The 55,929-nt window shown below is 67.3% G+C and carries 54 protein-coding genes and 1 pseudogene (1 of these 55 only partly in view); 25 read left to right on the forward strand and 30 right to left on the reverse strand.

What is annotated here, in order from left to right:
* The first annotated feature begins 252 nt into the window (after nt 1-252).
* Nucleotides 253-1,284 carry a hypothetical protein gene (locus E3T37_RS15275; RefSeq protein ID WP_134368132.1) on the forward strand — a complete coding sequence of 344 codons (1,032 nt, stop codon included), beginning with the start codon at nt 253-255 and terminating at the stop codon, nt 1,282-1,284.
* 191 nt (nt 1,285-1,475) lie between these two features.
* Here E3T37_RS15275 and E3T37_RS15280 read toward each other — a convergent pair whose 3' ends face one another.
* Nucleotides 1,476-1,847 carry a hypothetical protein gene (locus tag E3T37_RS15280; RefSeq protein ID WP_134368133.1) on the reverse strand — a complete coding sequence of 124 codons (372 nt, stop codon included), beginning with the start codon at nt 1,845-1,847 and terminating at the stop codon, nt 1,476-1,478.
* A 110-nt stretch (nt 1,848-1,957) separates the two neighbouring features.
* Between E3T37_RS15280 and E3T37_RS15285 the strand changes: the two genes are divergently transcribed.
* The 4 genes from E3T37_RS15285 (at nt 1,958) to E3T37_RS15300 (ending at nt 5,786) form a co-directional block, all read left to right on the forward strand.
* Complete coding sequence (locus E3T37_RS15285) at nt 1,958-2,662, forward strand: DUF6338 family protein (protein ID WP_134368134.1); 705 nt, start codon at nt 1,958-1,960, stop codon at nt 2,660-2,662.
* 694 nt (nt 2,663-3,356) lie between these two features.
* On the forward strand, nt 3,357-3,824 hold the full coding sequence (locus E3T37_RS15290; protein ID WP_134368135.1) for a hypothetical protein: 468 nt from the start codon (nt 3,357-3,359) through the stop codon (nt 3,822-3,824).
* A 654-nt stretch (nt 3,825-4,478) separates the two neighbouring features.
* A complete protein-coding gene (locus tag E3T37_RS15295) occupies nt 4,479-5,273 on the forward strand; it encodes a DUF4839 domain-containing protein (protein ID WP_166806120.1) in 795 nt (264 codons plus the stop codon).
* A gap of 297 nt (nt 5,274-5,570) precedes the next feature.
* Nucleotides 5,571-5,786, forward strand: a complete 216-nt coding sequence (locus E3T37_RS15300; protein WP_134368137.1) for a hypothetical protein — start codon at nt 5,571-5,573, stop codon at nt 5,784-5,786.
* A 104-nt stretch (nt 5,787-5,890) separates the two neighbouring features.
* On the opposite strand, the gene E3T37_RS15305 is transcribed toward E3T37_RS15300, so the two are convergent.
* The 5 genes from E3T37_RS15305 to E3T37_RS15325 form a co-directional block, all read right to left on the reverse strand.
* On the reverse strand, nt 5,891-6,217 hold the full coding sequence (locus E3T37_RS15305) for a hypothetical protein (RefSeq protein ID WP_134368138.1): 327 nt from the start codon (nt 6,215-6,217) through the stop codon (nt 5,891-5,893).
* Nucleotides 6,218-6,710: 493 nt separating this feature from the next.
* On the reverse strand, nt 6,711-7,271 hold the full coding sequence (locus E3T37_RS15310) for an HNH endonuclease (RefSeq protein WP_134368139.1): 561 nt from the start codon (nt 7,269-7,271) through the stop codon (nt 6,711-6,713).
* Nucleotides 7,272-8,862: 1,591 nt separating this feature from the next.
* Entirely contained in the window at nt 8,863-9,291 is a 429-nt protein-coding gene (locus tag E3T37_RS15315; RefSeq protein ID WP_134368140.1) for a GNAT family N-acetyltransferase, read from the reverse strand.
* Nucleotides 9,292-9,352: 61 nt separating this feature from the next.
* Nucleotides 9,353-10,309 carry an NUDIX domain-containing protein gene (locus E3T37_RS15320; RefSeq protein ID WP_134368141.1) on the reverse strand — a complete coding sequence of 319 codons (957 nt, stop codon included), beginning with the start codon at nt 10,307-10,309 and terminating at the stop codon, nt 9,353-9,355.
* The gene (locus E3T37_RS15325) at nt 10,306-12,159 is read right to left on the reverse strand and encodes an ABC transporter ATP-binding protein (protein ID WP_134368142.1); all 1,854 of its coding nucleotides are present in this window, start codon (nt 12,157-12,159) and stop codon (nt 10,306-10,308) included. Before E3T37_RS15325 ends, E3T37_RS15320 begins: the two co-directional genes overlap by 4 nt.
* A 234-nt stretch (nt 12,160-12,393) precedes the next feature.
* Here E3T37_RS15325 and E3T37_RS15330 point away from each other — a divergent pair, with 234 nt between their 5' ends.
* A complete protein-coding gene (locus E3T37_RS15330; protein ID WP_134368143.1) occupies nt 12,394-12,846 on the forward strand; it encodes a hypothetical protein in 453 nt (150 codons plus the stop codon).
* Nucleotides 12,847-12,898: 52 nt separating this feature from the next.
* Here the strand turns inward: E3T37_RS15330 and E3T37_RS15335 are convergent, their stop codons facing one another.
* Together E3T37_RS15335 and E3T37_RS15340 are read right to left on the reverse strand one after the other, a co-directional pair.
* Complete coding sequence (locus E3T37_RS15335; RefSeq protein ID WP_134368144.1) at nt 12,899-13,414, reverse strand: GNAT family N-acetyltransferase; 516 nt, start codon at nt 13,412-13,414, stop codon at nt 12,899-12,901.
* Between the two features lie 111 nt (nt 13,415-13,525).
* Complete coding sequence (locus E3T37_RS15340; RefSeq protein WP_241975851.1) at nt 13,526-13,969, reverse strand: DUF6326 family protein; 444 nt, start codon at nt 13,967-13,969, stop codon at nt 13,526-13,528.
* A 180-nt stretch (nt 13,970-14,149) separates the two neighbouring features.
* Here E3T37_RS15340 and E3T37_RS15345 point away from each other — a divergent pair, with 180 nt between their 5' ends.
* Nucleotides 14,150-14,344 (forward strand): nitroreductase/quinone reductase family protein, encoded by a 195-nt coding sequence (locus tag E3T37_RS15345; RefSeq protein ID WP_134368187.1) that lies wholly within the window; start codon nt 14,150-14,152, stop codon nt 14,342-14,344.
* Nucleotides 14,345-14,671: 327 nt separating this feature from the next.
* Nucleotides 14,672-15,250, forward strand: coding sequence for a helix-turn-helix domain-containing protein (locus E3T37_RS17870; RefSeq protein ID WP_134368188.1), 579 nt, complete (start codon nt 14,672-14,674; stop codon nt 15,248-15,250).
* 267 nt (nt 15,251-15,517) lie between these two features.
* On the opposite strand, the pseudogene E3T37_RS17875 reads toward E3T37_RS17870, so the two are convergent.
* The 3 genes and pseudogenes from E3T37_RS17875 to E3T37_RS15365 form a co-directional block, all read right to left on the reverse strand.
* Nucleotides 15,518-16,222, reverse strand: a pseudogene (locus E3T37_RS17875) (class I SAM-dependent methyltransferase); the annotation flags it as partial.
* Nucleotides 16,203-17,801 (reverse strand): FAD-binding oxidoreductase, encoded by a 1,599-nt coding sequence (locus E3T37_RS17175; RefSeq protein WP_241994583.1) that lies wholly within the window; start codon nt 17,799-17,801, stop codon nt 16,203-16,205. The pseudogene E3T37_RS17875 and the gene E3T37_RS17175, both read right to left, overlap by 20 nt.
* Nucleotides 17,802-17,846: 45 nt before the next feature.
* The gene (locus tag E3T37_RS15365; protein WP_134368146.1) at nt 17,847-18,290 is read right to left on the reverse strand and encodes a VOC family protein; all 444 of its coding nucleotides are present in this window, start codon (nt 18,288-18,290) and stop codon (nt 17,847-17,849) included.
* 261 nt (nt 18,291-18,551) lie between these two features.
* Here E3T37_RS15365 and E3T37_RS15370 point away from each other — a divergent pair, with 261 nt between their 5' ends.
* Nucleotides 18,552-20,570 carry a glucose PTS transporter subunit IIA gene (locus tag E3T37_RS15370; RefSeq protein WP_198416058.1) on the forward strand — a complete coding sequence of 673 codons (2,019 nt, stop codon included), beginning with the start codon at nt 18,552-18,554 and terminating at the stop codon, nt 20,568-20,570.
* 172 nt (nt 20,571-20,742) lie between these two features.
* On the opposite strand, the gene E3T37_RS15375 is transcribed toward E3T37_RS15370, so the two are convergent.
* Together E3T37_RS15375 and E3T37_RS15380 are read right to left on the reverse strand one after the other, a co-directional pair.
* A complete protein-coding gene (locus tag E3T37_RS15375) occupies nt 20,743-21,156 on the reverse strand; it encodes a GreA/GreB family elongation factor (protein ID WP_134368148.1) in 414 nt (137 codons plus the stop codon).
* Nucleotides 21,157-21,385: 229 nt separating this feature from the next.
* On the reverse strand, nt 21,386-22,594 hold the full coding sequence (locus tag E3T37_RS15380; RefSeq protein WP_134368149.1) for a sulfatase-like hydrolase/transferase: 1,209 nt from the start codon (nt 22,592-22,594) through the stop codon (nt 21,386-21,388).
* A gap of 136 nt (nt 22,595-22,730) precedes the next feature.
* Between E3T37_RS15380 and E3T37_RS15385 the strand changes: the two genes are divergently transcribed.
* Nucleotides 22,731-23,114 carry a DUF1304 domain-containing protein gene (locus E3T37_RS15385; protein ID WP_134368150.1) on the forward strand — a complete coding sequence of 128 codons (384 nt, stop codon included), beginning with the start codon at nt 22,731-22,733 and terminating at the stop codon, nt 23,112-23,114.
* A gap of 135 nt (nt 23,115-23,249) precedes the next feature.
* On the opposite strand, the gene E3T37_RS15390 is transcribed toward E3T37_RS15385, so the two are convergent.
* The 3 genes from E3T37_RS15390 to E3T37_RS15400 form a co-directional block, all read right to left on the reverse strand.
* Nucleotides 23,250-23,651 (reverse strand): DUF1294 domain-containing protein, encoded by a 402-nt coding sequence (locus E3T37_RS15390; RefSeq protein ID WP_134368151.1) that lies wholly within the window; start codon nt 23,649-23,651, stop codon nt 23,250-23,252.
* Between the two features lie 15 nt (nt 23,652-23,666).
* Nucleotides 23,667-24,998, reverse strand: a complete 1,332-nt coding sequence (locus tag E3T37_RS15395; protein WP_134368152.1) for a M20/M25/M40 family metallo-hydrolase — start codon at nt 24,996-24,998, stop codon at nt 23,667-23,669.
* Between the two features lie 300 nt (nt 24,999-25,298).
* Complete coding sequence (locus E3T37_RS15400) at nt 25,299-26,096, reverse strand: gamma-glutamyl-gamma-aminobutyrate hydrolase family protein (protein ID WP_134368153.1); 798 nt, start codon at nt 26,094-26,096, stop codon at nt 25,299-25,301.
* A 236-nt stretch (nt 26,097-26,332) separates the two neighbouring features.
* On the opposite strand from E3T37_RS15400, the gene E3T37_RS17715 reads away from it, so the two are divergent.
* The 8 genes from E3T37_RS17715 (at nt 26,333) to E3T37_RS15440 (ending at nt 34,660) form a co-directional block, all read left to right on the forward strand.
* Nucleotides 26,333-28,408, forward strand: coding sequence for a TPM domain-containing protein (locus tag E3T37_RS17715; protein WP_134368154.1), 2,076 nt, complete (start codon nt 26,333-26,335; stop codon nt 28,406-28,408).
* Between the two features lie 80 nt (nt 28,409-28,488).
* On the forward strand, nt 28,489-29,220 hold the full coding sequence (locus tag E3T37_RS15410) for a PspA/IM30 family protein (protein WP_134368155.1): 732 nt from the start codon (nt 28,489-28,491) through the stop codon (nt 29,218-29,220).
* A gap of 120 nt (nt 29,221-29,340) precedes the next feature.
* Nucleotides 29,341-30,174, forward strand: a complete 834-nt coding sequence (locus E3T37_RS15415) for an arginase family protein (protein WP_134368156.1) — start codon at nt 29,341-29,343, stop codon at nt 30,172-30,174.
* Nucleotides 30,175-30,303: 129 nt separating this feature from the next.
* A complete protein-coding gene (locus tag E3T37_RS15420; RefSeq protein ID WP_241978718.1) occupies nt 30,304-31,122 on the forward strand; it encodes a crotonase/enoyl-CoA hydratase family protein in 819 nt (272 codons plus the stop codon).
* Between the two features lie 81 nt (nt 31,123-31,203).
* Nucleotides 31,204-32,652 (forward strand): NAD(P)/FAD-dependent oxidoreductase, encoded by a 1,449-nt coding sequence (locus E3T37_RS15425; protein ID WP_134368157.1) that lies wholly within the window; start codon nt 31,204-31,206, stop codon nt 32,650-32,652.
* A gap of 221 nt (nt 32,653-32,873) precedes the next feature.
* Nucleotides 32,874-33,233 carry a Fe-S oxidoreductase gene (locus tag E3T37_RS15430; protein ID WP_134368158.1) on the forward strand — a complete coding sequence of 120 codons (360 nt, stop codon included), beginning with the start codon at nt 32,874-32,876 and terminating at the stop codon, nt 33,231-33,233.
* 30 nt (nt 33,234-33,263) lie between these two features.
* Nucleotides 33,264-34,106 carry an SDR family NAD(P)-dependent oxidoreductase gene (locus tag E3T37_RS15435; protein ID WP_134368159.1) on the forward strand — a complete coding sequence of 281 codons (843 nt, stop codon included), beginning with the start codon at nt 33,264-33,266 and terminating at the stop codon, nt 34,104-34,106.
* Nucleotides 34,107-34,237: 131 nt separating this feature from the next.
* The gene (locus tag E3T37_RS15440) at nt 34,238-34,660 is read left to right on the forward strand and encodes a DUF302 domain-containing protein (protein WP_134368160.1); all 423 of its coding nucleotides are present in this window, start codon (nt 34,238-34,240) and stop codon (nt 34,658-34,660) included.
* Between the two features lie 130 nt (nt 34,661-34,790).
* Here the strand turns inward: E3T37_RS15440 and E3T37_RS15445 are convergent, their stop codons facing one another.
* From E3T37_RS15445 to E3T37_RS15455, 3 genes are all read right to left on the reverse strand, one after another.
* Nucleotides 34,791-36,287: a catalase gene (locus E3T37_RS15445; RefSeq protein ID WP_134368161.1), complete on the reverse strand. Its 1,497-nt coding sequence runs from the start codon at nt 36,285-36,287 to the stop codon at nt 34,791-34,793.
* Nucleotides 36,284-36,820 (reverse strand): Fur family transcriptional regulator, encoded by a 537-nt coding sequence (locus E3T37_RS15450; protein ID WP_134368162.1) that lies wholly within the window; start codon nt 36,818-36,820, stop codon nt 36,284-36,286. Before E3T37_RS15450 ends, E3T37_RS15445 begins: the two co-directional genes overlap by 4 nt.
* An 85-nt stretch (nt 36,821-36,905) precedes the next feature.
* Entirely contained in the window at nt 36,906-37,484 is a 579-nt protein-coding gene (locus E3T37_RS15455; protein WP_241978717.1) for a MarR family winged helix-turn-helix transcriptional regulator, read from the reverse strand.
* Between the two features lie 62 nt (nt 37,485-37,546).
* Here E3T37_RS15455 and E3T37_RS15460 point away from each other — a divergent pair, with 62 nt between their 5' ends.
* A complete protein-coding gene (locus E3T37_RS15460; RefSeq protein WP_134368163.1) occupies nt 37,547-39,658 on the forward strand; it encodes an MMPL family transporter in 2,112 nt (703 codons plus the stop codon).
* 115 nt (nt 39,659-39,773) lie between these two features.
* Here E3T37_RS15460 and E3T37_RS15465 read toward each other — a convergent pair whose 3' ends face one another.
* A complete protein-coding gene (locus tag E3T37_RS15465) occupies nt 39,774-41,210 on the reverse strand; it encodes an amidase (protein WP_134368164.1) in 1,437 nt (478 codons plus the stop codon).
* 45 nt (nt 41,211-41,255) lie between these two features.
* Entirely contained in the window at nt 41,256-41,618 is a 363-nt protein-coding gene (locus E3T37_RS15470; RefSeq protein WP_134368165.1) for a hypothetical protein, read from the reverse strand.
* Nucleotides 41,619-41,657: 39 nt separating this feature from the next.
* Here E3T37_RS15470 and E3T37_RS15475 point away from each other — a divergent pair, with 39 nt between their 5' ends.
* Entirely contained in the window at nt 41,658-42,488 is an 831-nt protein-coding gene (locus E3T37_RS15475) for an SDR family oxidoreductase (RefSeq protein ID WP_134368166.1), read from the forward strand.
* A 23-nt stretch (nt 42,489-42,511) separates the two neighbouring features.
* On the opposite strand, the gene E3T37_RS15480 is transcribed toward E3T37_RS15475, so the two are convergent.
* The 8 genes from E3T37_RS15480 to E3T37_RS15515 are packed head-to-tail and all read right to left on the reverse strand — an operon-like array spanning nt 42,512 to nt 49,442.
* Nucleotides 42,512-43,090: a GNAT family N-acetyltransferase gene (locus tag E3T37_RS15480; RefSeq protein WP_174235713.1), complete on the reverse strand. Its 579-nt coding sequence runs from the start codon at nt 43,088-43,090 to the stop codon at nt 42,512-42,514.
* Between the two features lie 26 nt (nt 43,091-43,116).
* Complete coding sequence (locus E3T37_RS15485) at nt 43,117-43,803, reverse strand: uracil-DNA glycosylase (protein ID WP_134368167.1); 687 nt, start codon at nt 43,801-43,803, stop codon at nt 43,117-43,119.
* Between the two features lie 7 nt (nt 43,804-43,810).
* Nucleotides 43,811-44,530 carry a Type 1 glutamine amidotransferase-like domain-containing protein gene (locus tag E3T37_RS15490; RefSeq protein ID WP_134368168.1) on the reverse strand — a complete coding sequence of 240 codons (720 nt, stop codon included), beginning with the start codon at nt 44,528-44,530 and terminating at the stop codon, nt 43,811-43,813.
* Complete coding sequence (locus E3T37_RS15495) at nt 44,527-45,102, reverse strand: phosphoribosyltransferase (RefSeq protein ID WP_134368169.1); 576 nt, start codon at nt 45,100-45,102, stop codon at nt 44,527-44,529. The genes E3T37_RS15490 and E3T37_RS15495 overlap by 4 nt, the downstream gene beginning before the upstream one ends.
* A 14-nt stretch (nt 45,103-45,116) precedes the next feature.
* Nucleotides 45,117-46,247, reverse strand: a complete 1,131-nt coding sequence (locus E3T37_RS15500; RefSeq protein ID WP_134368170.1) for a bifunctional 2-methylcitrate synthase/citrate synthase — start codon at nt 46,245-46,247, stop codon at nt 45,117-45,119.
* 34 nt (nt 46,248-46,281) lie between these two features.
* Nucleotides 46,282-47,193 (reverse strand): methylisocitrate lyase, encoded by a 912-nt coding sequence (prpB, locus tag E3T37_RS15505; RefSeq protein WP_134368171.1) that lies wholly within the window; start codon nt 47,191-47,193, stop codon nt 46,282-46,284.
* A complete protein-coding gene (locus tag E3T37_RS15510) occupies nt 47,193-48,731 on the reverse strand; it encodes an MmgE/PrpD family protein (RefSeq protein WP_134368172.1) in 1,539 nt (512 codons plus the stop codon). Before E3T37_RS15510 ends, prpB begins: the two co-directional genes overlap by 1 nt.
* A 12-nt stretch (nt 48,732-48,743) precedes the next feature.
* The gene (locus E3T37_RS15515) at nt 48,744-49,442 is read right to left on the reverse strand and encodes a GntR family transcriptional regulator (RefSeq protein ID WP_241975856.1); all 699 of its coding nucleotides are present in this window, start codon (nt 49,440-49,442) and stop codon (nt 48,744-48,746) included.
* Nucleotides 49,443-49,530: 88 nt separating this feature from the next.
* Between E3T37_RS15515 and E3T37_RS15520 the strand changes: the two genes are divergently transcribed.
* From E3T37_RS15520 to E3T37_RS15535, 4 genes are all read left to right on the forward strand, one after another.
* Complete coding sequence (locus tag E3T37_RS15520) at nt 49,531-51,465, forward strand: AMP-binding protein (RefSeq protein WP_134368174.1); 1,935 nt, start codon at nt 49,531-49,533, stop codon at nt 51,463-51,465.
* Nucleotides 51,466-51,544: 79 nt separating this feature from the next.
* Nucleotides 51,545-51,901 carry a DUF485 domain-containing protein gene (locus E3T37_RS15525; protein WP_134368175.1) on the forward strand — a complete coding sequence of 119 codons (357 nt, stop codon included), beginning with the start codon at nt 51,545-51,547 and terminating at the stop codon, nt 51,899-51,901.
* A complete protein-coding gene (locus E3T37_RS15530) occupies nt 51,898-53,541 on the forward strand; it encodes a cation acetate symporter (protein ID WP_134368176.1) in 1,644 nt (547 codons plus the stop codon). Before E3T37_RS15525 ends, E3T37_RS15530 begins: the two co-directional genes overlap by 4 nt.
* Nucleotides 53,542-53,678: 137 nt before the next feature.
* The gene (locus E3T37_RS15535) at nt 53,679-54,734 is read left to right on the forward strand and encodes a 2,3-butanediol dehydrogenase (RefSeq protein WP_134368192.1); all 1,056 of its coding nucleotides are present in this window, start codon (nt 53,679-53,681) and stop codon (nt 54,732-54,734) included.
* Nucleotides 54,735-54,752: 18 nt separating this feature from the next.
* Here the strand turns inward: E3T37_RS15535 and E3T37_RS15540 are convergent, their stop codons facing one another.
* Nucleotides 54,753-55,532 carry an SDR family oxidoreductase gene (locus E3T37_RS15540; RefSeq protein WP_134368177.1) on the reverse strand — a complete coding sequence of 260 codons (780 nt, stop codon included), beginning with the start codon at nt 55,530-55,532 and terminating at the stop codon, nt 54,753-54,755.
* Nucleotides 55,533-55,582: 50 nt separating this feature from the next.
* Between E3T37_RS15540 and E3T37_RS15545 the strand changes: the two genes are divergently transcribed.
* Nucleotides 55,583-55,929 carry the start of an acyltransferase family protein gene (locus tag E3T37_RS15545; protein ID WP_241975857.1) on the forward strand. Its footprint extends 802 nt past the window's final position, so the window shows 347 of its 1,149 coding nt (coding positions 1-347); the start codon lies at nt 55,583-55,585; its stop codon lies beyond the right edge, outside the window.

Here is a 55,929-nt window from a genome sequence, read left to right on the forward strand (position 1 = left end):
AGAAGTGGGCAGATCTCATGGCCACCAACGGGCAGTTCTACTGGCCGTCAGCGGGCAGTTCCGTGGCCGCCTATGGGCAGTTTGGCATGGCCGCTAACAGAAGGTCAAGCGCGGGCGACGAAGCATCAGACAGCCGCGTGCGCTGCAGTACCTGCCGGTGGGATCGACTTGTCATCTAGGTGGCGAGCCGCTCTCCCCGCAACACTCGAGACGTCGGCGGGTCGACATCGGCCAAAGCAATAGTGTCGAGTCATGGTCCCTCTGAGAATCCCAGTTCTGGAAATCGCCTGCGACGAATCTGGAAATGAGGGAGAGAATCTGTTTGCGGCGGGCAGCACGGTCTTCGCGCACGCGAGCACCTCCCTGTCCGAAGCGCAGGCTAAGACGATCATGGACCGCCTGCGTCATGACACGGGCTCAAGCGCCAATGAGTTGAAATCCTCAACGTTGTTGAAGCCCGTCAATAGAGACCTCATGGAGTGGCTCCTCAGTGCAGATAGCGGCCTGGTTGGAGCCGGAATCGTCCATTTCAGCGAGAAGCGCTATTTCCTCGTGGGCAAGATTATCGATCTGCTCGTTGAGGAGGTGCTTCACGAACGCGGCGAGGAGGTTTATCTCGACGGACGGGCTCGGCGAATGGCCCTTCGGCTTTATCGAGATGGGCCCGCTGCGCTCAGACCGCATTGGGATCCCCTGGTGGAGTCCTTCAACTCGATGATTCGGGCGAAGCAGCGCAAGGGTATCAAGGCCACAGCAGCGGACTTCTATGCGAATGTCGACCTGGCACGCGCCGCCCGTACAGACTCGGCTGTGTCCCACATCCTCAGACTCATTCATGCGGCCCGCCCGGAAGCGGAGGACTTCGTATCCCGGGCACAGCTGACGGCGGTTCACTTCCTGACTTTGGACCCTGTGCTCGCTGCAGTCTCACAGGCACCCCGGACGTGGTTCGAGAGGACCGGCGCGCATATCCGCGTTGTCCACGACAACGCACCGTCCCTCACTCCGTCCCGCATCGCAACCATCGTCTCTGAACTGAATAACCCGTCGATGCCCGAGTTTCCGTCAGTGCCGCTCGAAGGCATCTCATGCGTCGATTCTCTCAAAAGCCACCGCGTGCAAGTTGCGGACCTCCTTGCCGGTGTAGGACGGCGTCTCGCCGAGGAAGCACTAGCCTCCCGCCCCGATCCGCTACTGATTCAGTTGCGTCCGTTCGTGGATCGAGACTCCATTTGGGGTGACGACCCCAGCTGGACGGCCATTGTGGGCGTGCCCCTACCCTGACGCCTCCAATCGCGCGCAAGGGATTGCTGACGATTGATTGACTCCAACGCTGTGAGGATTTCGATTCCCACGGACGGATGTTCATCATGCCGAAAGCTTTTCCGTGAAGCTGTGTGTCACGCGTCCGGCAAATTGCAGAGATCAGATCGGATTGGCCATTGACAAGAGATCGTCACCTGCATCGAAAAGGCCTACCACCGGCGACGCCAATGACGGCTCGGCTCCGTGACGGCCCGGAACGCCCGTTCGCGAGAATCGTAGTAGCCCTCAATCAGTTGATCCGGACCGATTTCGTCGAAGTGCGCCCACTGCGCAGTCAAGGCCTGCTCAAGCGCCTGCCGGGCAACGGCAACCGCTTCGCGAGAGCGTCCGACACGATGTAGGACCACGTATGCGCCCGCGTAACGAATCGCCTGCGCACAGATGCTATACACCGCCTGGAACTCCATCTGGTGCTCTACAGCTACTTCAAATGAATCCGCGTCATGCAGCCGCCGCTCGCGGTCCTCAATGAATGTCAGCCACGCCTCGATGGTAGGGAGAGTCGGGCAGGGAGTGGTCACCCCAGCAGCATGCGGCGTTGTCGGTGCAGCAGCGCCCTAAGCAAGTATCGTCCAATGTCCCCAAGAGATGAGCGCACTCGGGCGTCCCCGAGTGCATGTACCCTAGCCCTGTGAACGTGCCCGAGTCCTTACCCCAGGTGTTGATCTTCATCGCCATGCTGGTCCCGGGTATCAGCTTCGTCACCGTGCGCACTTGGTTCGTCGGATGGCGATCTCCGGACTACGGCGCCGGGTCTCGCATCCTCGAATCGCTGTACGTAAGCGCGATCTTCGTCATCGTGTATTCGGGGCTCGGTCTCGCAGTATTCGGTCTGACCAGCGAGCTCACGGGGATGGTGACTCTCGGTTCGTTCGAGAACTGGGTTACGGATGGTTGGCGGGGCACCCCCGCTTGGTGGATCGGTCTCCTTGTAGTTGCCCTGCTCGTCGGAGTTCCTGGCGGCGTCGCCGCACTGATGAGTTGGAGTCGCATCGCGACCGAGGTGGACGACGACGGGAAAGTCACGCACAAGCGGCGGCGTGTCAACCGTAACCAAGCAGTGCCACGCGCTTGGGACATGGCTGCTTACGGTGCTGAGACACCTCGATTCATCCGCGTGAAGACCGCCACAGGGGTTTATATCGGCGGCTGGTACGACGTCGAGGGTTACATCAGCACCTACCCCTACGAACGCGATGTTTTCATTGCGCATCAGTGGCGGATGGGTAAGCGGGGCCAGTTTCTCGAACCCATCGTGGATTCCCTCGGTGTCTGGGTGCCCATAACCGACGACTGCCATGTGGAGTGGATCGCCGCTCCCGCCGCCTCAACCTGAGCAACAAGAAGTAGGAGCATTCATGCCGAACAAAGGGCAGCAGTCGGAGCCATTGTCTAAGGGAAGCTCGCCTCGTCGTAGTGGCGAGGGAGCGACGCCCACGAACGGCAGCAAGCCGAACCACGCTATTAAGCCACCCACTAGTGGGCCATCCGGCGGCGCCGGCGACTCTGGCGCGTCGAAGAAGTAGTTCGTGGTGACCAGCAAAGGTGGGGCGGAGAAGCAGAAACGGCCGACGAACAGCGATGGCCAGTTCGGTGCGCGTCCGGCGGTGGCGAAGCCGCAGACAGCAGCCAAGCCCCCGATGCAGGGACCAAAGGGAAGCGCGGGAGATTCAGGTGCGCGACGGCGTTAGCCGAGCAAGCGGGCATTCGCTTGACTGCCCAGGTAGAACTATGCCGTCGTCGATCACTGTCCAGACCGCAAAATGCAGAAGGTGCATCGGACGGAAGCTGATACCCCGAAATCTCTGGGCAAAAATCGCCTAAACCGCGGACAAATACTCTACACTGGCCACGCACCTCAACGGATGTTGAGTGGCGAATGGCACCGCACGACCGTGCGTGGCGGAATTTGTACTGCGGAGAAGGCCCGAACCGTCCGACGAACAGTCGACGGCATCGAGAACCCTGCGCGGTCCTCGTAGAGATGAGAAAAAATGAACAACGTTGCAGCACGAAACTCACGTGTGGAGATGGCCGCGATTTCCGAAGCGAAGCGCAGCATGATCCTCTACACCGACCTCACACCCTCGAACCCGGAGGTGGACCTGGGCATTGATCTGCTCGGATTCCGTCCCTTCCCGTTCGCGGCATACCCGGTCCAGGTGAAAGGCACGACGAGTGGCATGAAGGTCTGGCAGCAGTACGCGCTCCAGCCGACGGTCCTGCTGTACGTCATCAACCCGATGAGCCCTGACACCGAGACGTTCGTCATGACCGGGGAGGACGCCTGGAAACTGCCGATGCGCTACGTGGACGCCGGCGGCAAGGCCAGCGACTTCCACGCAGAGAACTTGAACCACTACCGGTGGCCGAAAATCACATCCCGCCTCTCCGACATGCTGCACGAGCACTACCTCGACGACAACGAGACCTGGACACGTGTGCTCGACGATATCGACCGGGGGCACGCTCAGCAGCGGTTGACGCGACGCGTCTAACGCCAGCCACGAGAACGGTTCGCCGGAGCGGCGGCCACGGATCAGGTCCGCGGTCTGCCGCTCCGGCGAACTCGTTAACTCCCCCTAAATGCTCGACGTCGGCCGAGAATGGCTCTGGTCGGTCCGCGTCGACTGGCCGAACAAATCAACGCCATCACAGACAGATTGACGGTGAGCGCAAAACCCGACGGTCATCGCGGCTCCAATGCCCGGAACGCCTGGTGCACAGGGTGAGTTCGTGTGCCCGTCCTGCAGGCTCGTCCGCATGTCGGTCTCTCGCCCGGGACTCTCGGCACTAGCCTGAGTCTCATAAGCACGCGGCAACGCTGGGCCCAATCTCTGGCTCGGTGACTATGGCGTGAGGTACGTGGGGGAAGTAGAAACGCATGGCGAACAACAAGCCCGGTTGCGGCGCGATCCTGTTGCATACAGTCCTGACTCTCGTCACGGGGGGTCTCTGGTTGATCGTGCTGGTCATCCGCGCCCTGCTCAAGTAGGCAGACTCCCTTCCGCTCATCCGCAGAAGACCCGCGCACCTGCGTGGCGCTTCGCCGGGTCAGGACTTCGGAAGATCAGGCGGGGCGAATGGGGCACCCCGAACCCGACCAGCACCGCGCGTCACGGGCAACGAATTGCAACAGTGAGGTATTTCAAGTGTTCAAACGGATCATCACAGCTGGGCTGGTATTGGCGTTAACGCTGTCCGTCGCGGCTTGCAGCAGTGAGACACCTCTCACCGCTGATCAGGCACGCATGCCCGCATCTTCAGCAGACTTCGAAGACGAAAAGTATCAAGATGTGGTGAAGGCTCTGGAACACGTCGGTTTCGCCAATGTCGAGACGAGAGCATTGGGTGACTTGATATCCGGTTGGCTGAACAAGCCCGGATCCGTCAAAGAGGTTGAAATCAATAGCGTCGCTTCTTTCGAGCAGGGCGAGGTCTTCCAACGCGACGTCACGATCGTCGTTTCCTATCATTCTTTCCCTGACGATGCGGAAGAGCCTTCGGAGTCCGCACCTCCGTCTGAGGAGCCGTCTGCCAGCCCCGACGCCGCAGAAGAAGTACTCACTGTGGAAAACAGTCCAGATCTCGCAGCGTTTCTGGCTCTGACGGACAATTGCAGCGCCGCGAACGCAGAATTCGCGACCAAATACAAGGACAGAACTATCGCATTCGACGGAAACATCAGTGCGATGCAAAACCACGGCAGTTACGAAACTCGATATGACTTCTTGATTGCGCCAGGAGATTACAGCGAGACAACCATAATCGGGCCCTCTTTCCAGTTCAGGGATGTGGCTCCCACAATCGACCTGCATCTCACCGGGTCCAACGGTTCAGACACGATAGGCGTGGGTGACAACCTTCACATCACCGCTCGAGTCGACTCCTTCGACAGCACCCCCTGCCAGTTCCTTCTCGAGCCGATCTCTACAGAATTCCGGTAGAAGCAGGGGCTCAAGCGTGCAGATCAAGGCATTGCAGTAGCGAGGCTTGCTTGCCTCCCTTCACATTTGGGGTCGAAGCGTCGGTGCACCGTTCGGGCTCGGTCTGGTTTCGTGTTGAGCCGGGTGTCCCGTGCAGCTCTCATCACCAATGTGCGCCCTCTGGATAGGTGTCACCCTCAGTCTTGTTGGCGGACCATCGACCCTGTCGACCCCAAACTAGTGTCTGTCGGCGACGCCTCGAACCGCTGTAGCCCTCTCAGCTGTGCCTCGCCGGGATCCCACACAGTTAGGAATCTGATGTCAGACGACTTTGATCCGACCACCTTCTACCAGCAGGGAGCCGCAATTTCTGGCACGCCGATCGGGACACCCCTCGTTCGAGAACGGACCCACGAAGAGATCGTTCGCAGCCGACTTTCGTGGATTCAAGCGGGGGTCTGGGTCATCGCATCGGCCGTGATCTTGAACTTCGTTATTGGCTTCAATATTGGATTCTCGGCTACGTACCGCTGACATCGCGTTGTCACATTGGTTTCAAGCGCGGGTGCGGGGAGTTCGGATGATTTCCGCTCCCCCGCCCTGTGCGTCGCCGCTGAACTTGAACGCGCAGCGGTCGTTCACTCGCCGTCGAGAAAGTAGTCGTCTCCAGGCTCCCTGTTTTCGGGCTCGTTTCGCATCGTGACTATTCGGCCGAGTTCCTTGGCGACTCGATCCACTGCCGTCGTGTCAATCAATTCAGTTCGCGCCATTTTGAAGAACATCTCTCCTGCCTCGACTTGAGATCGGCGCACCGCGAACGGTTCGTGTCCGATGGCCACCGATAGCGAAAAAGAGCTGACGATTCCCACGATCACGGTCGGCTGGCCTGAATGTACTGGCCACCCAGATTCGGCATCGCGAAAGTAGAGCTCACCAAACGACTTGACGAGGTCAAGCCCGGTCATCGGAGTGTCACCCTCAGTTAAATTGCGGGGTGCTTTCCAATTCGCGAAAGGCTGGGGAGTATTAAGTTGCGAGATGACCAGACTGCTATCGCCGAGGTCACAAACGAGCACAGGCCCTGCATCGATCTCGAAGTAAGTTCCTCGTTCTCTTCGTCTCTCCGCGGCACGTTCTGCAGTGGCTAGGTTAGTGAACAGGGGCTCTGACGAGTTGAACTGGTTGATCGTTGTGCTGTGCCAGGCATTTCGCCGCCGTGTCAGCATGTAACCGACAGATCGTCCAGTCGTGAGAACAGAGCACCCAAGCAAGTGGTCATCTCGTTGAGGCGACACAGGCGCTATCAGCATTGGACAGTGCTCCAGCCAGAATGATGAAGTGGCCATCGACTAGATCCGATCACGAGCGCCCCCCCTGCAAGATGATGACGAGCGCGAACCTGCTGCAGCTTGTTTACGCCGCGCGTTCTGTTCACGCACTGGGATAAATGCACAGATATTATCCGAGCGTAGCGCCCTTCCGGCGGTTGCAGCCCTCGCAAAGGAGCTGGAGATTCCGCATGGTGTTGGAACCGCCCATGGCCAGGGGAATGATGTGATCGAACTCAAGATTGGTTTGCATGCCGCATTCGACACATCGACCATGGTCGCGCTGCCAGACCACGACTTTGACGTCCTGCGGGATAGTGATGCGAGGCACTGCGCTGTCCAGCTGGTGTGTCATCGCCTGTAGGGCGTGGGCTTTTTCCAGACGCAGCCTTCGGCGATTTGCATCCTCACTGACAAGCGCCATCACGTCGTCTGAATTGAGCTCTTGATCAACTGTTGAGTATATTTTCATCTCGTGGATCCAGAAGATGAGGTGTTCGTGGGCCACCCCAGCTGACTCTCTGATGAGTTGACTCGGCCTATCCCGACTTGCTGCTGACTCTTCGACAAAACCAAATGAGCTTCGGTTCAAGGAGGAACCGATGGGAACGCGCCAGAGGTAGTGACCTTCTGGTGCTGATCTATCCTTCCGAACGGTCGCGTTGACGACATGATGAAGAATTGCAGCCATGCTCGAAACAATAGCGCGGGTCGTTGGTACGTCTTTAGCGGCCCGAGCTAATCCGTGGACGCGGCTGATCCAGGTGCTCGCCAGTCTCTGCCCGGTAGCGCAACTCAACCTAATGGCCTGATTCGAAGAGAAGAGCCGCTGACGTGTGATGACCTTCGATACGATTCGTATCGTGAGGCCATTAGACGAGCCCAGGCTGAGGTGGTGCTCAGCGGCGGCGTTTAGGGAAGCCTTCCACCCGTCGGACGACTGCGGCGGTTTTCACACCTGTTCTACAGCCTGGCATCTGCTCGAACTTGTTCGAGAGCAGCAAAATTACATCGAGGTTTGCGAGTCACTTCGAGGACGTGGGTGGGTTCGGCCGCTACCGTGGCGATGGCATGTTGCCCAACGTAAATGGGGCGCAGGGGAGTACGCGAGCTCACGGACGGGCACACTAGGGTGGCCGCGGCAATCGAACTTGGCATGGTCCTCCCGCTCGTTGAGGCTACGTTCGCTGCGATCGCAGATGACTCGGCCCGCTGGAAAGAAGGTGACCATATCGCACTTACTATCGGCGAGTCCCTGTCCGACTCGACGCACGACACGGGAATGGAAACCCCGGCGGCCTAGCTGGTCGCTCCTGTGTCCGAAGTAGGCTGGCAAAACCGCACTCGTCCTTCACTGCAGCTACCGCGTAATTCCGCGTGTCCGGGGTTGGCAATTTGTCCGGACTGAGCTGTCACGTGACAACATTGTGTCGTGTGACACGCTAGTTCGGACTTTTGCCACCTAGTTCGGACAACCGCGATCAAATCGGAACAACTTCGGCTTTGCAGGCCGCGCGTAGCCGCGCCATCGGCCCGCGACTTCCGCTGGAAGCCAAACCGATCACTCGATCGTTAGGTGCGTCAGATTCGCGCAGGGATCCAGTAGAGGCGCCGATGGCGAAGGTGGCGAGTAGCGCTTGATGGTAGCGGCAGTCCGGCGAGTTGGTGTGATATTTCGTGACATCGTGGACACTAAATCTCATCACTTCGCGGACGCTGAGTCTCATAGCTTCGTGCACAGCTACCGCCCTGGCTCACCGAGCACTGCGGGGAGATCGGCCGCCCTCCCACTCACCCGCCGGGCCTTTCCCGAGTGGTTAGGCTGGATTGCTGTTCTTTGTGCGATCACATCCCTGCTCTGCGGCTTCGCGGTAGTGCCTGCGGAGGGACCGCTCTCTCCGACGGGGTGGCTGACAAGCGTCGCCCGGCTGGTGCCTGTCCTGTTCTACGTGCCGGCCGCGGAGTTACTGATGTCCAAACGAGGCCGCACCGACTGATGGTTCTAGCCACAATGGCCGTTTCGAGGACTCCACAGAAACCCTTGGGAGCGTAATCATCAACGCCAATTGGTCGGGAAAGGTAACCGTGCGGGCAAGTTAAGATCCTGCACGATCTGGGGAATGCGTCGCTGGCCCACCAGATGGGTCCAGCGGCGTGCCGGGTAGGACAGTCGGACTATGAAGTAGTTGACGCGTTCCTGGTTCCCTCGCAACACCCAACCTGGCGGGCCGGCATCGGTGAGTTCTCAACCCGAAGCCGTGGCGTTTCTGGTCTGCCGATGACTAAGCGCTCAAGTTGCCGATGCGTTCCATCCACGTCTCGGGGATACCCAAAGCGGTGAACCCGGACTTGAAATACAAGCCGTGCGCATCATCGGTCGAGAGAGCGATGCGCCGCAGACCGAGCGGCTCGCACACTTCCAGGACTCCCGCGATGAGGACCCCGGCAATGCCGAGGCCGCGAACCTCGGGGTCGACGAACACATCGCAGAGCCATGCAAAAGTCACTCCATCCGTAATGACCCGGGCGTAGGCGACTTGCCTCTTCGATTCAGTGTCGTAGACGCCGAAGTTTCGTGAGCCGTCTATGGCTGCATCCTGCCTGGCACGTGACCTCCCGGGAGCCCAGTAAGACTGGCCGCTGATCCAGCGGTGCACCTGGTCACGGTCTATATCTGCAACGTCGGCTGAGAACCGATACTTCGAATCCATCCCCCCATCTAATCGGTATCAGGCGGACTGGGCCCGACCAATCGCCGGGCGGTGCCGAGTTTCACCGCAGAACCTTCAGTTCACCACCGATGCGGCTCAATTCCGGCAGCGGGAGGTAGTACGCGGACGTGTAGCGCGCGTGGTCGCCCATGAGAGCCCACACGGAGCCGCGCCGACGGCCAGGGTGCGGTTCCACCCTCGTGTGATCCTGCCTGGCCAGCTCGGTGAGGATCCCCGAAACGACCTCCTCATGCGTGCAGAGAACGGTGCCGGTGCCGCGGGCGTCCTCAATGAGTTCCATTGCCCTGTCGATCGGCCCGTCGGACAGATGGGGAGAGACGTCCACTCGGAGAATTTCGCTGCGCGCAAGCGGTTCAACCGTTTCGATGCACCGCGCGGCGGGCGCGGACAGAATCCGGTCAATTTCAAAAAACGCGCTAAGCGCCCGGAGCGAGAGCGCCATGGCCCTGCCCTCCGGCGCGAGGGGCCGGTCCTCCTCGGCCAGGCTCCACGTTTCTCGCGGCATCGCCGCGGCACCCCGCACAAGCAGCAGCATCCGCTCCTTGGCTGGAACGGGCGAGATGCCCAGATGCCCGGCCAGCATAAAGCCGAGGGCCAGGGCAACGGATCGTTCCCTCGCCTGTGTCAGCGTGCGCACGGCCACCGGCAGGGTGAGCCAGCGGGCGGCATCCACCTCGTCGTTGACCGTGAAGACACCGGCCTGGACTGTGGCGGCCCAGAAACGGACAGTCTTGACTCGCCGCCGTCGATCAAGGTAGACGATATTGGGCAGTTCCGCACCCGGCCGGCAGTCGAATCCGGTTTCCTCACGCACTTCGCGGAGAGCACAGTCCTGATCGGACTCGCCGGGTTCCGCTTTGCCTTTGGCGATCGACCAGTCGTCGCGGCTGCGCCGGTGCACAAGGAGGACCTCCAGATTGCCGTCCGGGCCGATGCGCCAGGGAAGGGCGCCCGAGGTCCTCGTCCACGTTCGATCCATCGTGCCTGAGCCGCTCATGGTCCTGTTCCAAATTCAGTTGACAACGGTGTCATACCAACCGCGGTCGGCAACGGCTTCACCAGCCGAGGGATGTCAGGCGCGTGCTGAATCCCGTCGAGCCGACTGTAGAGGCCGTTGGCGGCGACCAGCTCACGATGACTGCCTGTTTCGACGATCCGACCGTGGTCAAGAACGTGGATGACGTCCGCGCGACGGAGAGTGGAGAGCCGATGGGCGATCACAATCACGCTTCGGCCAATCATCAGCCGGTCGAGGCCCCGCATGACGTATTGTTCGGAGATCGCGTCCAAGCCCGACGTCGGCTCATCAAGGATCACGATAGGTGTGTCGCGAACCAGCGCACGGGCGATCGCGATGCGCTGGCGCTGGCCGCCGGACAGGCTCACCCCCCGCTCGGCCACGGGGGTGTCGTAGCCCAGCGGCAGCGTTCGGACGAATTCGTCGACGTTGGCAACCTCCGCGGCAGCGAGCACCTGCTCGCGAGTGGGGTGGTCCGCGCCGTAGGCGATGTTGTCGTAGATGGTGCCTCGAAACAGGATCGAGTCCTGCAGAACCATGGAGATCTGCTTCCGAACCGTCGCGAGCTGCAGGTCCCGGACGTCGATGCCATCCAGCAGAACGGACCCGTGGGTGACGTCGTACAGGCGCGGAATCAGACTGACAACCGTTGACTTTCCCGCGCCGGTCGGCCCGGCGATCGCGACCATCTGGCCGGGCTCAACCCGAAGGTTGATCGCGTGCAGAATCTCGGAACCGGCGTAGCCGAAGCTCACCTCCCTGAGCTCGACCGCGCCTTTCAGCCGCGGGGCCGGCCTGGCGCCGGGGCGGTCCACAATTGCCGGGGCCGTGCTGAGGATCTCGAGCAGCCGTTCTGCGCTCACCTGACCCCGGCTGATGACCGTGGTCAGCTTGGCCAGTTCCTTCATCGGATCGTAGAGCGCCTTTAAATAGGCGAGGAAGACCAGCAGCAAACCCAGCGTCATCGTGCCGTCCAGCACCCGGCCCACACCCACCCAGAGAACGAGGACTGTTCCGAGGACAACGATGACATCCACCAGTGGTGAGAGCGCCGATTGGAGTCTGACCAGCCGCAGGCCCGCGTTCATCCGTGCGATATTCCGATCCCGGAAGTCGGCCTCATGGCGCCCTTCGCTGGTTGATGACTGCATTGCCCGCACCGAGGAGAAGGTCTCCGTCATTGCTGACGCGATATCGCTGTCCTTGCTTCGTGCCGCCCGTGAGGCTGACTTCACTCGCGGCCGATAGACCAGCACCGTGGCGAACAGGAGTGGCGCGACGGCAAGCGCAATCAGTGCGAAGGCAGGGTCCACGACCAGACAGATGGTCGCGATGAAACCCAGAATCAGGACGTTGGGCACGAGCACCGCCATCATCGAGATGATCATGGTGCGCAGGTAGTCAACGTCCGTCGTCGTTCGAGTGACCAGGTCGCCCAGGCGTTGTTTGTCGTGGAAAGACAGCGACAATCGCTGAAGGTGGGCGAACACGTCAACCCGGATGCTGGCCGTGATCCTCTCCCCGACGCCATTCAACAGCCGTGACCCGAGGTAGCTGGCGCCGGCGTAGATCAGGGTGAACACCAGCAGCCCCGCGAGTGCGACGGTCAGCAGTTGCAGGCGGTCCATCCCTTCGGCGCCGAAGACCCGCAGCAGGGCGTTCTCCGGGGGCTTGCCCGAGGATTGGAGGACGTTGTCCACGACTACTTTCAAGGGCCAGGGCAACGCCACCTGCATGACCGCGGCCAGAATAACGAGGCCGACGCCCCCGGTCAACGCCCAGGCTCTCGGCGCCATGGAATGCCGGAACCGCCACAAGGGGATAAACACGAGGAGCCTCCTTCTTAGCAACCTGCCCACCCAGAACGAATAAAATGAGACTTCCTCCGCTCTGAAGTTATCCGGATCGTCCGGATCGTCCAACCCCGGCCCACATCGCCCGTGTAATGGCAATTCCCCGAGTGCTCCACAAGCACCCCGCCGACAGTGGGTCCCCGCTGAAGGTTCGAAATATGCGGCCCAAATTACACGCACGGATATCTCTGTCGTCGATACCCTGAACGCATGGACATCCAGGTCAGACGCTGGTACGCGGGCTCAGTCATGGCCTGGGCAGGGATCCTCATTCCGTGGTCGGCCCTCGTCGTTTCCTGCACTGTGCTGTTGGGTCGCGGTGCACACATGACGCTCCACTTCGAACCCACCGGGGAGGAACTCGCGGAAGCTCGGACGGGCAACCTGCTGATTCTTGGCGGCTCGATCGGCCTATTCGTCGGTGCGGGCTGGGCGCGCTTGATGCACGTCCCGCTATGGGCCTGCATTCTGGTCGCCATCCCGGCGGCTCTGGTTGGGGGCCTCACCTTCTTCGCGGGAAACACACTTTTCCCGCAACTGAGCTACTTCCTGGCGGTACCAATTGCCGCTACTGCCCTCATTAGCGTTCTGATCCTCGCACGGCCCGTCCACCGTGCTCCTCTACCGCCTGAACCGAGATCATCGAACGCAACCCTCTCGTGAACCCGTGCAGATCCAGTCTCCGGATACCTCGAATCGTGTTCGGCAGCTGCCGTTAGTCGCTCACGGTGCGCTCGGGGCTGAGATCGCGGAGCATGACGAGCTCCCGCTGGCCACCCGGGAGCAGATCGCCGAGTTCGTCGGAGACGGTAAAACCGTTTCTTTCGTAGGCTCGTCGGGCTTCGACATTGTTCGGCCTCACGGACAGGGCCAGCGTCGCCGCGCCAGTGCTCGCTGCCCAGCGTGCGATCGCAGTAATGAGCGCAGTGGCGACACCACGACTGCGAACGGCGGGGTCGACCCACATTGAGATGAGCTCGGCGCGGCTGCCGCGGTCCGTGGCCGGGGTACCAGTGGCCATGCCGACAGGAGCGCTCCCGTCGACGTCGACGGCCAGGAGATTGATCGATCCCGGGATCGACAGGCGTTCACGCCAGCGGCCATCCGGCGCGTCTGCCCAGTCTTGCAGGCGTGAGCCAAAGGCGCCGGGCGCGTCGGTCAGCGCCGCGATCCGCACCGACCGCCAGGCCCGCCAGTCGTCGGCGGATACGGCGAGCAGCTCGATAGTCATGCCCCGACCATACCGACTGGTGCGACGGCGTGAGGAACGACAATCACGATGAGGCGCTTCGCGAGTGGGGCCGGCTCGATCTGGGGCGTGCCAGAGTCCGCGTCGAGCGGCTTAGCGTCGGGGTGCGATCTCAGGTGGCGGCCACTTCCAGGCGGTCAGGGCAATGGCGACGAGGAGTATCACTTCGATGAAGCTACCGAGGAAGTAGTAAAACCACGTTTCGCCGATGGTCGAACCGATGATGGTGATTATGTAGAGGACGCTAACGACGATGTTGACGGTCCGGTTGACTCGTGGTTTGAGCACGAGTGACAGGACCACCATCAGGGCCGGAAGCAGGATGTAGATCAGGGTGAAGATGAGGAATACCTGGTTGATCGCGAATCCCGTGGTCGCCACCTTGCCATCCAGCGCAGCGTTGAGAACATCAGCGCGGAGAAACCCGAAGATATCCACGTAGGCGAACACGAACAGTATCGCGATCCACAGAGCGCAGAGCACGAGTTTCACATCGACTTTGGTATCTCGGTACTGCCTGGTTGATGTCGTGGTCACGGGGATCTGATCCTCTCGTTGGGCACCACGGGCGGCGACGCCCGAAGAGTCGCCCCGAGGGTTGCCTCAAGGGCGGCCATCTGCATGGTCTCACAAGGACGAGTGCTCGGCGAGGGGACAAGGGTCCCGCCGTGGAGGTTCCAAACGGCCGGGGCGTAAGCCACTTATCCCGCATGGTGGCTGAACCTCCAGGCGCATCCGAAGGCTCGGGTCCAGCTCGCCGACGGGAAACGGCAGGTCGTCGCCCACGCCGCGACGGGAGCGGAGCGGGACCGGCTATGGGCCCGGTGGCGGTCGCTGGACAAGGACCTCGACGGGTACGCCCGTCGTAGGCCGACGGAGACGGCCGTGGAGGTCTTCGAACCGGTGACGTGAGCGACTCCCTTGGCGGACTAGGGCGTCCACCACGGCCGCAGCGGCAGGTCGACGTGTTGTACGTCTCCGTGGGTGACGATGAGGCCGGGGTTGTGCGTCGCGGTGGGTGACGATGGGGTTGTCGACGTCGGCGGCGTCATCGTGACGAGCAGCGATGGTCTCGGAGGAAGGCTCGGGCCGGGGTCGTCGCGTTGAGCCTGGCCGGGCTGGTCGGCGCGGTGACGGCGGCCGCCACATCCTCAACACGAGGTGGCCCCTTCCCCGGCCGGGTGTGGTAGTCAAGAGTTGCTGGCATGACCTTGTGGCAGCAGAATGGAGCCGGACGCGATGATCGTGGTCGCCTCGCCGGAGCAGGCCGAGGCCCTGCTCGACGCGGGGCAGCTGGGCTGTCCCGGTTGTCCCGGGGCGTTACGCCCGCACGGGTATGGCCGCATCCGCAGGGTGCGCAGCCTCGGCGAGGCACCGGTCACGGTGCGACCCCGCCGTGCCCGCTGCTTCTCCTGCGCGGCCACGCACGTGCTGCTGCCCGCCGGACTGGTTCTGCGCCGGGCAGACACGGCCCAGGTGATCGGCACGGCCCTGGCTGCGAAGGCCCGCGGCGACGGGCACCGCACGATCGCGGCCCAGCTGGGCCGCCCGGTCTCCACGGTGCGCCGCTGGCTGCGGCGGGCGCGGGAACCACACGCCGACTGGTTGCAGGAACAGGGCGTGCAGCACGCGTACCGTGCCGATCCTGACATCCTGAACCGCGACCTGGTCTGGCCGACTCCGCTCGGGGACGCACTGAATCTCCTCGCCGGCGCGGCGCTGGCCTGCCAGCAGCGTTGGGATTCCCCGCTGCCAGTGTGGACGCTGATCGGCATGTTCACCCGAGGCCGGCTCCTGCCCCCACCCTTGCGCACCTGAGATCCAGCGCTGGGGCGCTCTCGCGTGCCCGAACACCGCCGTCATCGTGACGACCACGACGATCCCCGCCGTCACCGCTGACGACCACCACGTCACCGTGCCGACCACACCCCCAAAACTCATCGTCAAACTGGATGAAGCCTCATCGTCATTCAACGTGACGGACAACAGGTCGACGCCGCCACCGGCATCCGGCTTGACCGCCAGCACCTGGTGAAGCTGGATCCCACCGGTCTCGAAGGCGAGCCTCGACCCAGCCATGTACAGGCCCCACACCTTCGCCGTGTGCAGCCCCACCTCGGCGACCGCCTCATCCCAGTGCTCGACCAGATTGATGCACCAGTCGCGTAGTGTCATCGCGTAATGGGTGCGCAGGTTCTCCTCGTGCATCACCTCCAGCCCGACATCCTGCGCGGCGCTGATGATCTGGCCCGAGCCGGTGAGCTCGCCATCCGGGAACACGTAGCGGTCGATGAACCCGCGAGGGGACGCTTCGGATCGGTTGTCCGGCCGGGTGATGCAGTGGTTGAGCAACAGGCCGCCGGGACGCATCCGTGACTGCAAAAAATCGAAGTACGACGGATAGTTGCGCACACCGATGTGCTCGAGCAGCCCGATCGACGACACGGCGTCGAAACCGGTCTCTTGAATGTCTCGGTAGTCGCCGAACCGGACCTCGGCCAGACCTGTCAGGCCCTCTGCGGCGATGGCCCGCTGCACCCAGGCGGTCTGCTGTTCCGACAGCGTCACGCCGGTGGCCTCGACGCCTCGGCGAGCGGCATAGCGCACCATGCCGCCCCAGCCGCACCCGACGTCGAGCAGCCGATCACCGGGCGTCAGCCGCAGCTTCTCGACAACCAGCCGGCACTTGTTCTCCTGCGCCTCCTCCAGCGATGCGTCCGGGCGCGGGTAGCACGCGAAGGTGTAGGTCATCGACGGCCCGAGCACCCACTCATAGAAGGTATTCGACACGTCGTAATGGTGGTGGATGGCCTCGGCATCCCGGGTCTTGCTGTGCCGCAGTCCCCCCGGCGACGCGGCGCCAGCGCGGCGGCCCTTCCTGGGCGGGCGGCGCGATCGGGCGCAGGTTCTCCAGACCGATGGAACGGATGATGGTGGCCATCACTCGCGGCGGCGGCAGCTTGAAGACGAGGTCGCCGGCGAGGGCCCTGAGGAGTTCGTAGGGGTCGCCGGGGTGCACCCCGTGGACCTCGAGGTCCCCGGCGATGTACGCGCGGGCCAGGCCCAGGTCTCCGCGGCCGGTTGCCAGATAGTAAGTACCCCGCGGCGTTCTCAGCTCCAGTCCGAGCGGGGCGTCGGGCGGGCCCGCCGAACTCCCGTCGTAGGCGGTGAATCGGAGTGGAAGCTGCCCGCCGGTGAGGATCTCCAGGATCTCGGAGAGGGTGAGTTTCCTCGTCTGGTTTCTCGGCACCGTGGACCAGAAGCCGACGTTGACGTAGGTCTCCTGTGGCCGGATCGGGTAGAGCGGCCAGCCGCTGTGGCCGCGTAACCGCAGAGGGCACAACCAGATCGGCTGGATCGGCACGGTGTCGAGAAACCAGCCGAGGAAGTCTGCACATCGCTCGATCGGCACCTCGACGTCCTGCACGACGCGTTCACGGGGCGGGCGGTCGTGGAGGCGCTCGATGCGATCACCGATGTGGAATCGTTGTTCGTAGCGCATCAGTTTCGAGTAGAAACCGCTGCTCCGAAGCGTGCGCGGCCAGAGCGCTCGGATGCGTGGCCGCTGGGCGCCGAACGCCTCCGAACACCAGAACCAGTCCGTGTCCCACCGCCACAGATAGTCGTGGATCGTGAGCCGGTCGTGCCTGATGCCGAAATCGTGTTGGATGGAGAGGTAGTAGATCTGTTGGCCGGTGTAGTCGCTCACCGGCCCGGGCGCCGCGGTCTGCGTGCCCACACAGAGGCAGCTCTCTTCGGCGCTGAACACCACTCCGTCGAGGTAGTCCACGCGAGCTCCGTCCAGCACACCGGTTGCGATGATGGCATCCGTCGCCGCGACCAGGTCAGCGAGCGCGTGGAACCGCAGATGCCGGAGCTCGACGAACGGCGCCACCGGCTCCAGCTCGATTCGAAAGCGCACCGCGTAGCCGAGGGTGCCATAAGAGTTCGGGAAGGCGCGGAAAAGGTCTGCGTGCTCGTCGGGCGAGGCGGTGACCTCTTCACCCGCACCGGTGAGGATGTCCATTTCCAGCACGGACTCGTGCGGCAAGCCGTTGCGGAACGAGGTCGACTCGATACCGAGGCCGGTGACCGCGCCGCCGAGGGTGATCGTCTTCAGCTGCGGCACGACCAGCGGCGCCAGCCCGTGAATCAGAGTCGCAGTGACGAGACTCTCGTAGGTGCACATGCCGCTCACGTCGGCCGTGCGCGCATCCGGGTCCACCGCGATCACTTCCTTCAAACCCGAGGTATCGAGGCCCCTGGCGTTCGGCTTCGTGCGTGACCGGAACAGGTTCGAGGTGGGCTTGGCGAGTCGAACGGACGCCGTCGGCGGCACCGCTCGATAGCTCTCCAGAAGGCGCTCCACGCCGGCAGCGTGAGCGGTGCGTCGATCGCGGAAGGGGACACGCGTTCAAGCTAGTCCTCCGTCAGTGCGGCCGCGCCGGCCGATTGAACTTTGGAACCGAATCAGGTATCCGTCGGGATCGGTGACGAGGAACTGACGCACACCGGCTTCCTGGTCGGCCATGCGGTACCACTCGGTCTCGGGCTGCATGAACAGCGAGACGTCGGCTTCGCGCAATGCCGCCAGGATCGGCTCGACGTCGGGCACGGCCACCTGAAAGTTGACGCCCCGTCCGTAAGGGACCTGGAGCGGCCCCGTGATCCAGCTTCTCCCGACGTCGGCCTGTTCGAGCATCAGGTGGGCCATTCCCAGGGTGATGTACGCGAAGCTTTCGTCCGGGCGGTCGTACCTAATCTCGAAGCCACAGAGCGCACACCAGAATCCGATGCTGGCTTTAATGTTCCGCACAAAAAGTTCCGGCACCAGCCCTGGGTCTATCCCGGTAGTCATCCAGTTATGGTGTCATGCCGTCCTGATCGCACGCGTTTTCTGCGACCCGGAGCTCGTCCGTGTCTCTGGCCGAGACCCGCGCCCACGACTTCCAATCGACAAAGCCTTGACAAGGGAAATTCTCAGGTAGGCGAAAAAACCGTTATCATTGCTAATGATACGTGTTACTCGACACGATCTGCTCTGCTCGCCAGAACCGTCGTGCAGAGCTGCACCATGCGGGAATCACATCTCTCGCGTCAACACCCTAAGGAGCCCCAGGTGGCATCGAAACCCGCTGCAGACATAATTAATAGTATTGGAGGGGCCGACAACATCGTCGGCTTCACCCACTGTGCCACCCGACTGCGTTTCACGCTGAAGGACGCATCGGGGATCGATCAAGCGGCCGTTGAGGCGATACCCCTGGTCTTGGGTGCGGTTCCGCAGACGGGCAACCGCTACCAGGTTGTCATCGGCGGAGCAGTCGAGACCGTTTACAACGACATTATGGCGCTTCCCGAGATGAAGAATCACGGCACGGGCGACAGCATTGCCGATGTGAAGGCCGCGGAGCGCGCGAAGGGCCCCCGCGGAAAATTCGCCGCGCTCGACACCTTCTTCGAGATCCTGTCCGACTCCTTCCGCCCGATCCTGGGCGCGCTGCTGGGCGCATCCCTGTTCATCACGTTCATGGCCTTGATGGCAACCCTCGGCGTCATTCCGGCCTGGAACGCCCCGGGCGTGACCCTCGACCCGTCCTGGCAGTTCATCAACCTGATGTGGCAGGGCGTTTTCGTCTTCCTGCCGCTCATGGTTGCCTACAACGCTTCCAAGCGGCTCGGCGCCGACCCCTGGGTCGGATTCGGAATCATGGCCGTCGTCATGTTGCCGGGCTTCGCCGCTCTGGGACAGACGGCAGGTGCAGAATCCGTCTTCGGCGGCCACGCATCCGTCGTTCAGATCTTCGGACTGCCGCTGACCGTCACAGACTACAGCTCGCAGGTTTTCCCGCCGCTGATGATGGCCGCTGTGCTCGGTCTACTGACGAAGGGTCTCAAGAAGATCATTCCGTCCAGCGTGCAGCTGATCTTCGTGCCGTTCCTCAGCATGCTGATCATGATCCCGCTGACCGCCTTCCTGATCGGCCCGATGGGCGTCTACGGCGGTGCCGGTCTCGGTAACTTCCTCAAGTCGATCAACGATTTCTCGCCGTTCATCTTCGCGGTTGTCATTCCGCTGGCCTACCCGTTCATGGTTCCGCTCGGCCTGCACTGGCCCCTGAACGCGATCATGCTTCTCAACATCCAGTCCCTCGGCTATGACTTCATCCAGGGCCCCATGGGTGCATGGAACTTCGCGTGCTTCGGCGCAACTGCCGGCGTGCTGTTCCTCGCCATCCGTGAAAAGGACCGCCTGATGAAGCAGACGGCAACGGGCGCGCTCGCGGCCGGCCTCCTCGGTGGCATCTCTGAACCGTCGCTCTACGGAATCCACCTGCGGTTCAAGCGCATCTACCCGCGCATGCTCGTCGGTTGCCTCGTCGGTGGCGTCATCATCGGCCTCGGCGGTGGCGTGAAGACAAGCGCATTCGTCTTCACCTCGCTGTTGACCATCCCCGCGTTCGACAACATCCCGCTCTATGCGGGTGCCGTCGCTGCATCCTTCATCACCGCGATGGTCCTCGTGATCATCTCCGGCTACAAGACTCCCGAGCAGAAGGCGGAAGCTTCCGCTGCGATCGCCCTGGCCGCTGAGTCGAATGAAGACGCGGCATTTGCCTCGAACGCTGCAGCACCGGTTGTTGCCGGTGGCACCGGCACGGCGACCGCAGTCGCCACCCTGCTGGCAACGATCGGTTCACCGGTCGCCGGTATCGTGGTTCCGCTCGCCGACGTTCCCGACCCCGTGTTCAGCAAGGGCATCGTCGGAATCGGAGTCGGAGTGGATCCGACCGAGGACACCGTCTATGCACCCGCTGCGGGCAAGGTCGTCGTCGCTCAGCCGACCGGTCACGCTTTCGGCCTGCTGCTCGACAGCGGTGTGGAACTGCTCATTCACGTGGGCATCGACACCGTGAACTTGGCCGGCAAGGGATTCGACGTGAAGGTAGCCGCGGGGGACCGGGTTGAGGCGGGCACTCCGCTGGTGACCTTCGACCGCAAGGTGATCGAGGATGCCGGCTACTCGCTGGTGACCCCGGTCCTGGTGACGAACCCCCGCAAGTTCGGCTCGATCGACGAGGTATCCTCTGGTCAGGTGACGGCCGGAGCCCCGCTCATCACGGTCGCTGCCAAGTAAGACAACTCAGTAGGACACCCCCAGTCAAAAGGTGGGCAGAGAATTCTCTGCCCACCTTTTGCTGTCTAGACCGGCGGTGGTTCCGCGACAGGCGCTTCAGACTCAAGCCCACGGATGAATGTGGCCGGCTCGGTCAGGAACGGCCGCCCGCGCCTGTGGATTTTCTCTCCGACTATCCTTTGTAGGGAGCGGCCGCCAGAATCTCGATCTGAATGCCGGCTCTGGCCGGGGTGTCGTAGGTGACGATGTCGCCGACCCGGCTTCCGATGATGGCCTGGCCGACCGGGGACGACGGGGAGTAGACATCGACTCCCACGTTAGGGTCGAGTGCAACGAGTTCCCGTTGGCCGAGAAGAAAGACCGTGGCGCGGGTGTCCCCGGAGATCATCGCCGTGATCCTCATCCCGGGTTCCACCAGGCCGTCATCCGGTTTGATCGAGGCTTCTGCCTGACTGAGGGTCTTGCGCAGTTCGCGCACCCGCTCGAGGGTGGCGCGGTCGGGATTGGGGTGGGTGGCCAGGCGCGCGAGTTCCTCCGTCAAGTGAGCGAGCGCGTTGGGTGGTATCCAGACTGATTCGGCGGTCATGGGTTGCTCCGTAACTTCGAACTTCGCGAACGGCCATTGCTCCGCGCAATGATGAATGCAACAGGCTACTCGCGTGAGGCGTGATCCAGGCGGAATCGGCCTGAGTGGGCGTGTTCGTTCACGCACGCCGTTGGGCCGCAGCACCCCTGTCGGGTCCGCCGAGCCGTGAGCAGATCTCCTTAAAGCTTAAGAGAAGGGGGCGAAAGTCACGGCTCGGCGGAGATTTGGCTCAGGTCGACCAGAGGCCGGGCACGACGACCACCAGGCGGCATCGCGGACAGCGATGACAGGACTCGAGCCCCTCGGCGGTGTCCACGCCGTCCTCCGTCATCTCGACGCCGCAGGCGGGACAGGCCAGCCCATCACCGTCGAACCCGATTTCTGTCATCCATCCAGTGTGCGCCACTCCGCTGTGCCGGACGCGCGGGCTTTTGCTCGCGGCGGTGTCACGGCGCACCTTATGGGCGCCGGCGCACGTTCTATGCTGCGCCGGCGTCCACAGGGTGCGCCGCGAACCTGGCTCCGCCGGGACGCTCGCCACCCGGTAGACCTCCCAGCCGGTCGCGTCGAGCTCGGACAGCTTCTCCGCGGTGATGGGCTCACCGAAGGGCATCCCGGCCTCCGCGAACGACGGGCCAGGCCAGGGGCAGACGGCGCGCCATCCGTCATGGTAGATCGCCCGGTGGCCGAGCATCTCGAAGTACTGGGTGTGGTGCCGGGTGGGCGCCGACTGGTCGTTGAGCGTGTCGACGAAACTCACCCCCTGCAGGGGCGACTGGGTGACGCCCCTGCTGGTGGCCGGGGGCTTGACCTCGAGCAGGTCGAGCAGGGTGGGGACCATGTCCTCCGGGGTCTTCGGCGGGTCGACCTGGTGGTTGTCGTAGACCAGGTCTGGGTACCACTGACTGGTATCGCCGCCCAGGAAGCCGTAGAAACGTTCGAACCCCCGGGCAAGCGGCCACCGGGTGTACGGACCGGCGGCGGTCTCCTGGTTGCTCGGCGTCAGGTGCCATTTGCCCACCATGAAGGTGTTGTAGCCCTGCTCGAGCAGCATTTCGGAGAGGAATCCGTTCTCGAACGGGATGACCCCGTCGTAGCCGGGGTACCCCGAGGCGAGCTCGGTGATCGCGGCCATGCCGTTGCTGTGGTGGTTGCGCCCGGTGACGATGCACGAACGGCTCGGCGAGCACAGCGCCGTCGTGTGCATGTTGTTGTACCGCACCCCGGATGCCGCGAGGGCGTCGAAGTTCGGTGTGGCGATCGGGCCGCCGTAGCAGCCGAGCTGGCCATAGCCGGTGTCGTCCAGCACGATGGTCAGCACGTTCGGGGCATCTTTCTTCGCCCGGATGGGCGCCGGCCAGGCCGGACTCGACTCGTCGGTCGTTCGGCCGATCACGCCGGGGAACGGCGTTCCGGGCTCGTATTCCACAATTCCCATGACATCCTCCAGGTCGCTCGAGACCAGGCGCGGCGCCAAGACTGAGACATCTAGCAGGGTTGCACGCGGGGAAAAGGTGTCAAGTGGTTACGGCGCTTCTGGACCGGCGGCGGCCTCGTCCCCTTAGGCCGCTCGGATGAGCATCCTTGCCGGCGTCTTCGTCGCCCTCGCCGCCATCCTGCACGGCTACATCTTCCTGATGGAGAGCGTCTGGTGGACCAGACCGGCCACCTGGAAACGCTTCAACTTGACCAGCCAGGCGGATGCCGACACCACCCGTTCCCTGGCCTACAACCAGGGCTTCTACAATCTGTTCCTCGGCGTGGGTGCGGCCATCGGCCTGGTCCTGTACTTCAGCGGCGAGACTGCCGCCGGCGCAGCCCTGATCCTCTTCACGACCGGCGCGATGGTGCTCGCGGCCACCGTGCTCACCACGACCGGACCCGGCTACCTACGGGCGGCGCTCATCCAGGGCACGCTGCCGCTGATCGGATTCGTGCTGTTCGCGTTGGCGCGCTGAAACCGGCCCCGCGCTCCCCGGCGCGCGCCGAGTTCGCCCGTTCCGGTCGAGTTCGCCTCGCACGCCGGTCGAACTCGACCGCAAGTGTCGAACTCGGCGGGGCTCGCAAGCGAGCCGGGGTACTGAGCGAGCCTGTCAGCCGGCGAGCACCCCGTAGAGCAGCGGCGAGAAGCAGTCCACGAAGACCACCGCGTTGACGATCACGCTCCCCCAGAATGCGGAGCGGAAACTGGCCTTCTGGGTCTTGTGGCGCAGCGTCTGCTGAGCGACGATCGCGCCGGGCCAGCCGCCGGCCAGCCCCAGCAGGAGCAGAGTGCTCTCCGAGACCCGCCAGCGGCCGTTCTGTGCGGCGGACTTGTCCACCGCGTAGAAGACGAAGCAGGCGACGCTCACGACGAGGTAGAGCCCGGCGACCCAGAGCGGCACCGGCCGGTACAGGCCGACGACCAGGTAGATCGCCAGGAACGCGGGGATGGCGAGGTAGGAGACGGCTCCGGAGTTGGCGCGGGAGCGCATCCGTCGCCGCCTGGTCTGCATGGTTCGATTCACGGGTCAGTCGAGGAAGTCGCGCACGACGGTGTCGAGGGCTGCGACGGTGAGAGCGATGGAACCGATGTCGATGCGCTCGTCGTTGCCGTGGAACAGCTGGCGGAACGTGCCGTAGTCCCAGTGGCGACTCAGCAGCGCGAACCCGTAGGCGGGGATGCCGCGCCGGCGGTAGAAGCGGGCGTCGGAGCCGCCGACGCTGAGCACCGGGAGCAGGTCGGCGTCGGGATAGGCGCGGCGCACGGCCTTGCCGAGCGAGTGGAACAGCGGCGTGTCGACCGGGGACCGGGTGGCGGCGGCGAAGTCGTCCCCCTCGATTGTGACGTCGTCGGCCAGGTCGCCGAGGGCGTCCCGCAGGTAGGCGTCGACGTCGGCGGCCGCGATGTCGGGCAGCACCCGGATGTCGAGGGTGATCGTGGCGAGCGCCGGGATCACGTTGTCCTTGACGCCGGCCCGCACGATGTTGGGCGAGATGGTGGTGTGCGTCGACGCGTGGGCGAAGCCCGCCAGCACGCCGAGTTCGTTCAGGGCGTCATCGATCCGGGCGGGGTCGAGCAGCCGTTCGGCGAGCGGTGCGTCCAGGTGCAGGGCCGCGACGTAGTGCCGCCAGTCGGTGGTGATCTGCACCGGGGCGCGGTAACGGGCCAGCCGTTGCACGGCATCCGCTGCGATCACGGCGGCGTTTCGGGCGCCCCACGGGGCCGACCCGTGACCCGGTGTGCCGCGCACGACCAGGCGTCGCCCGGCGATGCCCTTCTCGCCGACCGCGGCGGAGATCAACGGCCGGGGGCCGACCATGGCGCCGCCGGACTCGGTCAGCACGTAGTCGGCGTCGATCAGGTCGAGCCGGTTCTCGGTGAGCCATTCCACCCCGAGCCGGCTGCCGTCCTCCTCGTCGGCGACGGCCGCGAAGATGAGGTCGCCGCGGGGGCGGAACGAACCCGTCGCGATGGCGCGGGTGACGACCGCGTAGCTGGCGGTCAGGTAGAGCATGTCGAGGGCGCCGCGCCCCCAGATTTCACCGTCGACGATCTCGGCCGCGAACGGGTCGCGGGTCCAGCCGCCGTCGCTGACCGGGACCACGTCGAGGTGGCCTACCAGGGCGAGCGAGGGCGCCGTGGGGTCGGTGCCGGGGATGCGGGCGATCAGGGACGCGCGTCCCGGGTGCGGTTCGACGACCTCGAGGTCGAGCCCGGACCCGGCGAAGAACCCTTCCAGCGTGCGCACGCTGCGGATCTCGCCGCCCGAATCGGGGCTGCCGTCGTTGACGCAGGCGTTGCGGATGAGGTCGCGCAGCAGGTTGATGGTCTGCCGGGTGAGGGCTTCCTGGTCGCTCATGCGCGGGTGCGGCCGCTGGGCACGGCATTCGGTTCGATGATGGGACCGGTCCTTTCGGAAGTGCCTGAACTCTACCCGGTGCCGTCGCCGGCGGATGACGCGTCGCATGCCGAGGCGCGGCATCCGGTGCGCCCGTTCCGGCACCGGTCCGCCCGCCGGGTGGGCGCCGAACCAATTCGACGGAGATTTTGCCGAAAAAGGGCGTTTTCAGGGGTGTTCGGGCCCGATTGGGGCAAAATCTCCGTCGAATTCGTTAGGGGCGGGGCTTGGGGTGCGGGGTGGCGTGCGCGGCGAGGGGGCTCAGGCGGCGAGCTGCTCGGCGACGCGGGCCGGGGCCAGCTGGGTCTGCAGGGCGGCCAGTAGCAGCGGCAGCTGCTCGGCGGGGGAATCCGGGGCCTCGGGGTGCCACTGCACGCCCGTGATCGGGGCGGAGGCGTGCTCGATGGCCTCGACCAGACCGTCCGGGGCCACGCCGGCCGGCGACAGGCCCTCGCCGAGCCGGCCCACGCACTGGTGGTGCGCGCTCTGCACCGAGATCCGGGTGGCGCGGAGGCTGCCCTGTAGTGTGCTGCCGGCGATCAGCCGAACCGGGTGCTCGCTCAGGATCCGGTCGATGGGCACTCCCACGTTGCGGTGGATGCCGTCCTCGATGTGCTGCACGATCGTGCCGCCGAGGGCCACGTTGATGATCTGCAGGCCCCGGCAGATGCCGAGCAGCGGGGTGCCGCGGTCCAGGGCCCGCCGCACGAGGGCGATCTGGCCGGCATCCGCCGTCTCGTAGTGGCGGGTTTCGCCCTCGTACCCGGTGTAGCCGCCGTAGAACCGGGGCGCGATGTCTTCACCGCCCATGATCAGGATGGCGTCGCAGGCATCCGTCGCCGTGAGCAGCTCGGGGGTGGTCAGGTCGGCCGCGGCCACCCGGGTGACCTGCCAGCCGCCGCGCTCCCCGGCGGTCACGGCGTTCCCGATCAGCACCTGCACCTTGGCGTGGTACTCGGGCAGGTCGGGCCGGTGACGGGTGACTTCGACGACGGCCAGCCGCGGCGCGGAGGCGGGAGCGGAGGCGGGGTAGGGCGGCGAGCTGAATGCTGAGGTCATGGTCGCCTTCCGCTGCCGGTTCCGGGGGTGGGGTGTCGCACCAGTCTGCAGGGAACCCGCCCGCGGGCCCCGCGGAGCCGTAACAGGGCGCAACAGACCGGGCGCAACGCAGCCCGCGCAACCGCGCACCGGCCGCGCACCCGCAGCGCGCCGCGCACGGTGGACTCGCCCCGCACACCGCTCTATGCTCGAAAAAGGAACCCCTGAGCATCGATACTGTGTGAGGAAGTGGGCCCATGCGGTCACGGTGGCTGATCCCGGTAGTCGCGGCAGCGGCCTGCGTCTGCGCCCCTCCCACGGTCGCGTGGGCCGAGGACCCGGTCACGTTCGGGGCCAGCCACATCGCCGACCCGGCGGGTGCCGTCACCGAACGCAGCGACGAGGTCACCGCGGCCCTGGACAAGCTGTATGCCGACACCGGAACCGACCTCTTCGTGGTCTACGTCGACAGTTTCACCGGCGTCTCAGACCGCACGCAGTGGGCCGACAAGACCGCCGACAACAACGGGCTGGGCACGAACGACGTGCTGCTGGCCGTCGCCACCGGCGACCGGGAGTACCAGCTGTCGGTCGCACCCGACTTCGCCCTGACGGATGCCCAGCTGACCGAGGTCGAGACCGTCGCCATCGAACCGGCCCTGCGCGAGAACGACTGGGCGGGAGCCGCCATCGGGGCCGCCGACGGCCTCGCCGCCAGCCTGCAGGGCCAACCGGTCACCGCGCCCGCGATCACGCCGGGTAGCGCCCCCGGCGGCAGCGGGGCCGGCGGGGGCGGCGGCTTCCTCGTCCTGGCGTTCGTGGTCATCGCCGTGATCGTGCTCCTGATCGTGGGCCTGGTGCTGTACTTCGTCCTCCGCGGCCGCCGCAAGGGCGCCCTGTCCGCCGGGGGCGCTCCGGCGACCGGGCTCCCGGCGCTGCCGACCCCCGAACTCAAACGGCGCGCCGCGAGCACCCTGGTGCAGACCGACGACGCGATCCGTTCCAGTGAGCAGGAACTCGGCTTCGCGATCGCCCAGTACGGCGCCGCCGCCACGGATGCCTTCCAGGCCACCCTGGTCACGGCGAAGGCCCAGCTCACCCAGGCCTTCGAACTGCAGCAGCAGCTCGACGACGCCATCCCCGACTCCGAGGAGCAGAAGCGGGCCTGGTACGGCGCGATCATCGACCTCTGCGGCCAGGCCAACGCCGCCCTGGACGCGCAGGCCGACAGCTTCGACGAGCTGCGCCAGCTGGAGAAGAACGCGCCGGAGATGGCGGCATCCGTCGCCCGGAAGGCCGCCGCCGTCTCCGACCGAGTGGCGTCCGCCGAGGCCGCCCTCGCTGCGCTCGGGGCCCGCTACTCCGAGGAAGTGCTGGGCACGGTCGCCGACAACGCCCGCGAGGCCCGGGAGCGGCTGGCGTTCACCTCGACCGCGCTGACCGAGGGCGGAACGCGGCTGGCCGGCGGCGACACGGCCGCCGCCGCCGTCGGCATCCGTGCCGCCGAGGAATCCGTCGACCAGGCGACGTTGCTGCTCGACGCGGTGGACCGGCTGGGTGCCGACCTGCAGGCGGCCGACCAGAGCGTCGCCGGCACGGTCGCCGAGCTGCAGTCCGACATCATCACGGCGCGCGGCCTGCCGACCGACACCCCCGCGTCGGCCGCGCTGCCCGGAGCGATCGAGCAGGCCGAGCAGACGCTGGCCGAGGTCACAACCCGGCTCGGCGCCGGCCACGTCAATCCGCTGGAACTGATGCGCCTGCTCGACGCCGCCAACACCCAGATGGATGCCGCGCTGCAGGGCGTGCGGGACGCCGTCGCCCAGGCCCAGCGCGCCCAGGCCGCCCTGAACCAGAACCTGCTGGCGGCGCGCGGCCGGGTGTCGGCCGCGGAGGACTTCATCACCGCCCGCCGCGGGGCCGTCGGCGCGGAGGCCCGGACCCGGCTGGCCGAGGCGGGACGGCTCCTGGTCGAAGCCGAATCCACGGCGGCCACCGACCCTCCCGCAGCCCTCGCGGCCTCCCAGCGCGCCAACGCCCTCGCCGCGGACGCCATCGCCCGCGCCCGAAACGATGTGGACGGGTTCGCCGGCCAGGGCGCCCGCGGTGCCGGCTACGGAGGCGGAGGCGGCGACAACGGCACGATGGGCGCCATCCTCGGCGGCATCCTGATCAGCTCGATCCTGTCCGGCGGCGGAGGCGGCCGGAGCGGCGGCATGTTCGGCGGCGGGGGCGGGGGCGGTCGCCGAGGCGGGGGCGGCGGCTTCGGCATCCCCGGCGGTTTCGGCGGCGCGGGCGCCCGGTCACGCCGCGGCGGCGGGGGCAGGTTCTAGGCGCCGGGCACATCCGTTTCACACCACTTCCCGACACAATGGAAACATCCGTTCATCCGGACATTCGAAAGGACACCGCAATGACGAAACAGTCAATCTTCGGCCGCATCTCCCAGCTGGCCAAGGCGAACATCAACGCGCTTCTGGACTCCGCGGAGGACCCGAAGCGCATGCTCGACCAGATGGTGCGCGACTACACCAACAGCATCGCCGACGCGGAGAGCGCCATCGCAGAGACGATCGGCAATCTGCGCCTGCTCGAGGACGATTACCGCGAAGACGTCGAGGCGGCGAGCGAGTGGGGCAGCAAGGCCCTGGCAGCCAGCCGCAAAGCGGATGAACTGCGTTCGGCCGGCAACGCGGCCGACGCGGACCGCTTCGACAACCTCGCCAAGGTGGCCCTCGGACGCCAGATGCAGTCCGAGAAGGAAGCGAAGCAGGCCGAGCCGCAGATCGCCTCGCAGACCGCCGTCGTCGCCCAGCTCAAGGACGGCCTGAACAAGATGAAGGAGAAGCTGAACCAGCTCTCCTCCAAGCGCAACGAACTGATCGCCCGCTCGAAGACCGCCGAGGCGCAGACCAAGGTGATGGATGCCGTCAAGAGCATCGACATCATGGATCCCACCAGCGAGGTCAGCCGTTTCGAAGACAAGATCCGCCGCGAGGAAGCCCGCGTGCGCGGTGCCAACGAGCTGGCCGCATCGAGCCTGGACGCCCAGTTCGAAAGCCTCGAAGACCTCGGCGAGCTCTCCGAGGTCGACGCCCGGCTCGCCGCCATGAAGGCCGGCGGAACCAGCTCCATCACGCAGTAGCAACGCTCCGGGCCTCCGCTCGGGGCGCAACCGGGTGCCGACGGGAACATCCCGCCGGCGCCCGTCTCTGTGCCCGCAGAAATCTCCCGCGGAATCAGGGTCTTGGAGCATACTGAGGAGATGGCTCCCACCTTCGTTGTTGTGCCGCAGTGGCAGGGTTCGGTTTCTCCGCGCGCGATGCGCCTGAGTGACGGGGCGGAGGCGATCCGGGGCGACCTTCCCTCGTCGGCGACCCGGGAGGTTCCCGTGCCGGTCGAGGCCGGAGATTCGCAGGGCACCGGCATCGACCGCTTCTCCACCCTGGTCACGGTGCGGGAGCGCCTCGCGGCCACGCTCCGCGGCAGCACCGACGCGGTGCTGACGATCGGCGGCGACAACGGGATCTCCCTCGCCGCCGTCGAACACGCCGCGCGGGAGCATCCGGGTCACCTGGCCCTGGTCTGGCTCGACGCGCACCCGGCCCTGCACACCCCGGAGTCCTCGCCCTCCGGCGGGTTCGCCGGCATGGTGCTGCGGGCCATCACCGGCGAGGGGGCCGAGGGTCTGACCCTCGGCGCCGACGACCGCATCCCGCTGGAGCGGGTCGTGATCGGCGGCGCCCGGGACATCGACCCGGCCGAAGCCGACCTGATTCAGGAACTTCGGATCGTGAGCCTCCCGATCGAGGACCTGGACACCCCCGATGCATTGGTCGCCGCCGTGCTCGCCACCGGGGCAACGGCGTTCTACCTGCACCTGGACCTGAACGTGCTGGACCCGTCCGTGCTGGGCGGCCTGGCCGACCTGTACCCGTTCGGGTTGAGCGTCGAGGCGCTGAACGCGGCGATCACCGCCCTGCGGGCGAACTTCGAGCTGGCCGGAGCCACCATCGCCGGCTTCTCGCCGTCGTCACCGGAAGCGGCCAGCGACGACCTCCCCAGCATCCTGCGCATCATCGGCGCCCTGACCCGCTGACGAAGTCGGCCCGGTCTCGACCGAGGCCCCATTAACCCGCTCTGACCCGGCCTTGCGCTCACCGACCCGGCGGCACACCCGTAGCATAGGACCGACGCGCCGAGCGTCACGACGCCAAAGGAGGCATCCGTGAACGAGCAGATTTCCGGTTCCGAGCAGTCCGGTCCCGAACCAAGGATCATCACGGAGCGGCGCGGACACGTGTTCCTGATCGGGTTCAACCGACCGGAGAAGCGCAACGCCGCCGACTTCGCCCTGCTGCAGCAGCTGGCCCTCGCCTACGGTGAGCTCGAACGCGACCCCGAGCTGCGGGTCGGCCTCGTTTACGCCGTCGGCGACCATTTCACGGCCGGTCTCGACCTGGCGGACGTCGGGCCGAGGATCGGGCCGGACGGCCTCGACATGGTGCCCGAAGGCGGCATCCACCCGTGGCAGGTCGACGGGCGGAGCGTGTCCAAACCGGTGGTGATGGCGGTGCAGGGCACCTGCCTCACCCTCGGCATCGAGCTCATGCTCACCAGCGACATCTCCGTCGCGGCCGAGTCGACCCGGTTCGGCCAGATCGAGGTGGCCCGCGGCATCCTGCCGTTCGGCGGCGCCACCATTCGCTTCCCGCGCGCCGCCGGCTGGGGCAATGCGATGCGCTGGCTCCTCACCGGCGACATGTTCGACGCCGCGGAGGCTCACCGGATCGGTCTCGTGCAGGAGGTCGTGCCGGACGGCACCCAGTTCGACCGTGCGCTGGAACTGGCCGAGCGGGTCGCCGCCCAGGCGCCGCTCGCCGTGCAGGCGACCCTCGCGAACGCCCGCACCGCCGTGCGCGACGGCGCCGCGGCCGCCGAGGCGGAGCTGCAGCCAGCCCTGGCCCGCCTGGCCGCGACCGAAGATTCCCTCATCGGCATGGAAGCCTTCGTGACCCGGAAGCCCGCGACCTTCGTCGGCCGCTGAGCCGCTCCCGAAGCACCGACCGACGCACTGACCGACGCACTGACCGAAGTACTGACCGCACCACTGACCGAGGAGAGACGGATGCCCGCCGCCAGCAGCAGCACCTATGACGTGATCGTGATCGGCGCCGGCGCCGTGGGTGAGAACGTCGCCGACCGCACCAGCTCGTCCGGGTTGCGCACCGTCATCGTCGAGGCCGAACTGGTCGGCGGCGAGTGCTCCTACTGGGCCTGCATGCCATCGAAGGCCCTGCTGCGCAGCGGCGCCGCCCTGGCCGCAGCCCGGCGTGTGGGCGGGGCCGTCGAGGCTGTGACCGGCGACGTGGATGTCGCGGCGGTGCTGCGCCGCCGCGACGCCATCACGCACGACTGGTCGGACGAGAGCCAGGTTCGCTGGCTGGAGAAGGCCGGGATCGCCCTGGTGCGCGGCCACGCCCGCCTCAGCGGCGTGCGCGAGGTGACCGTGACCTCCGCCGACGGCCGGGCGACCGTGCTGACCGCCACGCACGCGGTGGTCATCAGCACGGGATCCGCGGCCCTGCTGCCGGACATCCCCGGCCTGGCCTCCGTCTCGCCGTGGACCAGCCGCGAGGCGACCAGCGCCCGGGGCATCCCGGACAGCCTGGCCATCATCGGCGGCGGCGTGGTCGCCGCCGAGATGGCCACCGCGTACGCCTCCCTCGGCGCGGAGGTCACCATGATCGTGCGCGGAGGCCTGCTGAGCACACAGGAGCCCTTCGCCGGCGAACTCGTCACGGCGGCGCTGCGGGCCGGCGACGTCACCGTGCTCACCGGCGTCTCGACCACCGGGGCCGCCCGCAACGGTGACGGCGACGTGACCCTTACCCTCTCCAACGGCACCCGGGTCACCGCGACCGAGGTGCTCGTGGCCACCGGCCGGTTGCCCCGCACCCGGGACGTCGGGCTGGAGACGGTCGGCCTCGTCCCGGGCGACTGGCTCGAGGTCGACGACACCCTGCTCGTGCAGGGCTCCTCCCCCGAGCTGGCCGGGGCCTGGCTCTACGCCACCGGCGACGTCAACCACCGGGCCCTGCTCACCCACCAGGGCAAGTACCAGGCGCGGGCGGCCGGCGATGTGATCGCGGCCCGGGCCGCCGGCACGCCCGTCGACGACCAACCGTGGGGCACCCACGCCGCCACCGCCGACCATGCGGCCGTGCCGCAGGTCACCTTCACCGACCCCGAAGTCGCGTCTGTCGGGCTGACCCGGGACGCTGCCGAGAGGGCAGGGTTCCACATCCGGGTGCTGGACTACAACCTCGGCTGGGTGGCCGGGGCATCCGTGCACGCCGACGACTACACCGGGTCGGCGCGTGCCATCGTGGACCTGGACCGCGAGGTTCTGCTCGGCGTCACCTTCGTCGGGCCGGATGTCGCGGAGTTGCTGCACGCGGCGACCATCGCCGTGGTCGGCGAAGTGCCGATCCGCCGGCTGTGGCACGCCGTTCCGAGCTACCCGACCCTGAGCGAGGTCTGGCTGCGCCTGCTCGAGGAGTACGGGCGCCCCTGATCGGCGGGCCGGGCCGCCGGCCGCCGTCCCCCGTCCCCTCGGCCCCCTCGCCCTCGTGCCCCGAAGGCTCCCGCCCGTCGCGGCGCACGTTGTGGACGCGGGCGCGGGCTAGAACCACCGCCGCCACGCTCAACCTGCGCCGCGGAGTCACAGTCGAGCGTCACCGTCGAGGATCATCGGATACTCAGCCTTCTGCCGCGGGGGCCGCCTACGCTGGTGGGGTGCGCCGCATCCTGTTCGACTCCCCCATCAGCCGGGCCGGCTACCTCTACGCCACCACGGTGGGCCTGGTCTGGGCTTCGATCTGGAGCACCGGCACGGTCGAGCGCCGAGGCGGCCTCGTCGTCTTCCGTGGGATGCCCGCCTGGACCTTCGGCCGCGGCGGATCCTGCGTCGGCGCCTGCTACCTGACCAACCAGAACGTGTCGACGGCGATCCTCGAGCACGAGGCCGTGCACAAACGCCAGTGGCAGCGCTTCGGCATGGTCTTTCCGCTGCTCTACCTGGTGGCCGGCCGCAATCCGCTGCGCAACCGCTTCGAGATCGAAGCCGGCCTCGAGAAGGGCGGCTATGCCAGGTAACACCGAATCACTCGACCCAGGGGGACCAGAATGACCGCACGAACAATCCTGATCACCGGCGCCAGCGACGGGATCGGCACCGCCGCCGCCCGCGCCCTCGGCCGGGACGGCGACCGCGTCGTGATCGTGGGCCGCTCCCCCGCCAAGACCGCCGCCGTGGCCGCGGAGCTCGGCGCGGACTTCTTCGTCGCCGACTTCGCCCGCCTGGACGAGGTGCGCACCCTCGCGGCGCAGCTGCTGGAACGCTACCCCCGGATCGACGTGCTCGCCAACAACGCCGGCGGCATCATGGGCAATCGCGAAACGACCGTCGATGGCTACGAGTTGACCTTCCAGGTCAACCACCTGGCCCCCTTCCTGCTGACCACGCTGCTAATGGAGCGGCTCGTCGCCAGCCAGGCCCGGGTGATCAACACGTCCAGCGCCGCCAACCTGCTCTTCGGAAAGATCGACCTCGACGATCTGCAGGCCGAGACGAAGTACTCCGCCAACAAGGCGTACGGCGACGGCAAGCTCGCGAACATCCTCTTCACCAGAGAGCTCCACCACCGCTTCCACGACCAGGGAATCAGCACGGCCGCCTTCCACCCCGGCGTGGTCGCGACGAGCTTCTCCACCGGGTCGACCACCCTGATGCGGCTGATCTACCGCACCCCGCTCAAGCGACTGCTGCTCGGGGCGGAACAGGGCGCCGACACCCTGGTCTGGCTGGCGACCGCGAAGCCCGGGACCGACTGGGTGTCAGGCGAGTACTACGAGAAGCGCGTCATCCAGAAGGCCAACAAGCAGGCCTACGACCCTGCCCTGGCCGCGGCGCTCTGGGAGCAGAGCGCCGCCCTGGTCACCGGGCACGCCGCGCCCCTGCCCGGCTAGATCCACGCGCGATTCACACCGGATTCGTGTTGGTCACCCGGCGCGGTGGCGCGCGGGTGGTCTGGCGCGCATGATGGTTCCAGAACAGGCCGCCCGACCCTGAACGCGGGCCCGGCCGACAGGAGGACACGATGACCTACGCACACACGATCACGGTGGACGCACCGTTCGACGAGGCGGTCCAGCTGACCCGGGTGGCCCTCGCCGCCCAGGGCTTCGGGGTGCTGTCTGAAATCGACGTGCACGCCACCTTCGCGGAGAAACTCGGCGCGGACGCGGCCCAGACGGTCGGCGATTATCTGATTCTCGGCGCCTGCAACCCGGGGCTGGCACGGCGGGCGATCATGGCCGACCCCGAGATCGGCGCCCTGCTCCCCTGCAATGTGGTCGTGCGACGCGGTCCCGACGCCGAAGCCACCACCGTGCAAGCCATCAATCCAGCCATCATGGTGCAGCTCAGCCACGCCCCGGAGATCGCGTCCGTCGCGGCCGATGCGGACAGCCGGTTGCGGGCCGCCCTCCTCGCGGTGCAGGGCGGCCCGGCCCGCGCCTGAAGCCGGCGACTCCACGCGTGCCTGCCCCTCCGCGTGCCCATCCGGGCGGCGCCCCGGGCACGCGCAACGCCCGGCCTCGAGAGAGACCGGGCGTTGCGTGCGAACGGATGCCGCGGTGCCGCGGGTCCCGCTACTCGACGGGGTAACCGGATGCGGCCTCGGCCAGCAGGTCGGCTTCGGCCCAGGTCGCGAGGTTCGCGCGCAGCTTCACGCCGAGGTCGGCGTCGACGCTGGTCCAGTACGCGATGGCCCGCTCGGTCACCTCGGGGCGCTGGACCCCGCTGATGGCGCCGGTGATCGTGTCCAGGAAACGTGCCTTGGCCGCGTCGTCGTAGACGTCGCGGTACAGCGTGCCGGCCTGGCCGAAGTCGCTGTCATCGCTGCGCAGCTTCGCCGCGGCGCGCAGGAGCTCGCCGTCGTTCTCCCAGCCGCCTTCCGCCGCGAGCAGCGGGTCGGCCACCGGGCCGCCGAGCGAGTTTGGCGCGTAGTTCGGCGCGGTCGGCGGGTTGTAGTGGTGGCGCGCCGCGCCATCCTGCGAGTAGTTATTCACCGGCGACTTCGGCGCGTTGACGGGCAGCTCGGCGAAGTTCGTGCCGACGCGGTATCGCTGGGCGTCCGGGTAGGAGAAGATGCGCGCCATCAGCATCTTGTCGGGGCTGGCCGCGATGCCGGGAACGAAGTTCGCCGGGGAGAAGGCCGCCTGCTCGATCTCGGCGAAGAAGTTCTCCGGGTTGCGGTTGAGGGTGTGCGTGCCGATCTTTATCAGCGGGAAGTCGGCGTGCGGCCAGACCTTCGTGATGTCGAACGGGTTGTAGCGGTAGGTCTTGCCCTCTTCGTAGGGCATGACCTGCACCGACACGTCCCAGGAGGGGAAGTCGCCGGCATCGATGGCGTCGGAGAGGTCGCGACGGTAGTAGTCGGCGTCGGCGCCGGCGATGAGCTCGGCCTCCGAGCCCTCCATCTCGATGTTGCCCTGGTTGGAGGTGAAGTGGTACTTGACCCAGAAGCGCTCACTGGCGGCGTTGATCCACTGGTAGGTGTGCGAGCCGAAGCCGGGCATCTCGCGCCACGAGCGCGGCAGACCGCGGTCGCCCATCAGGTACGTGACCTGGTGCGCGGACTCCGGGGACAGAGTCCAGAAATCCCACTGCATGGTCGCGTCGCGCAGGCCGGAGCCCGGCAGGCGCTTCTGCGAGTGGATGAAGTCGGGGAACTTGATGCCGTCGCGGATGAAGAACACCGGGGTGTTGTTGCCGACGATGTCGTAGTTGCCCTCGGAGGTGTAGAACTTCACCGAGAAGCCGCGCACGTCGCGCCAGGTGTCGGGGCTGCCCTGCTCGCCGGCGACGCTGGAGAAGCGCTGCAGGGTCTCGGTGGTGGTGCCGGGCTGGAAGACCGCGGCGCGGGTGTACGCGGACACGTCCCCGGTGACCTCGAAGACGCCGTGTGCTCCGCCGCCCTTGGCGTGCACGATGCGCTCCGGGATGCGCTCCCGGTTGAACTGGGCTAGCTTCTCGACCAGGTACCGGTCGTGCAGGGCCGTGACACCGTCGGTTCCGACGGTCAGGGAGTGCTCGTCGCTGGCGACGGGGGTTCCCGTCTGCGTGGTGGTGGGCTTGATAGTCATCGTGCTCCTTTGTTCGACAGCTGGGCAGGTGCGGTAAGTGTGGGGTCGACCGGCGTGGCGCCGATCGGGGTGGGGTCGGTGCCGGCCGCTTCGCTCTGGCAGTCGGGGCAGAGGCCCCAGTAGGTGACCTCGGCCGTGTGCACGGCGAAGCCGGACGCGTTGGCGGGAGTGAGGCAGGGGGCGTCGCCCACGGCGCAGTCCACATCGTGCACGGCGTTGCAGCGGGTGCAGACGATGTGGTGGTGGTTGTCGCCGACCCGGCGCTCGAACAGGGCCGAGGACCCGGCGGGCTCGATCTTGCGCGCGATTCCGGCAGCGGTGAAGGCCGCCAGAACACCGTAGACCGCCTGCAGGGACGTGCCGGGAAGCTGCAGCCGCACGGCAGTGAAGAGCCGTTCTGCCGTGGAGTGCGGGGCATCCGTCAAGGCCCGGAGCACGGCCAGGCGGGGCGCGGTGACCTTGAGGTTCGACGCACGGATGCTCGCGTCGAGGGGCTCCGGCGCCCCGGCCTGCGTCACCTCTGTCCCCGTCATGCCTCCACGCTAACAGTTGTTTTGATTCCCTCAAAACAAGGCCACCCTCACCACGCCCCGCCCGCGGCGGGCGGGCCGGTCTCGGCTAGGCCGCGGGGCGACTGCCGGGCAGCGCCGGCCCGCCGTCTAGCAGGGAGTCGCGATAGACACCCACGACCCGCGCGAGGAACTCCGCAACGACGTTCCGCTCGGCCGCCGACAGGTCTTCCGCCAGCGCGGCCACGCCGCCGATCACGGGCCGCAGCTCCTCGAAGGCGCGGACCACCGACGAGGGGGCCGGCACCACGACCACCTTGCGGCGGTCCGAGGCGTGCGGATGCCGCTGCGCATGCCCGAGTGCGACCAGGCGGTCGACCACGAGGGTGGTCGCCGCGGTCGAGATGTCCAGGCGGCGCGACAGCTCGCTCGGGGTCAGCGGCCCCTCCTGCATCAGGTGCTCCATCGCGGAGAGGTCGGTCGAGTTCACCTCGAGGGCCTGCCCGACCTGGCGTTCAAAGGCGCGCGAGAGCTGCACGATCTCGTGCAGACAGACTCCGATCGCGGCGGCGGGCGGCAGTGAGGCAGCGGCCGGGCCCGGGCGGGCGGCAGTGGCCGGGGTGACGCCTGCGGGCGCACCGGAAGCGCCCGTCTCAGACCCGGGAACGAACTTGCGGCGTTCATCCATATGGCCATACTATTACGAGACATAGCTAGGGCGCCTAGCAATCAGGCTAATTGGAGGAAATCGTGATTGCGATTCTGCGGTTCATCACCGGTCGAGGCACGGCCTGGATCGTCCTGGCCGCGACGGCCGTCGCCGTCGGCCTGCTGTTCACGCTCCTCCCGGCCAATGATTCGGAGGAGTTTCCCAGCTCGGGCCTCCCCTCCTCGAGCCAGGCCGCCCAGGTCGACAAGCTCCTCACCGAGTTCCCCTCCGCGAAGCAAACCTCCGCCATCGTGGTCTGGAGCCGGGACGGCGCCGAGCTGACCGACGCGGACATCGCCGCGATCACCGAGCGCGGCGCCGCCCTCGGCGAGCAGTCCACCGCGCCGCGGGCCACGACGCCGCAGTTCAGCTCGGACCAGCAGGCCGCCCTCAGCGTCGTGCCCCTGGATGCGGACACGGCCAACGCCGACATCGGGCAGACGGCCGCCGACATCCGTGCCGCCGCGTCGAAGGATCTCCCGGCGGGTCTGACCGCCTATGCCACCGGGGCCGTCGGGTTCCAGTCCGACATCACCAACGCCTTCGCCGGGGCCGACCTGCGACTGCTGCTCGTCACCGTGATCGTGGTGGCCGTGCTCCTGATCGTGACCTACCGCAGCCCGGTGCTCTGGATCGTCCCCCTCGTCGTCGTCGGCCTGGCCGACGGCCTCGCCGCGGTCGTCGTCGGCGCCCTCGCGCAACCGTTCGGCATCACCCTCGACCCGTCGGTGGCCGGCATCCAGTCGGTGCTGGTCTTCGGCGCCGGCACCAACTACGCCCTGCTGCTCGTGGCCAGGTATCGCGAGGAACTGCTCCGCACCGAGAGCCGCAACGACGCCATGCTGACCGCGGTCCGCGGCGCCGGCCCGGCCATCGCGGCCAGCGGCGGCACGGTGGCGCTGAGCCTGCTCACCCTGCTGTTCGCGGAACTGTCGGGCAACCGCGCGCTCGGCTTCGCCTGCGCGATCGGCGTGGTCATCGCCATCCTCTTCGCCCTGATCGTGCTGCCGGCCGCGCTCGTGGTCTGCGGGCGCGGGCTGTTCTGGCCGTTCGTGCCGCGGTTCGTGCCGGGGGCCGGCACCGAGCTGCGCCCGGGGTTCTGGACCCGGCTCGGCCGCGGCGTGCAGCGACGACCGGTGCTGATCACTGCCGTCTCCATCGTTGGGCTCGGCGCCCTCAGCCTCGGGCTGATCGGCGCATCCGTCGGCCTCTCCCAGGCCGACCAACTGCTCGGCAAGCCCGAGTCCGTTCAGGCGCAGGCCATCGTCGAAGAATCCTTCTCGGCCGGTCTGACCAGCCAGACCATCGTTCTGGTACCGGATGCCGCGGCCGCCGAGGCCGGCACGCTCGCCGAACAGACCCCCGGCATCGACTCAGTGCAGCCGGGCGAGAGCGCGAACGGCCTGACCCGCCTCAATCTCTCCCTCGCGAGCGAACCGGGCAGCGACGCGACCTTCGCCACCATCGGAAACCTCCGCGGGGTCTACGCCGACGCGCCCGGCGAGGCGTCGAAGGCGCTGGTCGGCGGCAGCGACGCCACCGCGTTGGACAACAAGACGAGCGCCAGGTCCGACCAGGACCTGATCATCCCGATGATCCTGGCCATCGTGTTCGCCATCCTGGCCCTGCTCCTGCGGTCGCTGGTGGCCCCCGTGCTGCTGATCGGGAGCGTTCTGGCCACCTTCTTCGCCAGCCTCGGCGCCTCCAACTGGATCTTTCAGAACCTGATGGGCTTCCCGGCCTTCAACACGAACGTGGTGCTGTTCGCGTTCCTGTTCCTTGTGGCCCTGGGCGTGGACTACAACATCTTCCTCACCACCCGGGCCCGGGAAGAGAGCATGGCGCACGGCACGAAGGAGGGCATGGTTCGCGCCCTCTCGTCGACCGGCGCGGTGATCACGAGCGCCGGCATCCTGATCGCCGCCGTCTTCGCGGTGCTGGGCGTGCTGCCCGTGGTGGCGCTGACCCAGATCGGTGTCATCGTCTGCATCGGCGTGCTGCTGGACACCCTGGTGGTGCGCACCCTGGTGGTGCCCGCGCTGGTGTTCCTCACCGGCGACCGGTTCTGGTGGCCGTCCCGCCCGGCCGCGAACGCGGCACCGGCCGAGCGTCCGTCCAGCGCCGCGGCCCCCCGCACGACGCAGCGCGTCTAGCCGGCGAGCCCGCGCGCCCGGCCCCGCTCCTAACGAATTCGACGGAGATTTTGCCCGAATCGGTCCCAAACAGTCCGTAATCGTGTTTTTAAAGCAGTTTCTCCGTCGAATTGGTTCAGGGACGCCGGGGCTCGGGCGGCGTGCGGTGCTGCCAGCGCAGGCGGCGCTCGAGCTGCGCGCCGAGGGCGAGCAGGGTGGCCTCGCCGCCCGGCCGCCCGATCAGCTGCACCCCCATCGGCAGGCCCTCCCCGGTCTGGGCGACCGGCAGCACGATCGCGGGCAGCCCGGTCACATTGACCATCGAGGTGAACGGCGTGTACTGCACCTGCTGCGCGAAGTTGCGTTCCCCGTCCGCCTGGTCATACGAGCCCAGCGGGCGGGGCGTCAGCGCGAGGGCCGGCGTGAGCACCGCGTCGAAGCGTGACAGCTGACGGATGAACGAGCGCTCGTAGGCGGCCAGGGCGGCGAGCGCCTCGGCCAGGTCACGGGCCGACAGGGCACGCCCGCGGCGCATCAGCCAGAGCGTGAGCGGTTCGAGCAGCGATTCCTCCGCCGGCGTCTCGGCGGGGATGCCCGCGGCTCCGGCCTGCCAGATCGTGCGGAAGGCCGGCGAGTAGCTGTCGTCGGGTTCGAGCGCGGTGTCCTCCAGGCCGTGGCCCAGGGCCGCGAACTCGTCGGTGGCCGTCGCCAGCGCGGCCAGGGCCTCCGGCGCGATCTCGATCGGGTAGGCGTCGTCCCACGCGGATGCGGTCATCACCCCGAGCTGGAATCGTCCCTCGCCGCGCACCGCGGCGGCCAGGAGCGGGGCGTCGTCGCCGGGCGGGCGCAGCGCGAACTGGTGCTTCGGATGCCCGCCCCGCGGCGTGACCATCGCGTCGAGGAGGAGCGCGGCATCCGTCACGGTCCGCGCCAGCGGTCCGGCAACGCTGAGGCCGCCGAGGGCGTCGATGCCGGAGGACGTCGGCACGCGGCCGCGCGAGGGCTTCAGGCCGACGAGTCCGCAGGCCGCCGCGGGGATCCGGACGGAGCCGCCGCCGTCGGACCCGGGAGCGAACGGCAGCAGGCGGGCCGCGACGGCGACCGCGGCCCCGCCGCTGGAGCCCCCGGCCCCGCGGGATCGGTCCCACGGGTTGCGGGCGGGCGGCGAGGCGAGGCTCTCGGTATAGGAGGGCAGCCCGAACTCGGGGGTGTTCGTCTTGCCCAGGCTCACGCCGCCGGCCATGTCGAGCGCCTGCACCAGACCGTCGGATTCGTCCGGCACGAAGTCCCGCATCAGCCGGGACCCGAACCGGGCCGGCACGCCGGCGCGGCGCTGGAGATCCTTGTCGCCGAACGGCAGCCCCCAGAGCGGCGCCGTGCGCGGCACGTGGTCCTGCACGAACCGGGCGCGCTCCCGGGCGGCGTCCGCCGTGACGGTCACGAACGCGCCGAGGCAGGGATCGAGGTCCTCGATCCGGCCGAGGTAGTGATCGGTCAGTTCGACGGGGCTGAGCTCGCCGCGCTGCAGCGCCTGCCATTGTTCGAGAGCGGTCAGTTCGTGCGGAGCGGCCATCCCCCGAGCCTAGTCACCGCGCCCTCCCCCCGGCTCAACACCGGCTCAGGAGCGGGAGAGGCCGGTCAGCAACGCCTGGAAGGCGCGCGGCGCGGCACGCAGCACGGATGCCGCCGCCCACGTCGCGGCCCACGGCAGGGGCTGCGCCACGTTGACGATCTCGTACTGCACGAGCGAACCGGTCTCGTCCTCGGGCCGCACCTGGTACTCGCCGCGATACCACCAGCCGCGCCGCAGCACGATCAGGCGGCGCTCGGCATCCGTGTACAGGGTCCCGCCGGCTTCCCCTCTGGGAGCCAGGGCCGCCGCGAGCCGCCGGAACACCACGTCGGGGCCGGCCTCCAGATGGCCGGCGAAGGACCGCAGCACCGTGTGGCGTTCGGGCAGGTCAGGAGGAGCATCGGTCATGCTCCGACCCTACGCGGCCCGACGGACTAGCCTTGCCGCATGAAGCGGACAATCTTCAACCCGATCGGCACCACCGCACTCGTCACGGGCGCCTCGAGCGGCCTCGGCCGCGGGTTCGCGCGCGAGCTGGCGGAGCGTGGGGCGGACCTCGTGCTCACCGCTCGCCGCCAGGACCGCCTCGAAGAGCTCGCGGTGGAACTGGCCGAGAAGTACGGCACCGTGTCGACGGTGATCCCCCTGGATCTGGCCCGCCCCGGCGCCGTCACCGAGTTGGTCGCCGACCTGCACAGCCGGGACATCACGGTTGGCACCCTCGTCAACAACGCGGGATTCGGCAGCTGGGGCGACGTCCGGGATTCCGACGCCGACCGGGCGCACGAGCAGGTGGCTCTGAACGTGCAGGCCCTCACGGACCTCACCCATGCGCTCCTGCCGGATCTGCTCCGAACCCTCCGGGAACGGCCCGGCTCCGCCGCCCTCGTCAACATGGCCAGCACGGCCGCGTTCCAGCCGGTCCCGCACATGGCGGTCTATGGCGCCACCAAGGCGTTCGTCCTGCGTTTCACCGAGGCGCTCTGGGCCGAGACCCGGGCCGGCGGGCTCAAGGTCACCGCCCTCTGCCCCGGCCCCGTCGCCACCGAGTTCGCCGGCATCGCGGGCAACGTGCACCGGTTCCGGCGGGTCCTGACGGTGGATGACGTGATGCGCACCGCCTTCGACGCGCTGGACCTGGCCGACCCGCCGCCGTACGTGGTCAGCGGCCGCCGCAACGCCGTTCTCGCCCGGATCGTGGGCGTCCTCCCGCACCGCTTCTCGCTCGGCCTCGTCGGCCGGCTGTCCGCGCTGGGCCACCGCCGCCCGGGGCGCTGAGTCCGCGCTACGTGAGAGTCAGGCTACTTGAGGCTCTTCTGCATCAGCACGGTGCCGAGCCAGCGGTCGAATTTGAAGCCGACCTTGCCCATCCGGCCGATCTCGTCGAAACCGAAGTCGCGGTGCAGCTTGATCGACGCGTCGGCGCCCTGGTCCGCGATCACCGCGATGATCTCCTTGAGGCCGGCCGACTTCGACCGGTCGATCAGCTCGCCCAGCAGCACCCGGCCGAGCCCCTTGCCGGTGGAGGCCGCGCCGAGGTAGATCGAGTTCTCGACCGTGAACCGGTAGGCCCGCTTCTCCTTCCACGGGCTGACCAGCGCGTAGCCCAGGAGCTGCCCCGCCGGCGACACCGCGACGATGAAGGGCATGCCGAGCTTGCCGAGGTAGTAGAACTTGCTGCGCCAGGCGGCGAGGGTCATCGGGTCGACGTCGAAGGTGACCGTGCTGTTGGCCACGTAGTAGTTGTAGATCTCCCGGATGTACGGCAGGTCGGTGATCTGCGCGTCGCGCATCGTGTATTCGAACGGCGCCTCCTCGGGGGGCGCGGGTCGCAGATGCCGGGGCAATTGCCGACGCGGCTGGTATTCCTCTTCAAGCACAGCTGACTCCTCCGGGAGATTCCAGATTACCCGAGCGACCAGTCGACCGGGGCCGCCCCGGCGAGACGGAGCTGCTCGTTGGCCCGGCTGAAGGGCCGGGAACCGAAGAATCCGCGCCGCGCCGACAGCGGGCTGGGGTGCGCGGACTCGATCATGGGAGTGTCCCCGAGGAGCGGCTTGAGGGTGGCGGCGTCCCTCCCCCAGAGGATGGCGACCAGGGGCCGGTCGCGGGCGACGAGCGCGCGGATGGCCTGCTCCGAGACGGCTTCCCAGCCGTTCCGGCGGTGCGCCCCGGCCACGCCCTGCTGCACGGTGAGCACCCGGTTCAGCAGCAGCACGCCCTGGCGCGACCAGGGCGTGAGGTCGCCGTCGGCGGCCGTGACGCCGACATCCTCGTGCAGTTCCCGGCAGATGTTCTGCAGGCTGCGCGGCAGCGGTCGCACGTGCGGGTCGACCGCGAAGGCCAGGCCGATCGGATGCCCCGGGGTCGGATACGGGTCCTGGCCGACGATCAGCACGCGCACGGCGTCGAACGGCTCGGCGAAGGCTCGGAACACGTTCTCGGGCGCCGGCAGCCAGGGCCGGCCGGCCCGGGTCTCGCCCTGCAGGAACGCGGCCATGGCGTCGATCTCGGGCCCGACGGGTTCGAGTGCCGCGGCCCAGCCCGGATCCATGGCGCGGCTGCGCGCCAGTGCCTGCAAGGTGAAGGGCATCCCGGCGTCAGGCGCCGAAGGTGCTGACGAGCACGCCGCCGTCGGACTGGCTGACCCGCCAGACGCTGCCGGCTCCGACGACGCTGAGCGCGCCCTCGCCGACGACCAGCGCGGTGTTCTCGTCGACGGCCAGGCCGCCGTCGATCAGGCCGGCCTCGGTGGCGGCGACCAGCCGGGACAAGGTGCCCCACTGGGCGGCGTGCACCTCGACGGTGACGTCGAGCAGGCCGATGCCGGGTTCGATCGTGATCTCGTCCAGGCCCTCCGCGGCGTGTTCGGCGCTGACCTCGACCCCGCCCATCCGCCAGCCGCCGATCAGGGCGCGCTCAGCGGCGATCATGGCTCCGGCCGAGAAACCCAGGTAGGGGATGCCGGCGGCCACCTGGCGGCGGATCTCGCCCGCGATCGGTGCGACGGCCGCAAGGTACGCCGGAGTGAGCCCGCCGCCGACAACGATGCCGTCGACCTCGGACACGGCCGTCAGGGCTGCGGTGTCGCCGTGGGCCACGGCGGTCACCTTCGGCTCGAAAGCACCGGCGGCGGCGACCGCTTCGACCAGGTTCGCGGCGTGCTCGGCCGCGTCACCGTCCCGCACGGCGATGATGGCGATGCGTGGCTCGGCCCGGCCCGCGGCCTCCGCCCGGCGGCCGGCCTCGGCCAGGAACGGGCCGAAGACGTCGGCGAAGGCTCCGGGGTTCCAGCCCCCGCCGACCAGGTGAACGCTCACGCGACGACCTTCTCGGCAGCGGCAGCAGCGGTGACGGCGACGGCAGGCGCGGTGGTGTCCACCGGGACGGTCACGGCGGGCAGCGAAGACCAGGGGAACACGATCCAGCGGTCCGTCTCGCACCAGGTGAAGTCGGGCACGAGCACCGTGCGCGGCTTCGTGAACAGGGTCGCCGTGCGCACCTCGCAGGCGGCTTCGCGGAGCAGGGCGACGACCATGGCGAGCGTGTTCCCGGAGTCGGAGACGTCGTCGACCAGAAGCACCCGGAGGCCGGTCAGGGACGGCGCGTCGAGCATGGGGCCGGAGAGAACGGGCACCGGGAGGCGCTCGTCGACCCCGGTGTAGAACTGCACGTTGATGCTGCCGCAGTTCTTGGTGCCGAGCGCGTACGACATCGCCCCGGCGAGCAGCAGCCCGCCGCGGGCGATGGCGATCACGACATCCGGTTGAAAACCACTGGCAAGCACGTCCGTCGCCAGCTGGCGGGACGCGTCAGCGAACACGCCCCAGTCCAGGACCTCCCGTTGGGTGTCGGCCAGGTCTGCTGCTGCGTCGTCCGCGTCGAATGCCATTGTCCAATGCTAGGTCACGACAGGTGCCGCTCCTCATGGCCGTTGTAGAGCGACAGTGGCCGGATCAGTGCGTTGGCCGCGGTCTGCTCGATGATGTGCGCCGTCCAGCCGGCCAGGCGCGCCGCGACGAAGATCGGCGTGAAGGTGAGCGTGTCGAACCCCATCAGGTGGTACGCCGGCCCGGACGGGTAGTCCAGGTTGGGCTGGATGCCGGTGCGCGCCGTCATCCCCGCGGCCAGGGAATCGTAGAGCTCGAGCAGGTCGGGCCGCTGGTAGTGCTCGACCAGCGTGAGCAGCGCGGTCTGCATGGTCGGCACCCGGGAGTCACCGTGCTTGTAGACGCGGTGGCCGAAGCCCATCACCTTGCGCTTGGCGGCGAGGGTCTCATTCAGCCAGGTCTCCGCGCGTTCCCCGGCTCCCGGGCCGAAACCGATCTCGTCGAAGATGTGCATCACGGCCTCGTTGGCGCCGCCGTGCAGCGGCCCCTTGAGCGCGCCGATCGCACCGGTGATCGCCGAGTGCAGGTCGGACATGGTCGAGGTGATCACCCGGGCGGTGAAGGTCGACGCGTTGAAGGAGTGCTCGGCGTACATGATCATCGACACGTCGAACGCGTTCACGACCACGAGTTCCGCCACCTCGCCGAAGGTCATGAACAGGAAGTTGGCCGAGTAGCCCAGGTCGTCCCGGGGTTCGACCAGGTCCAGGCCGTGGCGGCGGCGCTGGTCGTAGGCCACGATCGCGGGCATCTGCGCCCAGAGGCGCAGCCCCTTCGCCCGGTTGGCCTCCGGTGACGGGTCGGCCGCATCCGGGTCGTTGGCGCCGATCAGGCTGACGGCGGTGCGCACCACGTCCATGGGGTGGGCGGTCATCGGCAGTTCGTCGATGACGCGCTTCACCGCGGGGGCCAGGTGGCGCAAGCCCCGTTCCAGCTCCTCGAACTCGGCCAGCTGCGCCTCGGTCGGCAGCTCACCGTGCCAGAGCAGGTACGTCACTTCCTCGAAGCTCTTCTGCGCCGCCAGTTCCTGCACCGGGTAGCCGCGGTACAGCAGGGAATTCGATTCGGGGTTGACCTTGGACACTGCGGTCCGGTCCACCACGACGCCGGCCAGGCCCTTGAAGACCGTCGGTTCGTTCTGACTCATGTCGCTCCTTTGCGTAGAGAAAAATGCAATGTCGCTACGAGGCGACGTTCGGGTTGAGGGTGAAGTTGAAGACGCCGGAATCGAAGTGGCTGTAGGACTCGTAGTCGAGCAGCTCGTACAGCTTGGCGCGGTGCTGCATCTCCGGCAGGAGGGTGGTCAGCGAGCCCTCCGCCTCGATGGTGTCGAGTCCGCGCTCGGCGGCGCCCATGGCGAGTCTGAGCAGCGAGACCGGGAAGATCACGATGTTCATGCCCACGTCCGCCAGCTGCGCGGTCGTGTACAGCTCGCCCTTGCCGAACTCGGTCATGTTCGCCAGCACCGGCACGTCCACGGCGGCACGGATGGCCGCGAACTCGGTCAGCGACGCCATCGCCTCGGGGAAGATCGCGTCCGCACCGGCGTCGACGAGTTTCTTCGCCCGGTCGACCGCCGCGGCCAATCCATCGACGGCACGGATGTCGGTGCGCGCCATGATCAGGAAGTTCGGGTCGCGCCGTGCGTCGACGGCCGCTCGGATGCGCTTGGCCGCCGTGTCATCGTCCACGACCTGCTTGCCGTCGAGGTGCCCGCACCGTTTCGGGTTGACCTGGTCCTCGATGTGCATGCCGGCCAGGCCGGCATCCTCGAGGGTCTGGATCGTGCGGGCTACGTTCATCGGCTCGCCGAAGCCCGTGTCGGCGTCGACGATCGTCGGCAGGTCGGTCATCCGGGCGATCTGCTGGCTGCGTCCGGCCACCTCGGTCAGGGTGGTCAGGCCGATGTCCGGCAGGCCGAGGTCGGCCGAGAGCACGGCGCCGGAGATGTAGACGCCCTCGAATCCCTTGGCCGCGATCAGCCGGGCGGACAGCGGGTTGAAGGCTCCCGGGAAGCGCAGCAGCCGGCCGGTGGCCAGTGCCGCGCGGAACCCGGCGCGTTTGTCGGCCGGGGTGAGCGTCGAGTACAACATCAGAAGATTCCGTTCGGGGTGGGGAGGGAGGCGAGCAGGCCGTTGCGGGCCACGATGGTGAGCTGGCCGAGTTCGCCGGCGCCGAGTTTCGGCAGGCGCTCGGCGGCGCTGAGGAAGCGCACGATCTCGCCCTCCTCCAGCACCTCCGCCGCGAGGGTACGGAACTTGTTGATGTACTCGGCGCGGCCGAACGGCTTGGCGCCGAGCGGGTGGGCATCGGCGACGGCGATCTCGTCGATCACGTGGGTGCCGTCGGTGAGCTCGATCTCCACGCGGCCGCCGAATGCCTTCTCGGCCGGGTCGAGGGAGTGGTACCGGCGGGTCCACTCCGGGTCTTCCGTCGTGGTCACCTTGTTCCACAAGGCCACCGTGTCGGCACGATTGGCGCGTTCGGGCCGGTAGGAGTCCACGTGGTGCCAGCTGCCGTCCTGGAGTGCGACGGTGAAGATGTACGGGATGGAGTGGTCGAGGGTTTCGCGGCTGGCGGTCGGGTCGTACTTCTGCGGGTCGTTCGCGCCCGAGCCGATCACGTAGTGGGTGTGGTGACTGGTGTGGATGACCACGGAGGCGATGTTCGCCGGGTCGACCAGTTCGGGGTGCTCGCGGTGCAGCTTCCGGGCCAGGTCGATCCAGGCCTGCGCCTGGTACTCGGCCGAGTGCTCCTTGGTGTAGCTGTCCAGGATGGCGCGCTTGGCTTCGTTCGCCTCCGGCAGCGACACCTCGTAGGCGGCGTCCGGACCGTCGAGCAGCCAGGCGATCACGCCGTCCTCGCCCTCGTAGATCGGGGTGGGGCTGGTTTCGCCGCGCATCGCGCGGTCGACGGATTCGACCGCCATCTTTCCGGCGAAGGCCGGGGCGTGCGCCTTCCAGCTCGAGATCTCGCCCTTCCGCGACTGCCGGGTGGCCGTCGTGGTGTGCAGCGCCTGGCCGACGGCCTGGAAGATGGTCTCGACGTCGAGGCCGAGGAGGGTGCCGATTCCGGCCGCGGCCGACGGGCCGAGGTGGGCGACGTGGTCGATCTTGTGCGCGTGCAGGCTGATCCCCTTGACCAGGTCGATCTGGATCTCGTACCCGGTGGCGATGCCGCGCACCAGGTCGCTCCCGCTCAGGCCGCGGGCGTTGGCCAGGTGCTGGGCCACGGCCACGACGGGCGGGATGTTGTCGCCGGGGTGGGAGTACTCGGCGGCGAGGAAGGTGTCGTGGTAGTCGAGCTCGCGCACGGCCACGCCGTTGGCCCAGGCGGCCCACTCCGGCGACACCCGGCGGGAGCGCTGCTCCCCGAACACGGTCGCGCCGACGCCGTTGAAGGACCGCGGATGCGCCAGCGCCTGCGAGCGGGCGGCGACCACCGGGCGACGGGTGAGCGACGCCGCGGCGACCGCGGCGTTGTCTATGACGCGGTTGATGATCATCTCGGTCACCTCGTCCGTGACCGCGACCGGGTCGGCGGCGACTTCGGCGATCTTCCAGGCGAGCTGGTCCGTCCGGGCGAGATTCTCGTCACTGCGGTGAACACGAACGTGGTGAAGCTGCACGATGGATCCTTTCGATTAGCCGGCCGGATCGGCCGCGTGCCCCTGGATCGCCGCGAGGACGTTCGTGAGGCTTTGGTGGAGGTGAACGTGGGTGGCATGGGCGGCCAGCGACGAGTCGCCGGCCAGGATGGCCTCGATGATGAGCAGGTGCTCGGCCGCTGCGGCCCGCAGCCGGCCGGGATTGTCCCGGCCCAGCCGACGGATGCGGGCGAGGTGGGTGCGCACCCCGGCGAGCGCCCCGACCAGGAACGGGTTCATCACGGCCGCATCGAGCGCGTCGTCGAACTCGGTGATCAGCTCGTAGTAGCGGCTCAGGCCCGCCGGCCCCCGCTCGAGCAGGCCGGGGGCCTGCACGAACTGCGCCCGCAGCGCCTCGAAGACGGCCGGGTCCCGGCGCTCGGCGGCGATGCGCGCGGCATGTTCCTCCAGCGCCCGCCGCACCTCGTAGAGCTCGCGGATGCTGTCCACCGACATCTCGGTCACCATGAAGCCGCGGCCGGGGCGCCCGGCCACCAGACCGTCGGAGATCAGGCGGGCGATCGCCGCGCGCAGGGGGGTTCGTGACACCCCGATCCGGGCCGACTGCTCGACCTCGAGGAGTCCGGCACCGGGCGCCAGCAGTCCGTCGAGGATCTCCCCGCGCAGCTGACGGTAGGCGCGTTCACTCGCGCGGACCGGCGGCGCAACCCCCGCCGTTGGGGTTTCTGTATACACAACTGACATGTTATTCCCTTTGCGCCCACACTGTGCAAGACTTCACCGATTCTATGTATACATAGGAACTTCAACGGGGAGGTTCAGGATGTCAGGGGAACCAGCGGTCGGCTATCACGACCTGTGGCAGCGCAGCATCGACGCGGACACGCGCTCGGACTTCTGGCTGGAGGCCGCGCAGGCCATCGACTGGACGGCCCCGCCGCGCGTCGCCCTCGAGGAGCGCTCCCCCGGAACCTGGCGCTGGTTTCCCGACGGAGAGCTGAACACCAGCTACAACGCCCTCGACCGCCACGTCCTCGCCGGCCGCGGCGACCAGACCGCCGTCATCTACGACTCGGCGATGTCCGGCACCCGGGTGCGCCTCAGCTACCGGGAGCTGCTCGGCCGGGTCGAGCGTTTCGCCGGCGTGCTGCGCGCCAACGGCGTGGACCAGGGCGACCGGGTCATCATCTACCTGCCCATGATCCCGGAGGCGATCGTGGCCATGCTGGCCTGCGCCCGCATCGGCGCCATCCACTCCGTCGTCTTCGGCGGCTTCGCCGCCAGCGAGCTCGCCGTGCGGATCGACGACGCGCGCCCCACCGTGATCGTGACCGCCTCGGGCGGCCTGGAACCGGGTCGCGCGGTCGAATACCTGCCGCTGGTCGAGCGGGCGCTCGCCCGCAGCAAGGGCTCCGTGCGAACCGTGATCGTGCGCGACCGGGAGATGATCCCCGGCTGCGCGGCCGACTACTCCGGCAGGAGCGACGTGGCCTGGCTGGACTGGGCGCACGAGGAAACCGAGGCCACCCCCGTGGCGGCGGTCAGCCTGCGCTCCGAGGACCCGCTCTACGTCCTGTACACCTCCGGCACCACGGGCAACCCCAAGGGGATCATCCGCGACAACGGCGGCCACGCCGTGGCGCTGGCCTGGTCGATGGCGAACATCTACAACGTGAAGCCGGGCGACGTGTTCTGGGCCGCCTCCGACGTCGGCTGGGTGGTCGGCCACTCCTACATCGTCTATGCCCCGCTCCTGGTCGGCGCCACCACGGTCATCTTCGAGGGCAAACCGGTGGGCACGCCGGATGCCGGCGCGTTCTGGCGGGTCGTGGAGAACTACGCGGTCTCGGTGCTGTTCACGGCGCCCACGGCCATCCGCGCAATCCGCCGGGTGGACCCTGACCTGCTGGAGCTGGCGAAGCACGACGTGTCCAGCCTGCACGGGCTGTTCCTGGCCGGCGAGCGCCTCGACCCCGAAACCTACCACTGGGCCAACGACGGGCTGCACTGCCCGGTCGTCGACCACTGGTGGCAGACCGAGACCGGCTGGGCCATCTGCGCCAACCCGCGCGGCATCGCCGATATCCCCACCAAACCGGGCTCGGCCACCTTCCCGGTGCCCGGCTACGACGTCGTCATCCTCGACTCCAGGGGCAAGCCCGTCACGCGTCCCGGCAAGGAAGGCAACATCGCCATCCGTCTGCCGTTGCCGCCCGGCACACTGCTCGGGGTCTGGGGAAGCGAGGACCGCTTCGCCAGCTCCTACCTGTCGGCCTTCCCGGGTTTCTACGCGACCGGGGACTCCGGCCACTTCGATCAGGACGGCTACCTCTACGTGATGGGCCGCACCGACGACGTGATCAACGTGGCCGGGCACCGCCTGTCCACCGGCTCGCTGGAGGAGGTGCTGACCCTGCACCCCGCCGTCGCGGAGTGCGCGGTCCTGGGTGTGCACGACCCGCTCAAGGGGCAGCGCGCGGCCGGTTTCGTCACCCTCAAGGCCGGCGCGTCCATCGACCATGACACCCTCGTCCGGGAACTGATCGGGCTGGTCAGGGATCATGTCGGGCCGGTGGCCGCGTTCCGCGACGTGACCATCGTGGAACGGCTGCCCAAGACCAGGTCCGGCAAGATCCTGCGCAAGACCATCCGTCAGATCGTGGACGGGGAGCCGTACACGGTTCCGCCCACGATCGAAGATCCGACGGTTCTGGACGCGCTGAAACTGGCCGTCCACGGCACCGACCACGACGGTTGAGCCCCCACAAATCACCCACAGTTCACCACCGCACCACTCACAGCAATCACATCCCCTCACCCGGAGCAAAGGAGCCCGCATGACGGAATCACTGAAAGATGCACGTCCGGACGGAGCAGCATCCACCATCGACTACGTGGCCTATGAGAAGACGCCGCGTTTTCTGGAGCTGAAGAGGCAGCGCCGCAGGTTCGTCCTGCCGCTCGCCGCGTTCTTCTTCATCTGGTACTTCGTCTTCGTCCTCGTCGCGGCCTACCTGCCCGGCGTGATGGCGATCCCCGTCTTCGGGCGGTTCAACCTCGGGCTGGTGCTCGGCCTCGGCCAGTTCGTCACCACCTTCGGAATCACCATGTGGTACGTGTCGTACTCGAACCGTCGTCTCGACCCCCTCGGGGCCGAGCTGCGTGCCGAGCTTGAGGGGATGGACAAGAAATGATCGCACCCGGCATTCTGCAGTCCCTGCCGGGCCAGCTGGCCCAGGCAGTCAAACCGGTTGAGAACAACCCGGTGCTGAACATCTCGATCTTCCTCGCGTTCGTGGCGGTGACCCTGATCGTGGTGATCCGGGCCGGCCGCAATAACAAGACCGCGGCCGACTACTACACCGGTGGCCGCTCGTTCACCGGGCCGCAGAACGGTTTCGCCATCGCCGGCGACTACCTCTCCGCGGCCTCGTTCCTCGGCATCGTCGGGGCGATCGCCGTCAGCGGCTATGACGGCTTCCTGTACTCGATCGGCTTCCTCGTCGCCTGGCTCGTCGCCCTGCTGCTCGTCGCCGAGCTGATGCGCAACACCGGCAAGTACACCATGGCCGATGTGCTCTCCTTCCGGCTGAAGCAGGGCCCCGTGCGCGTGGCCGCGGCCACCACCACCCTCGCGGTCTGCTTCTTCTACCTCCTCGCCCAGATGGCCGGCGCCGGCGGCCTCGTGTCGCTGCTCCTCGGCATCAACGACAAGGTCGGCCAGTCGATCGTGGTCACTGTCGTCGGTGGCCTGATGATCATGTACGTGCTCATCGGCGGCATGACGGGCACCACCTGGGTGCAGATCATCAAGGCGTTCCTGCTGATCATCGGGGCCTTCGCGATGACCGTCTGGGTGCTCGCCCTGAACGGCTTCAACTTCTCCGCGCTGCTCGAGACGGCCGTCGCCGCGTCCGGGAGCACCCCCGCCGACGCCATCCTGGTGCCCGGACTGAAGTACGGCACCAACCCGCTGGACTTCGTCTCGCTCGCCGTCGCCCTCGTGCTCGGCACCGCCGGCCTGCCGCACGTGCTGATGCGCTTCTACACGGTTCCCTCGGCCAAGGAAGCCCGTCGCTCGGTCGTCTGGGCCATCTGGCTGATCGGCGCGTTCTACCTGTTCACGCTGGTGCTCGGCTTCGGTGCCGTCGCGCTCGTCGGAGCCGACACCATCCTGGCCGCTCCCGGCGGCGTGAACTCGGCCGCACCGCTGCTCTCGCTCGCACTCGGCGGACCGCTGCTGCTCGGCTTCATCTCGGCGATCGCCTTCGCGACGATCCTCGCGGTCGTCGCCGGCATCACGATCACCGCGGCGACCTCCTTCGCGCACGACATCTACATGAGCGTGATCAAGAAGGGCAAGGGCGACCCCGACAGCGAGGTCAAGGTGGCCCGCCGCACCGTCGTGGTGATCGGCATCCTCTCCATCGCCGGCGGAATCGGCGTGCAGGGGCAGAACATCGCCTTCCTGGTGGCCCTGGCGTTCGCCGTCGCGGCGAGCGCTAACCTGCCGACCATCCTGTACTCGCTGTTCTGGCGCGGTTTCACCACCCGTGGTGCGGTCTGGAGCATGTACGGCGGCCTCGCCGCCACCATGGTGCTGATCGTGTTCTCGCCGGTCTTCTCGGGCACCGAAACGTCCATGTTCGGCGCCGACGTCAACTTCGCCTGGTTCCCGCTGAGCAACCCGGGCATCGTCTCCATCCCGCTCGGGTTCTTCCTCGGCTGGCTCGGGTCGGTCACCTCGACGACCAGGGAAGACCCGCTGCTGGCCGCCGAGATGTCGGTCCGGTCCCTGACCGGGTTCGGCGCCGAGGAAGCCGTCGAGCACTAGGGAACAACCAACACCATCGCACCACCACTACTCCCCCTCGGCCGCCCCTCAGCCGGGGGGGAGTAGTGTCGTCCGCGGGCTAGAGGGCCAGGCCATTCGCCTGTGTCGAGCCCACGACAAAAATGGAGATCATTCCCTTGAAAGCTGCGCGCTTCTACGGCCAGAAAGACATCCGGATCGAGAACATCGAGGAACCGGAAACCCGCAGTGGAACGGTGAAGATCGCTGTCGCCTGGTGCGGCATCTGCGGCACCGACCTGCACGAGTACCTCGAGGGCCCGATCTTCATCTCCGCGCCGGGCCACCCGCATCCGCTCTCACACGAATCCCTGCCCGTCACGCTCGGCCATGAGTTCTCCGGAACCATCGAAGAGGTCGGCGACGGCGTCGAGGGCCTGAACGTCGGGGACAACGTGGTCGTGGAACCCTACTTCGTCTGCGACGAGTGCCCGCCCTGCAAGGCCGGCAACTACCACCTGTGCGAGAAGATGGGCTTCATCGGCCTCGCCGGGGGCGGCGGCGGCCTGAGCGAGAAGGTCGTCGTCGACCAGCGCTGGGTGCACCCGATCGGGGATATCCCCCTCGACGAGGCCGCCCTGATCGAGCCGCTCTCCGTCGCGCACCACGCCGTCGTCCGCAGCGGCGCGAAGTCCGGAGACGTCGCCATCGTCGGCGGCGCCGGACCCATCGGGCTGCTCACGGCCTCGATCCTCAAGGGCATCGGCGTGACCACGATCATCTCCGAGCTCAGTGCGGCCCGCAAGGAGAAGGCGATCTCCAGCGGCGTCGCCGACTATGTGATCGACCCGACCGTCGATGACCTCAAGGCCCGCGTCCTCGAGATCACCGGTGGCGTCGGCACGGATGTCGCGTTCGAGTGCGCGGGCGTCAACGCCGTGCTCGACGCCATGCTCGATGCCCTGCGTCCCGCCGGCGTGCTCGTCAACGTCTCCATCTGGGGGCACCCGGCCACCGTGGACATGCAGAAGATTGTGCTCAAGGAGATCGACCTGCGCGGCACGATCGCCTACGTACGCGACCACGAGGAGACCGTCAAGCTGGTGCAGTCCGGCACGATCGACCTGAGGCCGTTCATCACGGGCCGGATCGCCTTGGAGAACCTGGTCACCGAGGGCTTCGACACCCTGGTCAACCACAACGACACCGCGGTGAAGATCCTGGTTCACCCGTAGGTCGAAGCCATGCCCGCGTCAGTCTTTCGGCGTCAGCGGCCCTCTCGCGATTCGCGTGGGGGCCGCCTGGGCGACCGGCTTGATCACGATCAGGTCCAGATTGACGTGGGCGGGGCGCTCGACGCTCGACACGATCGTCTCCGCGATGTCCTCCGCGGTGAGCGGATTGGGCACGTTCGCGTAAGCCGCTGCGGCCTTCTCGGCGTCGCCGCGGAAACGCACCAGGCCGAATTCCTCGGTCTGCACCATGCCGGGGGCAACCTCGATCACCCGGATGGGCTCCCCGTTCAGTTCCAGGCGCAGCACCTCCATCAGGGCGTGCGCGGCGAACTTCGCCGCGTTGTAGCCCCCACCACCGAGGTAGGCAACATGACCGGCAATCGACGTGACCGTGACGATGTCGGCGCAACCGCCATCCATCCGGATCCCGTCCCGCAGCAGGGGCAGCAGCGCGCTTGTCACCCGTTTGACCGCGAGCACGTTGATCTCGAACATCCAGGCCCAGTCCTCGGTCCGCGAGTCCTCGACGCTGTCCAGGCCCATCGCGCCGCCCGCGTTGTTGACGAGCGCGTGCACCGGCCCCGACTCGGCCAGGTAGTCCCGCAGGGCGTCGACGTCGGCCTGGCGGGTGAGATCGGCCGTGAAGACGTCGGCACCGGTCTCGGCTTTCAGCTCGGCGAGGCGGTCGGCGCGCCGTGCGACCCCGACCACGGCCCAGCCCTGCTCGCGGAACCGGCGAACGGTCGCCGCCCCGATTCCGGAACTCGCACCGGTCACAACAACTCTCTTGGTAGCCATGGCTCTATTCTGGCGGGGGAAGAAGGACGATGAGTTCACAGGTAGCAGGAATGACCCAGGTCCGGAAGCGACGGGTGCCGCTCTGGGACAACGGGCGCTGGATCGCCATCACGCTGATGGTGATCGGCCACGCCATCCTGAAGCTCATCGGCGAGTCGAACGTCGCCTACGAGGTCTACCTCTTCATCTACGCGTTCCACGTTCCGCTCTTCGTCGCCGTCAGCGGGTACTTCGCCAGATCCAGCCCCCCGGGCACCCGCCAGCTGCACCGGCTGCTCACGGACATCGTGTTTCCGTACATCATCTTCGAGAGCATCTGGACGGTCATCCGCTGGCTGCTCGGCGGCGCCTTCGTGCCCGATTTCTCGACCGCGTCCTGGACCCTGTGGTTCCTGAT

The sequence above is a fragment of the Cryobacterium sp. TMT2-10 genome, assembly GCF_004403075.1.
In the GTDB taxonomy this organism is placed as follows: Bacteria; Actinomycetota; Actinomycetes; order Actinomycetales; family Microbacteriaceae; genus Cryobacterium; species Cryobacterium shii.

What these genes read in the sequence shown, in the direction of transcription:
- E3T37_RS15525 (WP_134368175.1), top strand. Translation starts at nt 51,545, where the DNA reads ATGACGGAATCACTGAAAGATGCACGTCCGGACGGAGCAGCATCCACC.
- E3T37_RS15450 (WP_134368162.1), bottom strand. Translation starts at nt 36,820, where the DNA reads ATGACGGGGACAGAGGTGACGCAGGCCGGGGCGCCGGAGCCCCTCGAC.
- E3T37_RS15275 (WP_134368132.1), top strand. Translation starts at nt 253, where the DNA reads ATGGTCCCTCTGAGAATCCCAGTTCTGGAAATCGCCTGCGACGAATCT.
- E3T37_RS15465 (WP_134368164.1), bottom strand. Translation starts at nt 41,210, where the DNA reads ATGGCCGCTCCGCACGAACTGACCGCTCTCGAACAATGGCAGGCGCTG.
- E3T37_RS15470 (WP_134368165.1), bottom strand. Translation starts at nt 41,618, where the DNA reads ATGACCGATGCTCCTCCTGACCTGCCCGAACGCCACACGGTGCTGCGG.
- E3T37_RS15440 (WP_134368160.1), top strand. Translation starts at nt 34,238, where the DNA reads ATGACCTACGCACACACGATCACGGTGGACGCACCGTTCGACGAGGCG.
- E3T37_RS15290 (WP_134368135.1), top strand. Translation starts at nt 3,357, where the DNA reads ATGGCCGCGATTTCCGAAGCGAAGCGCAGCATGATCCTCTACACCGAC.
- E3T37_RS15390 (WP_134368151.1), bottom strand. Translation starts at nt 23,651, where the DNA reads ATGCAGACCAGGCGGCGACGGATGCGCTCCCGCGCCAACTCCGGAGCC.
- E3T37_RS15315 (WP_134368140.1), bottom strand. Translation starts at nt 9,291, where the DNA reads ATGGATTCGAAGTATCGGTTCTCAGCCGACGTTGCAGATATAGACCGT.
- prpB (WP_134368171.1), bottom strand. Translation starts at nt 47,193, where the DNA reads ATGTTGTACTCGACGCTCACCCCGGCCGACAAACGCGCCGGGTTCCGC.
- E3T37_RS15380 (WP_134368149.1), bottom strand. Translation starts at nt 22,594, where the DNA reads ATGGGAATTGTGGAATACGAGCCCGGAACGCCGTTCCCCGGCGTGATC.
- E3T37_RS15500 (WP_134368170.1), bottom strand. Translation starts at nt 46,247, where the DNA reads ATGAGTCAGAACGAACCGACGGTCTTCAAGGGCCTGGCCGGCGTCGTG.
- E3T37_RS15385 (WP_134368150.1), top strand. Translation starts at nt 22,731, where the DNA reads ATGAGCATCCTTGCCGGCGTCTTCGTCGCCCTCGCCGCCATCCTGCAC.
- E3T37_RS15400 (WP_134368153.1), bottom strand. Translation starts at nt 26,096, where the DNA reads ATGACCTCAGCATTCAGCTCGCCGCCCTACCCCGCCTCCGCTCCCGCC.
- E3T37_RS15375 (WP_134368148.1), bottom strand. Translation starts at nt 21,156, where the DNA reads ATGACCGCCGAATCAGTCTGGATACCACCCAACGCGCTCGCTCACTTG.
- E3T37_RS15395 (WP_134368152.1), bottom strand. Translation starts at nt 24,998, where the DNA reads ATGAGCGACCAGGAAGCCCTCACCCGGCAGACCATCAACCTGCTGCGC.
- E3T37_RS15435 (WP_134368159.1), top strand. Translation starts at nt 33,264, where the DNA reads ATGACCGCACGAACAATCCTGATCACCGGCGCCAGCGACGGGATCGGC.
- E3T37_RS15310 (WP_134368139.1), bottom strand. Translation starts at nt 7,271, where the DNA reads ATGGCTGCAATTCTTCATCATGTCGTCAACGCGACCGTTCGGAAGGAT.
- E3T37_RS15305 (WP_134368138.1), bottom strand. Translation starts at nt 6,217, where the DNA reads ATGACCGGGCTTGACCTCGTCAAGTCGTTTGGTGAGCTCTACTTTCGC.
- E3T37_RS15410 (WP_134368155.1), top strand. Translation starts at nt 28,489, where the DNA reads ATGACGAAACAGTCAATCTTCGGCCGCATCTCCCAGCTGGCCAAGGCG.
- E3T37_RS17715 (WP_134368154.1), top strand. Translation starts at nt 26,333, where the DNA reads ATGCGGTCACGGTGGCTGATCCCGGTAGTCGCGGCAGCGGCCTGCGTC.
- E3T37_RS15495 (WP_134368169.1), bottom strand. Translation starts at nt 45,102, where the DNA reads ATGGCATTCGACGCGGACGACGCAGCAGCAGACCTGGCCGACACCCAA.
- E3T37_RS15445 (WP_134368161.1), bottom strand. Translation starts at nt 36,287, where the DNA reads ATGACTATCAAGCCCACCACCACGCAGACGGGAACCCCCGTCGCCAGC.
- E3T37_RS15335 (WP_134368144.1), bottom strand. Translation starts at nt 13,414, where the DNA reads ATGACTATCGAGCTGCTCGCCGTATCCGCCGACGACTGGCGGGCCTGG.
- E3T37_RS15455 (WP_241978717.1), bottom strand. Translation starts at nt 37,484, where the DNA reads ATGGATGAACGCCGCAAGTTCGTTCCCGGGTCTGAGACGGGCGCTTCC.
- E3T37_RS15415 (WP_134368156.1), top strand. Translation starts at nt 29,341, where the DNA reads ATGGCTCCCACCTTCGTTGTTGTGCCGCAGTGGCAGGGTTCGGTTTCT.
- E3T37_RS15530 (WP_134368176.1), top strand. Translation starts at nt 51,898, where the DNA reads ATGATCGCACCCGGCATTCTGCAGTCCCTGCCGGGCCAGCTGGCCCAG.
- E3T37_RS15330 (WP_134368143.1), top strand. Translation starts at nt 12,394, where the DNA reads ATGGACATCCAGGTCAGACGCTGGTACGCGGGCTCAGTCATGGCCTGG.
- E3T37_RS15520 (WP_134368174.1), top strand. Translation starts at nt 49,531, where the DNA reads ATGTCAGGGGAACCAGCGGTCGGCTATCACGACCTGTGGCAGCGCAGC.
- E3T37_RS15540 (WP_134368177.1), bottom strand. Translation starts at nt 55,532, where the DNA reads ATGGCTACCAAGAGAGTTGTTGTGACCGGTGCGAGTTCCGGAATCGGG.
- E3T37_RS15300 (WP_134368137.1), top strand. Translation starts at nt 5,571, where the DNA reads ATGTCAGACGACTTTGATCCGACCACCTTCTACCAGCAGGGAGCCGCA.
- E3T37_RS15320 (WP_134368141.1), bottom strand. Translation starts at nt 10,309, where the DNA reads ATGAGCGGCTCAGGCACGATGGATCGAACGTGGACGAGGACCTCGGGC.
- E3T37_RS15425 (WP_134368157.1), top strand. Translation starts at nt 31,204, where the DNA reads ATGCCCGCCGCCAGCAGCAGCACCTATGACGTGATCGTGATCGGCGCC.
- E3T37_RS15475 (WP_134368166.1), top strand. Translation starts at nt 41,658, where the DNA reads ATGAAGCGGACAATCTTCAACCCGATCGGCACCACCGCACTCGTCACG.
- E3T37_RS15365 (WP_134368146.1), bottom strand. Translation starts at nt 18,290, where the DNA reads ATGACTACCGGGATAGACCCAGGGCTGGTGCCGGAACTTTTTGTGCGG.
- E3T37_RS17870 (WP_134368188.1), top strand. Translation starts at nt 14,672, where the DNA reads ATGATCGTGGTCGCCTCGCCGGAGCAGGCCGAGGCCCTGCTCGACGCG.
- E3T37_RS15485 (WP_134368167.1), bottom strand. Translation starts at nt 43,803, where the DNA reads ATGCCCTTCACCTTGCAGGCACTGGCGCGCAGCCGCGCCATGGATCCG.